Source organism: Streptomyces sp. NPDC046915 (genome assembly GCF_040644935.1).
Taxonomy (GTDB): Bacteria; Actinomycetota; Actinomycetes; order Streptomycetales; family Streptomycetaceae; genus Streptomyces.
Genome location: NZ_JBEYXB010000001.1, coordinates 115,344 through 172,632 on the forward strand (window position 1 = coordinate 115,344; position 57,289 = coordinate 172,632).

The window sequence follows — 57,289 nt, forward strand, 5'->3', positions numbered from 1 at the left end:
GCGGGCAGCGCCTCGGCCGCACCGGCGGCCCAGGCCAGACCCAGCTCCTCCAGGTCGACGTCGTACACGGCGTCCGCCATGGTGTTCAGCCGGTCGCCGCCACGCCGGTTGTGCCCCTCGACGATCTTCGGTCCGGCGCTGGTGAGCTTCACCTCGACGTGCGAGAGCCCTTCGGTCAGACCGACGCAGTCCAGGAACTGGGCGACCAACTCATAGACCGACCGGCTCTGTTCGGCGTCGAGCGCGGCCGGCAGCGAATGGCCGAGCTCGATGAAGCCAGCGCCGGTGATCTTGTCGCAGACGGCCAGCATGACGTAGCGCCCGTGGAAGCTGATGCCGTCCACGCTGATCTCGTGGCCGTCGAGGAACTCCTCCATCAGGAACAGGTCGAGCCCGACCTCCCGCAGCCGCTCCGCCACGGCGGGGACCTCGTGCTCGGAGTCCACCTGGAAGATGCCGAGGCTCGCCGAACCCGCCACCGGTTTGGCGATGAACGGATAGCCGTGCCCGGCCCCGAACGCCACCAGATCCCCCTCGCCCCGGCCGAGTGCCGCCGCGACGGTGCCGACCCCGGCCTCGCGCAGGTGCTCGCGCATCGCCCACTTGTCCGTCAGCAGCTTCACGGTCTCGTACGACGTACCGGGCAGCCCGAGCGCGTCGACCAGGTGCGCGGCCGGCAGCAGGGCCTCCTCATAGACGGTGAACACACCGTCCAGCGGTCGCGCGGCGTGCAGTGCCCGCACGGATTCGACCAGCAGATCCCGGTCGTGGTAGTCCAGCGCCAGCGTCGTCACCCCGTCGCTGAGCTCGGCCGGCAGCTTGCGGAACTCCTCCGGTGTCTGCACCGACAGGACCTCCAGGCCCAGCGCCGCGGCGCGCCGCAGCAGCGGCTCCTTGGCCGCGATCAGGCATACTCGCTTCTTCGTCGACACGATGTCATCTCCCACTCGTCGAATCGCCCCCGTCGAGAGCCGCCGAGGCCAGGCAGCCCCTGAGCCGGTCCAGCAACTCGTCCTCGAGGTCGCCCAGCGCGCGCAGTTCCCGCGCCATCCCCCGCTGCGGCGGATGGCCGCGCCGCACCCGGAGCGTGTTGTAGCGGGCCGCACGGACCACTCCCGTCCAGCGCGGCAGCACCTGCTCCTCCAGCCAGTCCCCGAGCCCGGCCGCCGCGGGGCCCAGCACAGCGGTGGCCTCGTCGCCCAGCACCTCGCGGAACAGCGCACGCCCGCGCGCCGCCACCCACAGGTCGTTCTGCACGGCGAGGACTTCCGGACTCCGTCCGGCCTCCTCCAGCAGATCCGCGAGCGCGGCCGTCGCGGCCCCGCCGGTCAGCCAGCCGGGCTGCGTGAGGCCCGGTGCCGCGGCGGTACGGTGCAGCATCCGGCTCAGCGTCACGTCCGCTCGGCTCTCCACGCGCCGGCCGGCCGCGGGGTCGAACTCCAGCCACTGATAGGGCAGGTCCACCCGGCCGGCCGGCCCGGGGTCGCAGGTGCCCAGGGCCAGGCGCTCCCTCGCGCGGTGCACGGGGTCCGGCGGTGCGGGACAGGCGGCGAGGGGGCCGAGATCGCGCGCGTCGGCCGGAGCCAGGTACGGGCCCAGGTCGCCCTGGTCGTCGCTCCAGGTGAACACGTCGTCGATCTCCAGCCGTTCGGCACGGCAGGTGACGGCGAACCAGTGCGGTGCGGGCGTCGCCCCGGCCAGCCACGGCAGCCGGTCGGTGGAGCCGGTCACGATCACGGCTCCGTCCCGGCGGGCGGCCGCCGCGATGGCGCGGCCCGCCTCCTCCGGGTCCGCCGCGCCCCGCCGCACCAGCGGCAGCGTGAACGCGTCGCCGTCGCCGGTGAGCGGCGTGTGCTGGTGCACGGCCTCGCACCGGGTGCCCTCACGGCGCACCGCGAGGAACAACTGCCCGCCGAGCACCGCCCGGTGGGACAGGCCGCGGGTCTCCATCAGCACGGCGACCGCGGCCGTGTAGCAGGACAGCAGATCGCCCCGGACCCCCGTGCGCGTGCCGGCTTCTCTAGTCATCGCGGCCTCCGCCGGGCAGCGAGTCCAGGCCGGTGCCGCGGAAGGACTGTGCGGTGCGGTCCATCACCGCGAGACGGCCGCTCGCGCCCGCGAGCCGGTCGTTGCCGTACATCAGCGGGGCGGCCCGCAGGTCCCGGAAGAGCAGTTCCAGGTCGGTGCCGCCGTCCCGCCGGTAGCCCCACGCCAGGCCGGCCAGCCCGAGGAGGGCGTCGACGGCGGCGTACGTCTCCTGCGAGGCGGTCATCTTGACGTTGTTGACCAGGATCTGGAAGGCGGGCGAGTCGAGTCGGGCGCCGTCCCGGTCCCCTCCCTCGGTCAGTCCGCGGTGCTCGCCGAGCGCGGCGAGGACGAGGGCCTCGGCGCTGTCGATCCGGGCTCGTGCCCGGGCCAGCGCGTGGTAGGCGGAGTCGGTGCGCGTGAGCGTTCCGGCCCGCAGCAGCTCGACCACCTGGCGCAGCGCCCGGCGGGCGGCACCGATCCAGCAGGCGGCCCAGCCGAGATGGCCGAGCGGTGCCAGGGTGCGCATCGTGACGCGGGTGAACCCTCCCTCGGGGTCGATGACCTGACCGGCCGGCACCCGGCCCTCGAACTCCATCGCCACGTTTCCGGCGGCCCGCATCCCCAGCAGGTCCAGCGGCCCCAGGACGGTGGCGCCGCACTGGGTCCGGTCGGCGTAGACGAGCAGCACGTCGTCCGGGGCGGCGTCGGGGGCGCGGCGCAGGGACAGCAGGAAGGCGTCGGCGTGCGCACCGCCGCTGACCACCGGGGCGGCTCGCCGGAAGGCCACGGTGTCACCGTCCACGCGGGCGGCGGCGTGCGCGGTGAGCACATGACCGCCCTTGCGGGGCTCGGTGGTCACCGATCCCAGCAGCAGCTGCCGCGCCGCGACCTCGCGCAGGACCCGGTCGCGCAGCGGCTGCGGGGCGTGGTCGCGCAGGATGGCGACCTGCTGGCAGTGCATGACCCAGAGCACGCCCGCCCCCGGGCAGACGCCACCGATCCGGTGGGCGAGCGCCACCAGTTCGGTCAGGCCCCCGCCCAGCCCGCCCAGTTCTTCGGGCACTTGGTGGGCGAGCAGCCGGTGCGAGCGCAGCAGTGACACCACCCGGCCCTCCGGGTCGCCGTCGGCGTCGACGTCGCGTGCGCAGTCGGCGAGTTCCTTCTCCACCGCGTCCAGGTCAGCGGGCGTCACAACCGGGCACCCGCGCCGAGCAGCGGCTCGACGGCCGCCCACAGGCTGGTCTCGGTGGCGAAGTTGTCGTCGGTGAAGCGGTCGTCGGGAAACGCGAAGCCGAAGCGGTCCTCCAGGTCGAGCACCAGGTCCACGGCCCGCATCGAGTTGAGACCGAGGGTGCGCAGCCGGACCTCGGGGTCGAGGCTCTCGGCCTGGCACGTGAGGTAGGTCAGCAGGACGTCACGGAAAGCCTGTCGGGCGGCGCTCATGGTTGCCTCCTGAGGTGGATGTCGTGGTGGCTCAGCCGCAGAGCGGTGGCGGCGCGGACGCGGCCGGCGTCGAGGAAGACCTCGGCCGGCGGGCGGCGGCCGAGGAAGGCCAGCAGGCTCGCGGTCATCCCGTACGCCCCGCAGTTCGGGATGCTCAGCAGATCGCCGGGACGCACGTCCGGCAGCGGGAGGCGGGCGTTGAGGACGTCGAGGGTGGTGCACAGGGGGCCGGTCAGGACGGCCTCGTCGAGGGGTTCGGCGGACCCCGCGGCGAGGGTCACCGCGGTCGCGGCCATCGGCGGGATGCGCCGCAGCCCGGCCATGCCGCCGAGCGCGTTGATGCCGCCGTCGGCGACCACGATGCGGCGGCCCTTGCTGACCTTCACGTCCTGCACGCGGACGACGAACCGTCCTGCGGCGCCGACCAGATAGCGGCCGGACTCGAAGGCGAGCTCCAGGGGCCGCTCCGCGAGCGGGGCGAGCCGGTCCTTGACCAGTTCGCGCAGCGCCGGCCGGAGCGCGCCGAAGCCGGGCCGGGCGCCCGGGGTGAGGTACGGGTGGCCGAATCCGCCGCCCAGGTCCACCATGCGCAGGTCGATGCGGAGGGATTCCTGCGCCTGGACCACGGCGTCGGCCGCCGCGGTGAACCAGTGCGCCAGCTGGTCGGGTTCCTGGACGTTGCTGCCCGTGTAGACGTGGTAGCCCACCAGGTCCACGCCCTCGGCACGGAACGCGCCGGGAGAGCTCCGGACCCAGGAGACATCGCTGCCGAACTGCGTGGGCGCCCCGCCCATGGCCAGGCCCGCACCCGCCGGATACGTGTCCGGGTTGAGCCGTAACAGGGCCTCGGCCCGGGTGCCCGCGGCGCGGGCGGCGGCGCCCAGGCGGGTCAGATCGACCGGGGATTCGACCGAGAAGCGGCGCACGCCGTGCTCCAGGGCGTGACGCAGTTCGGCCGTGGTCTTCCCGGGGCCGGTGCACAGCACGGCGGCGCCGGGCAGGCCGGCCGCCCGCGCCGCGTCGAGCTCCGACTCCGAGCAGACCTCGGCCCGGCAGCCCGCGGCGGTGAGCTCGCGCACCAGCTCGGGGTGCGGGTTGGCCTTGAGCGAGTAGTAGAGCAAGGCCTCTTCGGGCAGCGCCTGACGCAACGCGGTGTGCGCGGCACGCAGTTCGGACAGCTCGTACACGTACAGGGGCGTGCCGTAGCGCTCCGCGAGTTCGGCGAGCGGCGTGGGGTCCGTCATGCCGTGCTCCCGGTCAGCAGGGCCTCCAGCGCCGCGGTGTCGGTCTTGCCGTTGCGCTTGAGCGGGAGGGCGGCCAGCGTCCGGATGTCGTCGGGGACCTTGAACCACTCGATGCGGTCGGTCAGTTCACGCCGGATCTCCTCGACGGGACGGCTGCTCACCACGGCGAGCCGCGCGGGACGGTCCTCGCGCCCGGGAAGGCAGTGCGCCTTCTCCACGCCCGGCACGTCCTCCGCCGCCAGGGCGATCTCGGCCGCGCTGACCCTGAAACCGTTCTCCTTGTACACGTCGTCGTCGCGCCCGCTCACGTACACATAGCCGTCGGCGTCGACCCGGCCGCGGTCGCCGGTGAAGAGCATGGTCTCCTGGGCCGGTCCCACCCGCCGGAACCGCTGCGCGGTGAGCTCCGGATCACGCCAGTAACCACGGGTCAGATGCGGTCCGCGCGCCACCAGTTCGCCCTCCTCGCCCGGTGGCAGGACCCGCTGGGTGCGCGGGCACAGGACGAGGACCTCGGTGTCGTCGAGCGGGCGGCCCACCGACGTGGGCCGCTCCCGCCATTCCTCGGGCAGCAGGATGGAGACCCGCTTGCACTCGGTGAGGCCGTACATCGCGACGACGTCGATCCCGGGGAACGCCGCCCGCACCCTGGCCGCCAGCTGGGGCGACAGGGCCGCGCCCGTGTTGGTGAGCATGCGCAGGGGCGGCCGCCGGGACTGCCGCTCGGCCAGCCTGCACAGCGACCAGGTGAGCCCGGGTACCGAGGGCAGCACGGTCACCTCGTGGCGCAGCAGGAAACGCGCGAGGCCGGGTCCGGCGTCCACACCGTGGCCGAGCGCGACCGCGGCACCCGAGTACAGGCCGAGATAGAGCTGGTAGAGGCCGTAGTCGAAGGTCAGCGGAAGCACACAGCCGATCACGTCGTCGGGTGTGAGGCGCAGCCGGCGGGCGATGGCCCGGACGCAGAACAGCACGTTGGCGTGTGTGCTGACCACGCCTTTGGGGCGGCCCGTGGACCCCGACGTGTACAGGATGCTCACGGGGTCGGACGGGATCGGGGCGGTCGAGGGAGCCTGTGGCCGGGCGCCGGGAAGGGAGAAGGGCCGCAGTTGTCGTACCGGCAGGTTCTCGGCGCGTGCCGCGGCGGCGAGCGACGAGGAGTCGTCGGCGATCACGCAGGAGGGTGCGGCATCGGCGAGGAGGTGCGCGGCGGCGTAGCCGGGCAGCTCCGGTTCCGCCAGGACGTGGACGGTGCCGGTGGCGGCCGTCGCGAGCAGCAGCGCGAGGATGCTCGCCGGGTCCTCGAGTGCGACGACCACCCGCTCGCCTCGTGCGGTCCCGGCCCGCAGCAGTTCGCCGGCGGCGGCGTCCCGGGCGTCCCGCAGTTCGGCGAACGTGACGGTGCGGTGCGCACAGACCACGGCGGTGCGGTTCGGCCAGCGGGCTGCGGCACGGGTCGCGAGATCACTCAGCAGGCGCAGCGAATTGTCCTCGCCCGCACTGAATTCCAACCGTTCCGCAGATGATTCCGACAAGCGGTCAGCCATGGAATCGGACCGCCTTGCCCGGCTCGTGACGGAATCCCCCGGAACGCATTGATGGAACTTGCGGAATCGGGCTCATGAGTCCTCATCCAACGGCTGGGCGCGGTACTCGGTCAATGTCGTCCGCCGCCCTCTCGAGCGTCCCTTCAGCGCGCCACGAGCGAACGCCGGATGGCCGGTGTGCTGGGGCAGCGTGAACCAGTGGGGAAGACGGCATCTCGAGAGACGATGGAGAAGAACTCGACCGGCCCCACCGGTCCATCGATTCAGTGTTACGTTTCCTGCGTCCCCGAGTGCGTTTTCATGGGCCAACCATGCCCCTGTGTGGGTGCTGTGGCCGTGTGGCACTCATGTCATCGACCATGGGGGAACGGTTTATCCAATGTGCGGTCTATGCGGTTTCATCAGCACAAAAGAGATTCCCGCCGAGGCCCCTGAACTCGGGTCCATGCAGAGCGCCATCCGCCATCGTGGACCTGATTTCTTCGGCTCCCATGTGGAGGAACACGTCGCTTTCGGCTTCGCCCGGCTGGCCATCAACGACCCGGCCGGCGGCCGGCAGCCGATGTACGGCGAGGACGGCAACGTGGTCGCGATGACCACCGGGGAGATCTACAACCACCGTGATCTCAGACGGCAGTTGACGGCCCGGGGCCATGTCTTCAAGACCACCTGCGACACCGAGGTCGTCCCCCACCTCTACGAGGAGTACGGCAGCGACTTCGTCCGCAGGCTGGACGGGCAGTTCGCCCTCGTCCTCTACGACCGCCGTGAGCGCCTCTTCCTCGGCGCCCGGGACCACTTCGGGGTCACGCCGCTGTTCTACACCAGCACCGGCGACACCCTGGTGTTCGCCTCCGAGATCAAGGCGATCCTCCAGCACCCGGCGGTGGAACGGGAGGTGGACCCCGTAGGCCTCGACCAGGTCCTGACCCTGCCCGGCCTGGTCAGCCCGCGCACCATGTTCCGGGGCGTCCGCAGCGTCCCACCGGGCACCACCGTGCTGTGCCGGGTCGGCGAGCAGCCACGGGAACAGCGCTACTGGGACCTCGTCTACCCCCGCGCCGACGAGCCCGCGGACCGGCACAGCGACCGCTACTACGCCGAACGCCTGGAGGAACTCCTCGTCAGGTCCGTCGAGAAGCGCCTCCTGTCCGACGTGGGCGTGGGCCTGTACCTGAGCGGCGGACTCGACTCGTCGCTGGTCGGTGCCATCATGCGGCGGCTGATGCCGGACGCCGACATCCCGTCGTTCTCCGCGGCCTTCCCCGAGCGGGAGCTGTCCGAGGCCGACCACCAGCGCACGATGAGTCGTGCCCTGCGCACCGAGCACCACGAACGGTTCATCCACGGCGACGAGATCAGCGAGCGGCTTGCCCAGGTGATCCGGCACACCGAGTGCCCCCTGAAGGAGTCCTTCGACGCCGCCGCCATGGCCCTGTCGGAGACCGTCCACGACAACGGCGTCAAGGTGGTGCTGACCGGCCAGGGAGCCGACGAGTTCTTCGGCGGTTACATCGGCTACCGCTTCGACCAGGTCCGCGGCGGCCGGGTGACCGGCTTCGGACAGGACGAGCTGCGCGAGGCCGAGCTGCGGGCCCGGGTGTGGGGGGACGAGAACTTCTTCTACGAGGGGGACGACGTCGCCTTCCGCGCCACCAAGCGCGGCCTGTACGCGCACGGTCTGCTGGAGGACTTCCCGGACATCGACTGCCTGGACCACCCGCTGCTCGACCGGGAACGCCTGGTGGGACTGCACCCGCTGCACCGCCGCTCCTACATCGACCTCAAGGTGCGGCTCGCCGACCACCTCCTGGGCGACCATGGCGACCGGATGGCCTTCGCCAACTCCGTGGAGAGCCGGCACCCGTTCCTCGACCGCGAGCTCGTGGAGTTCGTGGCCACCGTGCCGCCCGACCTGAAAGTGCGGGGCCTGGAGGAGAAGTACCTGCTCAAGGAGGTCGCGCGCGACTGGATCCCGGCATCGATCGTGGACCGCGAGAAGTTCGGCTTCACCGCCCCGGGAAGCCCGTACCTCCTGCGCCAGCAGGACGAACTCGTCGAGTCGCTCCTCGATCCCGACCGGATCAAGTCGGACGGCTACTTCGACCCGGCCGCCGTCGCACGGCTCATCGAGGAGTACTCCCGGCCCGGATTCCGGATCAACGTCCCCTTCGAGAAAGACCTGTTGATGACTGTGATCACGTTCAACCTGCTGCTCGACGAGTACGACCTGCCGCGGCGGGGCCGGTGATGGGGGCCCGGAAGGACGGTCCGGTCGTCGTCGGGGTCTCCGCGCACTTCCACGACTCCGCCGTCGCCGTGCTCGTCGGCGGCGAACTGGTCAACGCGGCGCACGAGGAGCGCTTCACCCGTATCAAGCAGGACCCCGGCATACCGCACCGGGCGCTGCGGCACTGCCTGGACGAGGCCGGGCTCTCCCTCTCGGACGTCGACTGCGTGGCGTACTACGAGGACCCGGTCAAGAAGCTCGACCGGCAGCTGTGGATGGGGCTGCCCAAGGTGCCCGACACCCGGCCGGAGGCGTTCTTCCGGTTCGACGCCGACCGGCCCCGCCGGGACATCCGGGAGGTCCTCGGTTTCGAGGGCCGCCTGGAGATAGTCGAGCACCACCTCTCCCACGCGGCCAGCGCCTACTACTACTCCGGCTTCCCTGACGCGGCCGTCCTGACCGTCGACGCGGTCGGCGAGTGGGCCACCACCACCTGGGGCCGCGGCGACGGCGACCGGCTCGACCTGGTCGACGAGGTCCGCTTCCCGCACTCCCTCGGCCTGCTGTACTCCACGATCACCGGGCACCTCGGCTTCGAGGTCAACGAGGGCGAGTACAAGGTGATGGGCCTCGCTCCCTACGGGGAGCCGCGGTTCGCCGACCGGGTACGGCAGCTGATCACGGTCACCGACGACGGCACCTTCGCCCTCGACCTGTCCTACTTCGACTTCCGCAACCCCGACGGCATGGGCACCGAGCGGCTCACCGACCTGCTCCAGGTGCCGCCCAGGGAGCCGGAGTCGGAGATCGAGCAGATCCACTGCGACCTCGCCCGCAGTCTCCAGCTGGTCACCGAGGAGACCCTGCTCGCCCTCGCCGCCCGCGCCCGGCGCCTGGTGCCCAGCGACCGGCTGTGCATGGCCGGCGGCGTCGCGCTCAACGTGGTGGCGACGCGCCGGGTCGTCGAAGAGGGGCCGTTCAAGGAGGTCTTCGTGCAGCCGGCCGCGGGTGACGCCGGTGGCAGTCTCGGCGCGGCGGCGGTGGCCCACCAGCGGATCACCGGCAGCCGGATCTCCCCGGCCCGGATGCGCTCCGCTCTGCTCAGCCCGCCGGTTCCCGCCGCCGAGGTGGCCCGGACACTGGAGGCGGCGGGCCCGCGCGGCTTCCTGGACTTCCGCGGCCGCGAGCCCGAACTGCTCGACGCCGTCGCCGAGCGGCTCGCCGCGGGGAAGGTCATCGGGTGGTACCACGGCCGGATGGAGTTCGGGCCGCGGGCGCTCGGCGGACGCTCCATCCTCGCCGACCCGCGCGGCTCCGACATGCGGGACCGCATCAACGCCTCCGTCAAGATGCGGGAGGCCTTCCGGCCGTTCGCGCCCGCCGTGCTCGCCGAGAAGGCGGCCGAGCACTTCCGGCTCGACCACGCCTCGCCGTTCATGCTGGAGACCTGCGAGGTGATCTCGCCCCTGGACCTGCCGGCCATCACCCACGTGGACCGCTCCGCCCGGGTACAGACCGTCACCGCGGCCGACAACGGCCGCTTCTACCGTCTCATCAAGGCGTTCGAGGCACGGACGGACTGCCCCATCGTCCTGAACACCTCGTTCAACCTGCGCGGCGAGCCGATCGTCTGCACCCCGCAGGACGCGCTGCTGTGCTTCCTGCGCTCGGCCATCGACTGCCTGGTGCTCGAGGACTTCGTGATCGACCGGGAGAACCTGCCGGCCGCCTGGCGCACCTGGTTCGAAGGAACCCGCCCGCCGCGCGCGTCGGCGGTCAGCGACTCCGTCTACACCCTCCTCTAGGCGAAGGCAGTCCCATGAGCACTCATGACCTGAACCGCGTCTACACCCGGCGCCTGAGCGAGCTGCTGTCGGGCGAGAACGGCACCGTGGCCCTGGCGCTGCTGCAGAAACTCGGCGCGGCCGGCCCCGCCGCCCGGCCCGCACCCACGCCCGCGCCCCCCACGGACCCGGACACCGTCGGCGTGTGGCACCGCGAGGGGCAGGAGTACGTCCGCGATGCCGCCCGGCGCGACGAGTGGCGGTACTGGGCGGACCTGGACCGGCTGCCGCTCACGCCCGGCCACCGCCGGACCGTGGTCCTCGGCGAGTCCGCCGCGCGCGGCTACTTCTACGACCCGGCCTTCAGCTTCGCCAGTGTCCTGGACGGGATGCTCGGCTCGGTCACCGCCCTCGCCGACGTCGATGTCCTGGACCTGGCCCGCACCAACGCGAACTTCGGCGACCTGGAACGGATTCTCCTGGAATCGGCCGGCCTGCGGCCCGACGCCCTGCTCGTGTACGCGGGCAACAACTGGAACAACATCGACCTGACCCCGGATCAGACGCAGCGGCTCGCCGAGGCCCTGCGCGAGGGCGGCTATCCGGCCGCCGGACGGCTCTTCCAGGACTTCGTCGTCGAGCGTTCGGGCCGTTTCCTCGACCTGCTCGCGGTCACCGCCGCCGGGTGTGGCGCACCGGTGACCCTGGTCGTCCCCGAGTTCAACCTCGCCGACTGGGAGGACGAGCGCTCCCTGGTGTGTCCCGTCCTGCCCGGTGACGCCGGGGCGCGCTGGCTGCGGCTGCGGGCCCGTACGCTCGACGCGCTGGAGGCCGGACACCACGAGGAGGCTCTGGGCCTGGCCCGTGAGCTGGCCCGGCTCGACGGCGGCACCAGCCCGGTCAGCGGCCGCCTGCTCGCCCGCGCCGCCGCCGCGTGCGGGGACGAGGCGACCCGCGAACAGGCCCTCGTGGCCGCCAAGGACGCCGCCGTCGGCCTGTTCACCGTCCACTCCCCCCGCGTCCTCGCCGTCGTACAGGACGAGATGCGCCGCAAGGCGCGGGAGCACGGCTTCCATCTCGTCGACCTGCCCCGGCTCTTCCGCGAGGCGGCCGACGGTGCCCTGCCCGGCCGGCGCTTCCACCTCGACTACTGCCACCTCTCCTTCGAGGGGCTCGCCCTGGCCGCCGCCGCTGCCGCCTCGGCCACCGCCACCGCGCTGGGCGGCACGGCACCCGCCCCGGCCGGCCTGGTCCGCGCGGCGAGCGAGCCCGCCCCCGCCCAGTCCGCTGCCGCCCACCTCCTGGCCGCCGTGCACAACGCCCACTACGGCCAGCCCGCCGAACTGCTGCGCCACCACCTGGACCGGGCGCTGGAGCTCGACCCGGGCATCGCACCCCGCTTCGAGGACTACCTCGACTACCAGACCCGCACCGCGCCGCACTGGATGTGCGCCAGTTACGAACGGTCCGCCGTCCTGCCGCAGTTCGCCCGCTACCTCGTGGCCGGCGACACCCGTCTGACGGGCAAGCTCGCCGACCACACGCTGCGCGAGGCCATGGTGGAGGCCCTGGCCGCGGCGGGTGTGGACGTGCGGGACCGGTACGAGAAGCTGCTGATCGCCGAACAGGCCGGCGACACGGTCGACCTCCTGGCCGACCACGCGCAGGCCACCACCTTCGGCGAACGCATGGGAGCGGCCATCGGCAACGGGGCCGCGTACCTCCTGGCCCGCGATCTGACCAGCGAGTTCCACCTCGTCGTCGACGATCCCGCGGACACCGTGCTCACCCTCGACTGGCGGCTGCCGCGACCCCGTACGGGCGAGGCCACCGTCACCCTCACCGTGAACGGCAAGCCCTGCGCCGAGCAGCGGCTCGGCACCACCTGGACGAAGAGCTCGCTCACCGTGCCCGCCGCACTGCTGCGCCGCGGCCGGAACGTGCTGGGCATCGCCTGGCCCCTGCCCGAAGCGGCCGGGGACGAGCAGATCGCCGCCGGGGCGGCGGCCCTGGAGCGCGGTGCGCTGCCGCAGAGCCTGCCGGCCCACGGGCACCTGTTCGCGTTCACCGCCCACACGTCCCTCGCACGGGGGGCCTCCTGACATGGCAACGGCCCAGCGGTCGCAGGGCTCGGGAACTGGAGTCACCATGCGTTTCGGCATCATGTTCTTCGCCTCCGCCACCGGCGACGCCCGCGAGACCTACCGCACGATGCTGGACGCCGCCCGGCTCGCCGACGACGGCGGACTGGACGCCGTGTGGACGCCGGAACGGCACTTCGACACGTTCGGCGGTGTCTTCCCCAATCCGGCGCTCACCAGCGCCGCGCTCGCCATGGCGACGAACAGGGTGCAACTGCGGGCGGGAAGCCTCATCTCGCCCCTGCACAACACCGTCCGGGTGGCCGAGGACTGGTCCGTGGTCGACAACCTGTCGGGCGGGCGCGCCGCCATCTCCTTCGGTGCGGGCTGGAACACCAACGACTTCGTCCTCAGTCCCGCGTCCTACGACAACCGGCGCGACGTCATGCTGGAACAGCTTCAGACCGTACGGACCTTGTGGGCCGGGTCCACGGTCGAACTGCCCAACGGCGCGCAGCGGCCCACCACGGTGCGACTGCACCCCGTGCCCGTACAGCGGGAACTGCCCATGTGGCTGACCTCGTCGGGCAACGTCCAGACCTTCCGGGACGCGGGCGCGCTCGGCGTCAACGTCCTCACCCACCTCATCGGCCAGGACCTGGACCAGCTCCGGGAAAAGATCGACGTGTACCGCAAGGCCCGTGCCGAGCACGGTCACCGTGCCGAGGACGGCATCGTCTCGCTGATGCTCCACACCCACCTCGACGCCGACGCCGAGACGGCGATCGCCCGCTCCCGCACCCCCTTCCGCGAGTACCTGCGCTCCGCCGTCGGCCTGGAACGGCAGGCCGCGGGCGGCGGCGGCACCATCAGCGGCGGCCTCTCGCTGCCCGACGAGGACATCCCGGACGACCTGATCGAGGAACTCCTCGACGTCACCTACGAGCGCTACCTGAGCCAGGGCTCCCTGATCGGCTCCCCCGACAGCTGCGCGGCCATGGTCGAGCGACTCGCCGCCACCGGCGTCGACGAGGTCGCCTCTCTCATCGACTTCGGCCTGCCGGCCGACAGCATCCTGGCCGGAATCGCCCCGCTGTGCGCCCTCGCCGGCCGGCACCGCTGACCCGTCCCCGCTCCCGCCCCCCACCGCGAAGGAGAGCACACCGTGCCGAACCCACCGCCCGCCGGACGCGTGGCCTCCCGGCTGCGCACGCTGGCGGACACCCTCATGCTGGGCAGGCGCGAGACCCGGCTGCTGCTGCTGACCGCCGGCGTCGACTCCTTCGGGACGGGTCTGTACAGCGCCACGTCCATCCTGTTCTTCACCCTGGTACGGCACTTCTCCGTCACCTCCGTCGGCGCCGGTATCTCGGCGGGCAGCGTCTGTGCCCTGCTCATCAGCCCCCAGATCGGGCGCCTGGCCGACCGGCTGGGCGCCCATCGGGCACTGATGCTGCTCTTCCTGGTCCGCGCCGCCGGCTACAGCCTGTATCTGCTGGCCAAGCCGTACTGGGCGTTCGTCCTGCTCACGTGTCTGGTCTCCACGGCCGACCGGGCCAGCCCCGCCATCAACCAGAGCCTGATGGGCGCCCTGTTCGGCGAACGCGACCGGGCCACCATCCTCGGCACGGTGTTCTCCGTACGCAACGGCGCCATCGTGCTGGGCTCGATGGCCGCGACCCTGCCTGTCATGCTCGACTCGCCGTCCCTGTACCAGGCGTGCGTCCTGGCCAACGCGGCCTCCTTCATCGCCGCCGCGGCCCTGCTCGTGCGGATGCGGTCGAGCGCCGAACAAGCCACCGGAACCGGCCGGAACACCGCCGACCGCCCCGGTGGAACCGATGTCCGCTCCCCCCTGCGGAGCCCCGCCTACCTGCTGATCACGGCCGTCAACGCGGCCCTGCTGACCCACAACACCATCCTGACGCTGGTGCTGCCCCTGTGGATCACCTCGCACACCGAGGCGCCCCGCTGGGCGCTGACCGCCCTCCTCGCGCTCAACGGAGCCCTCGCCATGCTGGCCCAGGTCCCGGTGAACCGCCGCTTCGCCAGCTACCGGGCGGCCTCGGGCGCGTCGGCGCTCGGCGGTGTGGCGATCGGCGTGGCCTGCCTGGTGTACTCGGCCTCCGGAACCGTCACGAGCGCCCTCGGGGCCACCGCGCTGCTGCTCCTGGCGATCGTGGTCCACTCGGCGGGAGAGTGCCTGCACATCGCCAGCACCCCGCTGTCCTTCTCCCTCTCCCCGCCACAGGCACGCGGCCGCTACCTGACCTTCTACAACCTCGGCCGGGTGGGCCAGGACCTGGTCGGCCCGGTGCTGCTCGGCACCGCCCTGCTCCACCACACCTGGGCGTGGTGGGCCGTCGCCGCCGTGGTCGCCGTGGCCGGTGCCCTGCCCCGCCTGCTGCTGCGCGGGCCGGAACCGGTGTGGGAAACCCCCGTCCGGGCCGTGGCGGACAGCGGTTCGCCCAGCCGTCTCACCTCTCAGGGACACGACCATGCAGATCAATGACGTGTACCAAGCCGCAGAGCGGATCCGCGGACGCGTGATCCGCACCCCCGTACTCACCCTGCCCGAACTCGACACGGAACTCGGCGCGCAGATCTTCCTGAAGGCCGAACTCCACCAGATCACCGGTGCGTTCAAGATCCGCGGTGCCCTGAACAAGATCCTGACCCTGCCGCCCGACGCGATACGCAAGGGCGTCGTCGCGGCGTCCTCCGGAAACCACGGCCGGGCCGTCGCGACGCTCGCCCGCACCCTCGCCGTACCCGCCGTCCTCGTCCTGCCCGCCGACGCGCCGGCCGTGAAGATCGAGGCGATACGGCGGGAAGGCGCCCGGGTCGTCCTCTACGACCCGGTGCGCGACGACCGCGACGCCCTCACCGCCGCCATCGCCGCCGAGGAGGGCATGCAGATCCTGCCGTCCTCCGACGACCCGGCGGTGGCCGCCGGTCACGGCACGCTCGTCCTGGAACTGCTCGCGGCGACCGGCCCCCTGGACCGGCTCGTCGTCCCCGTCGGCGGCGGCGGACTCGCGGCGGGCTGCGCCATCGTGGCCAAGACGCTGTACCCGGCCATCGAGGTCATCGGCGTCGAGCCACGCGACGGCGACGACACCGCGCGGTCGCTGCGTGCCGGGCACCGGGTGTCGGTGCCCACCCCGGACACGCTGGCCGACGGACTGCGCCACCGGACGCCGGGCCGGTTCACCTTCGAGGTCAACCGCCGCCTGCTGGACGCGGTCGTCACCGTGGACGACGACGAGATCGCCGCGGGCATGGGCGAGCTGTGGCGGCACGGCCGCCTCGTCGTGGAGCCCAGCGGGGCCTGCGCCCTGGCCGCGGTCCGCGCCCGCCGCCCGGACCCCGCCGGTCTGCGCGTCGGCGTCGTCCTCTCGGGAGGGAACGTGGACGAGGAACACTTCCACCGGATCATCGCCCCGCACGTGGACCGCTCCTATGCCCCGGCGCGCTGACCTCACGTCCGTCCTCGTCCTCGCGGGCAGCGAGGCGGACCTCGCGGCCGGGGCGGTGGAGGCCTGTCGGACCCTTGCGCGGCAGGGGCTGCGCACCGTCCTGCTGGGCTCCGATCCGGCGGCGCTCGCCGCCGCCGTCGAAGCCGCCCACACCACGTACGCCGAACCTCTCACGCCCTGGTTCGTGGAGCAGGTCATCGCCCGCGAACGACCGGACGCGGTCCTCGCCGACCTGGGTGGAGCCGCCGCCCGCGACACGGTGGAGGCCCTGTGCTCGGCGGGGGTGCGCGAGAAGTACGACGTCGAGTTCATCGGCGCCGACCACGTCACCGCGTGCGGCGCCGAGGGGCTGCGCGCCCTGCGCGCGGCGGCGCGCGCGTGCGGCGCCGAGACCGAGGCGGGCCAGGACGGCGCCCCGCGGGGGTGGCGGGAGTACGACCTCCAGGTGCTGCGCGACGGGCACGGCGGCACCCGCGTCCTGTGCGCCGCCGAACGCGCCGGCGCGGCAGGCGAGGACGCCCTGTTCACGGTCACCCCGCCGCAGACCCTCGATGCCCGGCAGATCCGCCGTCTGACGGACCTCGCCCGCGCCGCGGCGCGGGCCCTGCCTGCCGGTGCCGGCGCGCTGGCCCTGCGGATCGCGCTCAGCCCCGACGGCCGGCGCTCGGCCCTGACCGAGCCTCGGCCCGGCGCACCATGGACCGTGCAACGAGCGGCCACGGCCGACGGACAGCCGATCGGCGGCCTGGTCGCACGCCTCGCCGTCGGCGAGACCGTGGCCGAACTCGGCCTGCCACCCGCCCGGCGTCCGGACCTGGTCACCGTGACCGTGCCGCGCCTCGACCGGGGCACCGGCGCCGTCACCGCCAGGGGAGCCACCTTCCGCGAAGCCTTCGGCAAGGCGCTGGAACTGACGGTTCCGGCCGACGGCGAACCGCCGTGGTCCCGGCCGGCCGACGACCCGGCCGCCTTGCCGGCCGCGCTGCGCGTCCCGTCCCCGGACCGGATCGCCGCAGTCGTACGGGCCCTGTGCTCCGGAACCGAACCGGCCGACATCACCCGGGCCACCGGCATCCACCCCTGGTTCCTGAACGAGCTCTCCGCCCCGCACCGCACCGCCACGGCCCTCGTCGACGCCCGCCCGCTCACCCGGACCTGGGTGTCCACCGGCGGACGCCCCCGCACCACCGGCGATGGCCGCGATGCGGTGCTGGTGCTGGGCCCGGGGACCTGGACCGGCGGGGCCGCGGACCACTCCTGCCACGAGGCCGCCCTCGCCCTGCGCGCGGCCGGCTGGGCACCCGTGCTCATCGACTCCGTCCCCCGGACGCTGTCGGCCGCCCAGGACGCCTTCGACCGCAGCCATCTGGTGCCGCCCACCGCCGAAGCCGTACTGGAGGCCGTGGAGGCCGAACGCCGGGCGGGTACCGTCGCCGGGGTGCTCGGCCAGTTCGGCGGCCCGGCCGTGGCGGCCCTGGCCCGCGAACTTCACGACGGCGGCGCCCCGTTGACCGACCTGTCCGCCTCTCTCGCCCACCTGGTCACCGACCCGGACGCACTCGGCCGGGCCCTCGCCGCTGCCGGGCTGCGCACCACGGCCCGGCGCGCCGCCGCATCCCTGCCCGAGGCCCTGGCCGCCGCCGGTGAACTCGGCTACCCCGTCACCGTGACCCGCCCGCACGGGCCCGGCCATGCGACGCGGTGCACCGTCTCCGACCCGACCGACCTCACGAGCCTGCTGCGCGAGTCCTCCCCCGGCCGGCCGGTCCTGGTCGAGCGGGCCCTGCAAGCCACTGTCGAAGTGGGCGTGGACGCTCTGTACGACGGTCAGGAGCTCGTCCTGGCCGGCGTGTACGAGTACCTCGACGGCGACCACGGCGATGTCCCCGCCTGCGCGCTGCCCCCGGTCTCCCTGGGTTCCGGCGGCATCGCCCGGCTGACCGTGGCGACGGCGCGGGCCGCCCGGGCGCTGGGTGTACGCGGCGCGCTGAGTGTCCGCTTCGCGTCGGCCGGAGACGTGCTGTACATCAGGGAGGTCGTCCCCGGCACCGCCCACACCGCGTCCTTCACCACGGTGGCCACCCGCGTGCCCCTGGCGCGGGCCGGCGCCCGCATCGCGATGGGCGCCGACATCGCGGCACTTCGGGCCGAGGGACTGCTGCCCACGGAAGGGCATCGGGCGTCCACGGACGCCCACGCGCGGGTGTTCGTGCGGGCCCCCGGCGACGGCGACCGACAGGGCGCCGCTCTGACGGCGGCGGGGCCCGAGTTCGGGGCCGCCTACGCGAAGTACCTCATCAGTCTGTACGGTTCACTGCCCACCAAGGGCCGGGCCTACCTCTCGGTCTCCGGCCACGACCTGCGGTCCCTGATCCTGCCCGCCCGCAGGCTCACCTCCTACGGCTTCGAACTGTTCGCCGACGGCGACACGTTCGGCGCGCTGCGCCGCGCGGGCGTGCCCGTCACCGCCCTGCCCGGGTCCGCACACCCCGAGTCCCCCGCCGTACGGCTGCTGCGCGCGGGCCAGCTCGATCTGGTGCTCAGCGCTCCCGGCCCGGCGGGCGACCGCGACGAGGCCACCGCCGTACGCGCTGCCGCCGCCCCTCAGGGTGTTCCCTGCTTCACCAGCATCCGTGCCCTGAGCGCGGGCGTCCAGGCGATCGGCGCCGTCCTGGACGACCGGGTCCAGGTGGCCCCGCTGCGCGAACGGGACCACCACCGGTCCGTGCGGCGCTCCGGACGGCCCAGCCACGACCACGAGGAGAAGCGATGACGTTCCCCCAGCACCGGCCGAGGATCGTCGGCCTCGGTGGCTCGGCGCGGCCCGGATCCACCGGCGAACAGGCTCTGCGCTGTGTGCTGGACGAGGCACGGCGGCTGGGTGCCGACACCTGCCTGATCGCCGGGGCGGACCTGGCCGTGCCGCTCTTCGACCCGACCGCGGACATCCGGCCGCCGCAGGTCTTCCATCTGCTGTCCGAAGTCGTCGACGCCGACGGCGTCGTCCTCGCCAGCCCCGCCTACCACGGTTCGGTCTCCGGTCTGGTGAAGAACGCCCTGGACTACCTCGAGGAACTCCGCGACGAACCCCGGCCCTATCTCACCGGCCGGGCGGTCGGCTGCATCAGCGTCGGGCAGGGCTGGCAGGGGGCGATGGCGACCCTGGGCGCCCTGCGTGACATCGTCCACGCGCTGCGCGGCTGGCCCACGCCTCTCGGAGTCGCGATCAACTCGGCGACCGGCCCGTTCGCGGGCGGCAATCTCGTCGACCCCGCGCTCCGGGCCCGCCTGCACCTCATGGCGGCCGAGATCGTCGGTTTCGCCCGGCAGGGACATGCGTGGCAGGACAGCGCCACCGAGCCGGTCGCCGCCGGGGACCTGGGAGGTGGCCGCGGATGACGCCCGACCCGTACGGGGTCCGGGCGGTGCCGCCGCACGGCGTCGTTCCCCGGATCCGGCCGCTGCCCGAGGCCTCCGCGGCGGCGCTGGACTGTCTCCAGACCGGGCTCGCCCTCCTCGCCGACCACCACCACGGTCCCGGTACCCACCTTCGGCTCGGTACCCGTCCCGGGTTCCGGGTCCGGTCGACGACTCCGCTGCCCACCGTCGAGGCGACCCCGGCGGACCGGCTCGCCGAAGCACACCGCCACCTCGGCCTGCGGGTACGGCACCGGCACGTCGTGCGCACCGGCGATCCCCTGCCGCCCGGCCCCGGTCCGTACTACGCCGTCGCGGACGCCTACCATCTGCCCTGGGTGCCGTACCACCGCCAACGCCACATGGAGCACTCGTTCCTGATCGAGTGCGGTCCCACGTCGGCCACCGTCCTCGACGCCTACCACAACGACACCCCGTGGGGCAGCGCGCGCCCCGGCACCTGGACCGTCCCGCTGCCCCGCCTCACCGGACTGCTGACCGAGGCGGGCACCGAACTGTTCGTCCTGGAGCCGGTCCCCCTGGCCCCGGACGAGGCCGCCGCCGCTGGACCGCCCGACCCCGCGGCCGTTCACCACTACGCAGGCGCCTACCGGGACCACCCCGACCGCGCCGCCGCCTACGAGCGACTCAACCTGGAGGTCTGGCTCCAGGTCCGCGCCTGGCGGCTGCACGCCCTGCACGCCGGCGGCCCCGGCGCGGGCGAACACGCCGAGCGGTGGCAGCGGTTGTCCGAACGCGTCTACCTCGCCTCACGCCGAGTGGAGCGCGGCAAGGGTGAACCGCCGGGCCTGTTCGACGAGTTCGTGGACCTGCTGCTGTCGGCACCGCCCGGCGCCGCCGCCCGCACCCCGCACGCGGCCGGGGACGTGCCCGCTGAGCAGGCCGAACGCGCCGGCCAGGCCGTACGGGAGGCCCTCACCGCCGTGCTGCGCCTGCCGCCCGGTGACCTGGCCGACGGACGGCCGCTGAGCTCCGTACCGGCGTTCAACTCCTTCCGGATGGTGGACATCCTGGAGCACATCGAGAACGCCCTCGGTATCGAGGTGCCCGCCGACGAACTGACCGCCGACAACCTCCGGGACGCGGGCAGCCTCCGGGCCCTCGTCCTGCGCCACCTCAGCGCGCCGGTGGGGGCAGCGGCGGGAGGCCGGTGGTGAACGGGTTCACGCACCGGAGCGTCGCCCCGGGTGTGCACTACGCGGCCGCGCCCTGCACCCGGGTCCTGGGCAGCCTGCCGGCGCACCCCGCCGACCGGGCAGCCGCCCGCACCATGGACGACACCCGGGCGACCGAGTTCCTGGCGGCGCGCGGCCTGCTGCGGGCCATGCTCGCCATGCTGATACCCGGGCTGCGAAGCCCCGTCATCGCGGCCCACGACACCGGCCAGCCCCATCTTCCGCAGTGGCCCGCCACCGGAATCAGCCTCTCCCACTCGGGTGGCTGGGCCGCGGCCGCCGTCGGTCTCGGCCGGCGGGTGGGTGTCGACATCGAGGTTCCGAGCGCCCTGTCGCCGCGGATGGTGCGCCGCTGCTGCACGCCTCGAGACGCCGCCCGGCTGTCCGCGCTGCCCGGCCGGGACCGGGAGACGGCGTTCGCCTGGCTGTGGACCGCGCAGGAGGCGTGCGTCAAGGCCCTCGGCACCGGTCTGGCCGGAGCTCCGTGGACCGTTCCGGTGGGGATCGGGCAGCGCAGCGGCGAGTGGAACGGGGTGCGCTGGCGCGCCCAGCACGACGCCTCCACGATCCCCCTCACGTGTGCCTTCACAGCGCCGTACGGCCCGAGGACGAGACCATGAAACCTCCGACGCTCTACGCCTGGTTCGACGCGAGCAGCCGCCGCCACGGCAGCCTCGCCGCCGTCGACTGCGGCGACCGCACCGTCGGCTACGAGGAACTGCGCTTCCTGGCCGAACGCGCCGCGGAGCGCATGCTGCGGACCACCGGCACCCCGCCCGCCACCGTCGCCCTGCACGCCGCACCCGGCCTCGACGCCTACGTCGCCTACCTGGGCGCCCTGCGACTGGGAGCCTGCGTCGTCCCGCTCAACCCCGCCCACCCCGCCCGGCGCACCGCACGCATCCTCGCCGCCGCGGCCCCGGACCTCGTCGTCACCGGCACGGAAGGCCCCTCCTGCGCCGCACCGACGCTGCGCCTGACGGCCGGCCCGGCGAGCGAGTCCGTCGCCCCGGACCTCCCCCCGATCCCCGACGAGCCCGACGCACCCGCCTACCTGTTGTTCACCTCCGGCTCCACCGGTGAGCCGAAGGGCGTCCCCATCCGCAACACCCACGTCTGCGCGCACCTCGCCCACACCGTGCACGCCCGGGACCTGGGCCCCGGATCACGGGTGTCCAACACCTTCGACCTCACCTTCGACCTCTCCGTCTACGACCTCTTCGTCACCTGGGCCGCCGGAGCGACACTCGTCCTGCCCCCGCCCCGCGCCGCCCTCCTGAACCCGGTGCGCTACGTCGAAGAGGGCGGCCTCACCCACTGGTTCTCCGTTCCCTCGCTGATCACCCTGGCCCGGCGCACCCGCGCCCTGCGCCCCGGATCCATGCCCACCCTGCGGCACAGTCTCTTCGCGGGCGAGCAGCTCACCCGCCCGCAGGCCGAGGCCTGGGCGGAGGCCGCCCCGCACAGCACCATCACCAACCTCTACGGCCCCACGGAAGTGACCATCACCTGTGCCGCGTACCGGCTTCCCGCCGACCGGGAGGCCTGGCCGCACACCCGCAACGGCACCGTTCCCATCGGAGGCGTCTACCCGGAACTGGAGCACCTGGTCGTCGACGGCGACGGCGCCGCGGCCGACGAGGGGGAACTGCTGCTGCGCGGCCCCCAGTGCTTCGCCGGCTACCTCGACCCGGCCGACAACCACGGCCGGTTCGTCGCAGTCCCCGGCCGGCCCGGCGAGGGCGCCGCGCGCGCGACCGGCCCCGAGGAGGCGCAGGGCCCGGACCTCTGGTACCGCACCGGAGACCGGGTCCGCCGGGAGGGTGACACCCTGGTCCATCTCGGGCGGCTCGACCACCAGGTCAAGGTCCGCGGGTTCCGCGTCGAACTCGGCGAGATCGAGGCCGTGCTGCGCGCCCACCCCGGGGTCACGGAAGCCGTCGTCGTGCTCGCCGCCCACAGCGGCGGCAGCCTCCTGGCCGCGTACACCGGAGACAGCGGCCTCGGTCCCGAACTCAGCGCGCTGGCGGCCGAGTCACTGCCCTCCTACATGTGCCCCGAGTCCGTCGTGGAACTCGACCGGATGCCGCTGAACGCCAACGGCAAGACCGACCGCCTCCGGCTGCTCGACCTGCTCGCATCGCCACCGGTCCCGGCACCGGTGCCTGCGGCGTCCCGCTGAGAACCCACGGAGAAAGGAACCGTCACCGATGGCCCCCGCCACGCCCGTTCTCGACGACCTCCTCGTACGCCACCTGGGCCGCGACCTCGATGCCGCCGACGACAGCCGCACGCTGGTCGACCTCGGGGTCGAATCCCGCCAGGTGGTCCGTATCGTCGCCGCGCTGCCCCTCGATCCCGACGTGGAGATCGACTTCGCCCGGATCAGTCGCCACAGCACCCTGCGGGACCTGCGGCACTGGCTCGCCGAACTTCTCGACGCGCGACCCGTCGCAGGCGGCGGGGCATGAGCATCTGGTCCGAGGACGCGTGGCGGCCACCGGCCCCGACGCTGCCCCTCACCGCATCGCAGAAAGGGCTGTGGGTCACCCATCAGCTCGGTCCCCGGCAGCTCTACAACATCGTCCTCGCCATCGAACTGGAGCCCGAGGCCGGCACTCACCGCATCAAGGACGCCCTGGCCGCCGTCCTCACCGCACAGCCCGCCCTGCGCATGACCGTCGCCGATCCCCTCACCGGCACGGGCCTCGTCGACGAGCCGCTCACGCCCGACGAACTGCCCTTCGAGGACCTCGGCCCCTGCGGCGCCGGGGAGGCCGAGGAAGCCATCGCCCGGCTCGGCGCACGGCACTTCGACCTCGACCGGGGACCGCTGCTCCATTTCGCCCACGCGCGGCCCGACGGCCGTTCCGTACTCATCATGGCGGTCCACCACATCGTCTTCGACGGGTTCTCGCTCCAGCCCTTCGTCGACGACCTCGCACACTGCCTCAGCACCCCCTTGCCCGCCTCGTACGGCGACCGGTTGCGCACCGCGCGGGAGACCCACCTCATCGGCGAACACACCGCCCAGGCCGCGGCGGAACGCTCCCCTGCGACGGCCCGTCAGGCGGCCGAACTCGCCGAGTTCCTGGCCGGCACGGCACCCGTGTCATCCGTGACGACCTCCGTGACCGCGGCGGCACCGGCGGTGGGCGAGCCGGGAGGCGGCCGCGCCGCCCGGCGTGTCCGCTGGGAACCGGACCCCGCCACCTGCGCCGCGATCCGGGCCGCCCACCGCGCGCTCGGCCTGACCGCCTACGAGTTCTTCACCGCCGTCCACGCCACCGCGCTCCACGCGCACACCGGCGACCCGGCCGTCGTCCTGGGCAGCCCCTTCCTGGCCCGGCACACCTTCGGGGCGCTCGGCCTGTGCGGCTTCTTCGTCAACACGCTGCCGCTCGCACTGCGTCCGGGCGCGGCGCGGTCCTTCGCGCGGTTCGCCGTCGAGGACGTGGCGCCCGCCGTCACCTTCGTACGCGACCGGGCCAAGACCTCTCTGCCCCAACTCCTCGCCCTGCTGCGGCCGGAGCGCTCCGCCCACCACACCCCGCTGTTCTCGTCCGTCCTGGCCATGCAGGACGCGCCGATCTGCACGCCACCGGTGCGCTCCGTACGCATCCACGGCAACGACACCGCCAAGTACGACCTGTGGATCGGCGTGACCGACCAGCCGGGCGGGGGCCTCGTCCTGGAACTGGAACACCCCCCGCAGGTGGTGCCCACCGCCGAGGCCGACGCGTTGTGGGCGACGTTCGGGGAGGTCCTGCGGACGGCCCTCGAACAACCCGCACCGAGCCGGGCGAGCAGAGGATCATGTGGGGATGGCTGATCATCTGTCACCCACGCCGCCGACGGTGGTGCGGCTCACGCGGTACACGAGGTCCGAGCAGGGCGAGATCCTCGGCAACAGCGCCGATCCCTTCGGCGTCGCCCACGTCGGCCTGACCTGGCTGCCCAAGAAGGAGCACTTCGGCATCAGGCTGGGTGACCGCCTCGTGGCGCACGCCGGCCTGCTCGGACTCCCCATGTCGATCGGCGGTGTCGGCACCGAGGTGGTGGGCGTCGGCGGAGTGGCCGTCGCGCCCGACCTGCGGGGGCAAGGTCTCGCACGGCTGGTCGTCACAGCGGCACTGGACCACGCACGTACGCTGGGGCCGCGGCATGGGCTGCTCTTCTGCCGACAACCCCTCGTCGCCCTCTATGAGCGGCTCGGTTGGCGAGCGCTGGACCAGGACGTCCATGTCGAGCAACACGAGGGACACGTGCTCATGCCGCTGCGGACCATGTGGATCCCCCTGCGCGATGGAGCGAACTGGCCGACCGGAGCGGTGCGCCTGCTGTCGTTCCCCATGTGACGGCTGAGTGGCACAACGGGTGTGCCGGTCAGGGAGCGGGGACGGGGCCGCCGGGCCGGAACCGCTCCACCCCGACGATGTGCCGCACCTTGACCGGGCGCACGATCACCGCGACCCGCTGCTCCCCCGGCATGGTCCACTCGAAACGCTCGCTGCCCAGGTACTTGCGGGCCAGCCGGTCCATCTGGTCATGTGCCTCCGGGCCCTCGATGAAGCGGGCCACCACACCACTGATCTGCACTCGGTCGAAGGGGTCGGCGGCATCCGCGTGCGAGAGATAGACGCGGGGGTCGCGGCGCAGATTCTCCTCCTTCACCCGCCCCACCGAGGTGTTGAACATCAGCTCCCCCTCCCCCTCCAGATCCACCCACATCGGGCTGACCTGCGGCGCTCCATCGGCGAACACCGTGCCGACGTACCAGATGTTGGGGGCTTCCAGCCGGGCACGGACGGCTTCATCGAATGTCGCAGTCATCCCGGGAGGCTACCAACCATGACGGGCGCGGCAGTTCAGGGGAACCGTGCGCAGCGTGGCGGCCGTGACCACACCAGGAGGTGTTGTCGGACCCTCGTGCCACGCTGTGCACCATCACCGGAACTGCGCATGACTTCGAGACGGGGGAACCGGCATTGCGCCGTGGGTACAAGTGGGTGGACCGTGAGCTGGCTCGTATGGACCCGGAGAAGGACTGGGAGCGGATGATCTCGCTCTACGTCGGCCACCGCGTCCCGGAGTTCGCCCTGGCGATGATGATCTATCCGGGCACCATGCGCATGATGCAGCCGAGTACGACGGCCGCCACCCTGGCCCACACCGCCAAGCTGGAGACGAGGCCCCACCGGCGTTTCCAGGACGGCAACGACTTCCTGATGGCCTGGATGGTGGACGGTTTGTCCAGCGAGGCCGGACGCGGGGCCGTCTTACGACTCAACCGCATGCACCAGGCCATCGCCCGCAGAACCCCGCACCTGCCCGGCAACTTCAACGACATCGACGACTTCGTCTATCCACTGGTCCTGCTGGCCACGTTCGGCGACGGCCTGATGACCTCACTCGGCCTGCCCGGCACGAGCGAACCCATGAAGATCGCGTGGCACCGCTGGGCGCAGGCGCTCTTCCGCCTGCTGGAACGCGAGTCCGGCCCCTTGGCCGACGAGGCGTTCCCCGAGGACTGGAGGGCGATGACCGAGTTCGCCTCGGAGTTCGACTCCCGTCCGTACGAGCCGACGGAGTCCGGCCGTCGTGTGGCGACCGCGATGATGGACTTCTTCGCCGAGCGCTGGTTCCCCGCGCCCTTGCGGGAGTTCGGCAGGGACGTGACGCGCTGTCTCGCCGGCGAGCGGGTCTGCCGACTGCACCGGATCGGCTGGATGAGCCCCCGCCGCGAGCGCCTCGTTCGTCTCTTCCTGAAGTCGGCCTTCCGCGCCCAGAGCTTGCTTCCCGACTACCGCACACCACTCATCGAACGCCTCCGGCGAACCCGGTCCCCCGTACCGACGCAACGATGAGGACAGCACCACGGATCGCGGCCCGGATCGCGTGCGTGATCCGGTCGGGGCCCGGTCACTCCGGCTGGTGTTCCCGGAGCGCCTCCCGCAGGAACGGCAGAATGCCGCGCTCCAGCAGGGCATCACGCCAGGCTTCCCTGACCCGCTCCACTTCGCCGCTCGGTTCGCCCTGCGACCCGGTCTGGAGTGGGGGCGCGTCGCGGAGGGCGGTGAGAACAAGTCCTACGGCGCCGGCGAGGACCGCGGCCGCGGTCACGGCGTGCCTCCATGATGGCGCCACCATCGCAGTATTCACACAAACCCGGCGTTGGGCTGTCCCACCGCGTTGCGGGTCAACGGTGGCGCCACAAGCCGACCGCAGTGCCACCCTCACCCGCTGGGCCGGACCTGAATGTGCAGATCCGGCCAGATCATGGCCAGCCGCTTCAACTGGCCCTCCATCGACACCCCCATCGAACGCAGTGGTTCGTCCGGTCTGAAGTGGACGAGTGTCCCGGTGGTGCCGTCGGCTTCGACAGGCTCAAGGTCGGTGACCGGGATGCCGCACTCATAGCGTTGGGTCCAGGCGCCATTGAGGCGGCGGTTGGTATGGACGAGCCATTCGCTGAGCGCCGCGACCACGGACATGCCGCGGCGCGGATGGCCGTCCGGAAGCAGTTCCGCGTCCGGGAAGTCGAAGAAGCGAAGATCCTTGGTTGCCATGACGGGCTTCTTGACGACCTGGCCGTGCTCGTCCGTACGGGTGTCGGTGCCCCGCCCGTCATCCGCCACGGACAAGGAGCCGTCCGGATGGAAAGTGACGAGGCAGCGCCCACCGCCCCTGCTGGACGCTTCGTCGGCGGCGTACGCAAGCACCTCAAGGAGGAGATGCCAAGGGCCACTTGGCGCGAACTCCTCCGGAGCGCGCCGGACAGATGCTAGATGGTCCAGATCGACGACGCCGGCCCAATCGTGCGTGGTGTTGCCCCAGGAACCCCTAGAAATCTCCATCAGGCAAGTATCCGGTCAACTCGCGCTCTACAGCCGGCGGAGCACAGAGCTCAGTGTTTCGATCTCCTGCGCGGAGAGCTTGTCGGTGAGGTGCCGGCGTACCGCGGCGTCCAGGCCGGGGCCCACGGCGGTGATGGCCTGGCGTCCGGTGTCGGTGAGGGTGACGGTGACACCGCCGGCGCGTTCACGGGTGACGAGTCCGCGCTTGCCCATGCGGGTGAGCTGGTGGGAGATGCGTGTGCGGTCCCAGCCGAGCGAGGCGGCGAGCTCGCTCTGACGCAGGGCGCCTCCCGCCTTGTTGAGGTTGACGAGGATCGTCAGGTCCGGCTCGGACAGCCCCGCCGCCTCGGCGGTGTCCGCGATCACGCGTGCTCGGACTATCTCGTGGGCGCGCTTGAAGGCGGACCAGAGCTCGACGGGGTCCGGCGCAGGGTCACCCATGGACTCGTACGGCTCGGCAGTTCCACCCCTTGGTGTTGACATATCAACGCGCCTCTTCCTAGTGTTGAAATATCAACGCTAACAGCACCGACAGCCGGCTGCGCCTCGGGCAGCCGCCTGTCGGCCGCACCCACCTCTCCCGCCCCGCAGAAGGATCCATGCAGACCCGACCCCTTGGCACCGGCGGCCCGCAGGTCGCCCCTCTCGCGCTGGGCTGCGCCGGAATGTCCGACCACACCGCCCCCGTCGACGAGGCGGACGCCATCGCCACCATCCACACGGCCCTCGACGCCGGCGTCACCCTCCTCGACACCGCCGACTTCTACGGCATGGGCCACAACGAGGACCTCATCCGCCGCGCCCTGCGCAACGGCGATCGCGGCAAGGCGCTTCTGAGCGTCAAGTTCGGCGGTCTGCGCGGTCCCGACGGAGCCTTCCTGGGCATCGAGGGCCGTCCCGCTCACGTCAAGAACGCGCTCGCCTACTCGCTGCGCCGCCTCGGCACCAGCCACGTCGACGTCTACCGCCCCGCCCGCCTCGCCCCCGACACCCCGATCGAGGACACGATCGGCGCCGTCGCCGAGCTGGTGCAGGCCGGGTACGTGCGCCACATCGGGCTCTCCGAGGTGGGGCCGGAGACCATCCGCCGCGCTCACGCCGTGCATCCGATCTGTGATGTACAGATCGAGTACTCCCTGTTCAGCCGGGGTCCCGAGACCAACGGCATCCTGGACACCTGCCGCGAGCTGGGGATCGGCGTCACCGCCTACGGGATCCTCGCGCACGGCCTGCTCACCGGCACCTACCGGCAACCCGCCGGAGGTGACCCGCGCGCCCACTGGCTGCCCCGCTTCCACCCCGACAACCTCGCCGCGAACCTCACCCTCGTCGACCGGCTGCGGCCGCTCGCCGACGCGCGCGGCGTCAGCGTCGCGCAGCTCGCCACCGCCTGGGTCATCGCCCGGAGCCGCGAGCGCGGCAGCATCGTGGCCATCCTGGGCGCCCGCCGACCGCACCGCGTCGAAGAAGCCCTGGCCACGACCGACCTCGGCCTGACCGACACGGACCTTCGCACGATCGAGGAGGCCGTCCCGGCCGACGCGGTGGCCGGAACCCGGTACGCCGCACCCCTCATGTCCCTGCTGGACAGCGAACGGGGCTCGCAGCCATCGCACCAGACCCATGGCCACGGTGAGTGAGCCGGCGCCATCCGGACAAGGAAGAGACTCCGAATCATGAACACATCCGAATCACTGCTGACCGAGCTGGCCCGGTCCGAGAAGCCGATCGGAGTAGGGATCATCGGGCTAGGGGCGCAAGGGAGTTGGGCCGAGCGCTCTCACCTGCCGGCCCTGCGCGCCGTACCGGGTTACGAGCTGCGGGCCCTGAGCACGAGCTCGAACCAGTCGGCGAAGCGCTCCGGACAGGCGCACGGTGTGCCCCGCGCCTTCGGGACGGCGGCCGAACTGGCCGCCTGCGACGAGGTGGACCTCGTGGTCGTGGCGGTGAAGGTGCCGCACCACCGGGAACTGGTGCGGACGGCGCTGAGCGCCGGCAAGAGCGTGCTGTGCGAGTGGCCCCTGGGCAACGGACTGGCGGAAGCCGAGGACATGGCGCGGCAGGCGCACAACCGCGCTGTGCCGACCGTCGTCGGACTCCAGGCGCGGTCGCATCCGGCCCTCGCCTACGCACGCCATCTCGTTGCCGACGGCTACGTCGGAGAGGTGCTGTCCACGACGGTCGTCGGCTCCGGTGGTGCCTGGGGCGCCACCGTCGGCCCCCGCGACCACTACGTGCTCGACGCCGCCAACGGCGCGACGCTGCTGACCATTCCCTTCAGCCACACCCTCGACGGACTCGCGTCCGTCCTGGGAGAGCCCGAGGAACTGCGGATCCAACTGGGGTCGCGGCGTAGGTCGGCCCTGGACACCGAGAGCGGACAGCCCGTACCCATGACCGCCGCGGACCAGGTGACGGCCTCGGGGCGGCTGCCGGGCGGCGCGGTGGCCACCTTCCACTACCGCGGCGGCATGTCCCGGGGCACCAACTTCCGCTGGGAGATCAACGGTACCGAGGGCGACCTCGTCCTCACCGCCCCGACCGGCCATCTCCAGCTCAGTCCGGTCACCCTCGAAGGCGGCCGCGGAACGTCCCCCGGACTCACTCCCCTGACAGTTCCGGAATCGTACGTTCGCGTCCCCGAACTGAACCCCCGAACCGACGCGCCCGCCTACGCAGTTGCTCACGCCTACCAGCAGTTCCTGAACGACCTGCGCCAGGGCACGTCAGCGGTACCCGACTTCGCACACGGCGCCGCCCGGCACCGCGGCATCGAATCCGCCGCTACGACAGCCTGACCGAACCGCGCCGTCATCGGCGTCAGCCGCAGGACAGCAAGCCCGCCTGCTGCTTGGCGGCCAGGATGCGATGGACGCTCTGGTCGACCTGTGTACGGAAGGCCGTGTTCTGTGCCATCCGGATCTGTACTGCTTTGGCCATGGCCGGGACCAGGTTCGGTTCGACGGTCAGGACCAGGTCTCCGCCGGCCGAGAGGAAGTTCAGGGCGCGGCCGGCCGGGGACACAGCCTTCACCGCCACCGCGTTCCCGAGGTCGTCCGAGATCACCACGCCCTGGAAGCCGAGGGACTTGCGGAGCATGCCCTGGATCACCGTTGAGGAGAAGACGGCCTGATGCTTCGGGTCGATCTTGCTGTACGTGGCCAGCGAGACCATCACGAAGGGCGCGCCCGCCTTGATCCCCGAGCTGAACGGGATGATGCTCGAACTCTTGGCGGTCGTCACGGAGTCCACCACGTTCGCCGTGGTGTCGGTGTTGCCGCGGACGAAGCCGAGTCCCGGAAAGTGCTTGAGCGTGGCCAGTACATGGGACTGGGCGAAGCCTGCTGCGAACGCGTTGCTGTGGGGGGTCACCGTGGCGGCCGTATGGCCGAACTCACGGTCGTACCGGCCGATCGGACCGTTGTTCCTGCCGAGACTGGCCGGAACGACATCGGCGACGGGCGCGAGGTTCAGATTCACACCGGCCGCCTTGAGCTGATTCGCCCACATGGCGGCCTCGGACTGCAGCTTCGAGGTCGACCAGCTTCCCTGCACCAGGGCACTCGGCATGGTCGAGAACCCGGGACCGGACAGCACTTGCACCTTGCCGCCCTCCTGGTCGGTGGACACCAGCAGGCCCACGCGATGCCCCGAGACGGTGTCGGCCTTCGCCTGAAGACCGTCGACCAGGGTCTTGGTCGCCTTCGTACCCGCCGTACTCCGTCCCGCCAGGAAGACCGACCCGACGTGGTACTGACGCAGGACCTGGATCCTCGTCCGGTCCGGATTCGAGGCGGCTACGGCGCCCATGAAGAGCTGACCCACTCGTTGCGGCCCGGTCATTGCCCCGAAGACCTTGTCGACGCAGGTCTCGGTCGCGGTCGCGCTCCCATTCGCCGAAGCGGGCGCTCGCGATACGACCCCGGCGTGCGAGGTGTAGGCGCCGCCCAGGCCTGCGGCGGCCAGCGAAAGCGTCAGCAGCGGGACGGGCCAGACCGCCCGCTTCCCTCTCGGGCCATGGGATGGTGCCTGCCGCGGCGTCATGCGGAGCCCCTTCCGGTACGCCGACCGCGGACCGGGCACCCCTTGCTCGGCCGTCGACGGCGGTCACGCAGCCAGTACAACTAAACGTACATCCATCTGGCGTCGTTCGCCTCTGTAGTCGCGGGCCCCAGCGCACGCCGGCTGTTTCCACGCCAGGGGCAGGGGCAGGTGGATGGGTGAATGCCGATGAAAGGACTGACATGAGTGCCGGAGAGAAGGCCAAGGCCAAGGCCGAGCAGGTTGTCGGGAAGGCGGTGCGGAAGGTGGCGCACGCTGTCGGCAACGAGACCACCGCGGCCAAGGGAGCCGCACTGGAGGCCCGGGGCAAGGCCCGGGACACCAAGGAGAGGTCGAAGGGCGGCTTCAAGCACTGACCGGCGTCGGCCGGCGTCATGCCTGCCGCGGACGGTCCGCCTCACCACACGGGCCCCCGACTAACTAGGGTTGTCCGGTGACGAGTAGCAACGCGACCCGCTCCCCTGCCCTGGACGGCACCCGTCCGACGACGGCGCCCGACGACTGGCAGGAACGCCTTCGCCGATTCGGATACACGGCACGCCCGGGGACCGACGTCCGCGAGCGTCTCGTTCCGCCCTTTCCGAAGCCGCCGGCCCGGCTGCGAGAGCTCACACATCTCGATCCGGCACGGGTGTTCCGCGTCGGGAAGGCGATGGAATGGGTGGGGCCGGTACTCGTCGCCGTCCTGGCCGGAGCGATCCGCTTCTGGCACCTCGGCCGACCGCGGGGCGTCGTCTTCGACGAGACCTACTACGCCAAGGACGCCTGGTCGCTGTTACATCTCGGCTACGAGGGCACCTGGCCGGACCGCAAGATTGCCGACCCGCAGCTACTCGCCCGCCCTCAGCAGATCCCACTCTCGGACACCGGGGCCTTCGTCGCGCACCCGCCGACGGGCAAGTGGGTGATCGCCCTCGGTGAGTGGATGTTCGGTCTGACCCCGTTCGGCTGGCGCCTCATGACGGCCGTGCTGGGCACCCTTTCGGTGCTGATGCTGTGCCGAATAGGGCGCCGCCTGTTCCGTTCGACACTGCTGGGCTGCCTGGCCGGCGCGTTGATGGCGGTGGACGGTCTGCATGTGGTGATGAGCCGTACCGCGCTGCTGGACCTCGTCGTCATGTTCTTCGTACTGGCGGCGTTCGGATGCCTGCTGATCGACCGGGACCACGCACGGGCCCGGCTCGCGGCGGCCTTGCCGGTCGGCGTGGACGGCCGTGCGCGCCCGGACGCGCGCACCGGTGACCGTGCCGGGACGGGGGTGCGTCCCTGGCGGCTCGGGGCCGGCCTGTTCCTGGGGCTGGCGGCTTCCACCAAGTGGAACGGACTGTATGTCCTGGCCTTCTTCGTGATCCTGACGGTGCTGTGGGACGTCGGCGCCCGCCGCATCGCCGGGGCGCGCCGCCCGTACCGGGCGGTGGTGCGCAAGGACTTCGGCTGGTCGTTCCTGTCGCTGATCCCGGTCGCGGGTGTGACGTATCTGGCGACATGGACCGGCTGGTTCCTGTCCGACAACGGCTACGGCCGCCACTGGGCCGACGGCCGCGGCGGCACCTGGTCATGGATACCCGCTCCGCTCCGCAGCCTGTGGCACTACGAGTACGGGGTCTACCAGTTCAACGTGGGGCTGCACACCCCGCACAAGTACCAGTCCAACCCCTGGAGTTGGCTGGTCCTGGGCCGTCCCGTGCTGTTCCACTACCAGTCACCGGCACCCGGACAGGACGGCTGCCACACGGCGGCCAACTGCTCGCAGACGGTTCTCGCCCTCGGCACACCGCTCCTGTGGTGGTCGGCATGCTGCGCCCTCGTGTACCTGCTCTACCGGTGGGCCCTGCGCCGCGACTGGCGCGCCGGCGCCATCCTGTGTGCGGTGGGTGCCGGTTATCTGCCCTGGTTCCTCTATCAGGACCGCACGATCTTCTCCTTCTACGCGGTCGTTTTCGTGCCGTATCTGTGCCTGGCCGTGACGATGATGCTCGGAGCCTTGTCGGGTTCGCCGGGCGCGGCCGCCAAACGCCGCATTGGGGGTGCGGTGGTCGCGGGCGCGCTTGTTCTGCTCATCGCCTGGAACTTCATCTATTTCTTCCCGCTCTACACCGGGCAGACGATCCCGTACGCCGACTGGCACACCAGGATGTGGTTTGACAGCTGGATCTGAGACCGGCCGCCGTTGAACGGCGGCGCCGACCAGATCGCCCTCTTGGGAATCCCATAACCTCACAGGTCATGAATGCAGCCGCAGATACGTATGCCGTGGTCAATCTGATCGCCAGGTACGCGGAGTTGGTCGACGCCGGTGACTTCGCGGGCGTCGGCGCGTTGTTCGCCGACGCCGTGTTCATCGGGAGCGGTGCTCCGGCCGAGGGCCGCGAGGCAGTCGAGAAGATGCTCCGGGACACCGTGATCCTCTACGCGGACGGCACGCCGCGCACCCACCATGCCACGACGAACATCGCGGTCGAGGTCGACGAGGAGGCGGGCACCGCCACCGCGCGTTCCTACGTCACTGTCTTCCAGGCCCTGCCCGAACTGCCGTTGCAGCCCATCGCCGCGGGACGCTACAGCGACTGTTTCGAGCGTCGCGACGGACAGTGGCGGTTCGTGGAACGGCGGGTCCGGATCCACCTGGTGGGCGACGTGAGCGGCCACTTGCGTGCTGATCATTAGACGCGCCGCCAGCTGAGGATCCACGCCGCGGTCAGCAACGCGCCGAGCCCCGCCAGGGCCATCGCGCCACCGGTGCCGCTCACGGCGGCGAACGCGCCGACACAGACCGGGCCGAGACCCTGAAGTGTCATGTTACCGGAGCCCAGCAGGCCGAACGCCTGGCCCTGGCCCTGCTCGGGAAGGGCGGCCAGGAACTCACGTTGCAGTCCGAGGCCGTTGGCGAAACCGCAGCCGGCGAGCAGCAGCAGTACGACGGAGAGCGGGCGGCCCGGATCGCCGGCGAAGCCGACCAGCGGCAGGCCCATCAGCACGATCAGAGGGACCACCATGCGTTCCCGTGTGGTCGGCCGCAGCCACCGTCCCACCACGAGGTCGCCCACCAGCATGCCGACCGGCAGGCAGGCCATCAGCACCGCGTAGGTGCCGGAGGGGAAGCCGTGGCTGCCCGAGTAGGCGACGATCAGCCCCTCTGCTCCGGCGACGAACGCGCTCGGGAGCCACTGTGCGAACAGCAGTCGTCGGACCGAGCGGTGGCCCAGCAGTGCGCCGGCGCCACGCAGGCTGTCCCGCATCGCGCCGCCACCCGAGGGATCCCCCTCCGCCGGCGTCGGCGCGAGCCGCGGCAACCGCAGCCGGACCGCCGCCGCGCAGAGCAGGTGCAGTGCGGCCCCCGTCACCAGTGCCGCGTGTGGGCCCACCGCCGCGACGGCGGCGCCGCCGAGCGTCAGGCCGAAGAGCTGCGCACCGCCGGATGCCATGTTGTTGAGCGAGCGCCCCAGCACGTACGCGTCGCCCTTCAGCCAGCGGGCGACGAGCTGTCCGGAGGCGCCACTGAATACCGGGGTCGCCAGGGCCACCAAGGAGACGAGGGCGAGGCCCGCCACGATCGGCATCCGCACCAGGGCGAGCAGGGCCGCCGCCACGCCCTCCAGCAGGTAGCCGCCGGCGATCAGCGCGCGGGGCGGGAGCCGGTCGGCCAGCGAGCCGAGCAGCAACGAGCCGAAGAGCTGCGGCAGGAATCCCGCGCCGAACGCCAGCGCGCTGAGCAGCGCCGAGCCGGTGCCCGCGAAGACCAGCGCCGAGAAGGTGGTGATGCGGAGCGAGTCGGCGGTCACGCCCAGCATCCGGGTCAGGAAGAGCAGCCGGAAGCGCGGCTCGGCGAGCACCTGGCGGTAGGTCGTGCGCGGCGTCGACGCCGCGTGCGGAGGGGATGCGGTGGTCATGCGCAGCAGCGTCGTGGAGAACTCGGCCCGGAAGCGAAAGATTCGCCGGAGGACGTAAGGTCAGGTCTGACGCGGTCTACGCTGGAGGAATGCTCCGCTTCACCGCCACCGCCGAGGACCTGTTGCGCAGCCGGTTCGCTCTCTCGCCGGCCTTCGAACTCTGCGGACTGCTGCGCCGTCTCGGCGGCCGGGACGCGGTGCTGCCGGCCGGCTGGGGGGTGCGACTCGCCCCGGGCTTCACGCGGCTGCGCGGCGAGACGTCGCTGGACGCGGTACTGGCCCTGCAGAGCAGCAGGGCGGGGGTCAACTTCGTCGCCCCACCTCCGCGCGGCCTCACCCAGAACTGGGCCGATGATCTCGCCGCGATCCGGGCCACGCCGCTCGCTGTGGCGCGGGCGGAGATCGACGCCGTGCTGCGCGAGCAACCGGTGCGTGATCCACGGATCCGTGAGCTGCTGGAGTCCGACCAGGTGGTGGACGCGGTCGCCGACGCGCTGGACCGCGCCTGGCACGAGCTGCTCGCCCCGGACTGGCCGCAGCTGCGGGCTGTCTGTGAACGCGACATCGTGCACCGGGTGGGCGTCATCGGCGAGCGCGGCTGGAAAGAGGCGATCGAGGGCCTGGAAGGGGCTCTGGTCTGGCAGGGACAGCACCTGTCGGTACCGGTGCGCGCCGCGCACGGGGACGTGAGTCTCGCTGGGGAGGGGCTGCTGCTGGTGCCCTCGGTGCTGGTCTGGCCCGCCGTGGCGGTCTTCCACGAGGAGCCCTGGCCGAAGGCCCTGATCTACCGGGCGCGCGGCACCTCCGTCCTGTGGGAGCGGGCGGCGCCCGATCCGGACGCGCTGACGGCGCTCGCGGGCCTGCTCGGAGCCTCCCGGGCGCGCCTGCTGGTCGAGTTGGGCGTGCCGGCCAGCACCAGCCAGCTCGCCCACAGCCTCGCGATGGCCCCCGGCGCGGTCGGCGACCACCTCGCTGTGCTTCGCACGACCGGTCTGCTGGTACGCGCCCGATCCGGCCGCTCGGTGCTCTACCGGCGCACGGCACTCGGCGACGCACTGGTCGCCGGCGCGGCACCGGCCGGGCCGAGTGTCGCTTCAGGCCGGGGTGACCCGGTCGCACCTGTCAGGCGGTGAGGCGGCGGACCGCGTTCACCAGGCCGTCGACGTCCTCGGACGTGGTCGCGAACGAGGTGACGAGGCGGACGACTCCCGGCTCCCAGCGGTCGTGGTAGAAGGCGTAGCCCTCGGACAGGAGGCCGTCGATGACGTGCTGGGGCAGGCGGCAGAAGACGATGTTGGCCTCGACCGCGCCGGGGAAGTCGACGTCCGGCAGGGCCTTGAGTCCCTCTTGGAGCCGGGCGGCCATGGTGTTGGCCTGGGTCGCGTTGCGCAGCCACAGGTCGTCGGCGAGGTAGGCGTCGAACTGGGCGGCGTGGAAGCGCATCTTGGCGGCGAGCTGGCCGGCGCGCTTGGCGCGGAAGGAGAGTTCGGGGGTGAGCGAGCGGTCGAAGACGACGATGGCGTCGGCGGTCATGGTGCCGTTCTTGGTGGCCCCGAAGGACAGCAGGTCGACGCCGGCCTGCCAGGTCATCTCGGCGGGGGTGCAGCCCAGAGCGGCGACGGCGCCGGCGAAGCGTGCGCCGTCCATGTGAAGGCGCAGGCCCGCCTCCTTGGCTATGGGTGCGAGGGTGCGGAGTTCGTCGAGGGTGTAGACGGCGCCGGTCTCGGTGGCCTGGGTGATGCTCACCACGGACGGCTCCACGCTGTGCACGTCCCCTCGCTTGTGCCGGACAGCCGCCCGCAGCGCGTCGGGGTCGATCTTCGCGTCGTCGCCGGGGAGGGGGACGAGCTTGGCGCCCGCGGTGTAGAACTCGGGCGCGCCGCACTCGTCGTTGTTGATGTGGCTGTCGCGGTGGCACAGGACACTGCCCCAGGGCGGGGTCAGGGCGGCCAGGCTCAGGGCGTTGGCCGCGGAGCCGGTGGAGACGAGGAGCACGTCGACGTCGTGGTCGAATATCTCGCACAGGCGGCGCCGGACGTCGGCGGTGACGCGGTCCGCGCCGTAGGGTGCGGCAGGTCCGGACGCGGCACGGCTCACGGCGTCGATGATCTGCGGGGCGGCCCCGGCGACGTTGTCGCTGGAGAAGGCGTGGGCGTAGGGGGTGGCGTTGCTCATGGTGTGCGGGCCTTGGCTTTCGGTGGCTTTCAGCTGACTTTCAGCTGACGATGGGCGAGGCGATGACGACGGTGACGTCCGCCGGTTCTGTGTCGGTGCGGTAGATGTGGGGGGCGTCGCCGGCGAAGGCGAGCAGATCGCCCGCGGCCAGCAGGCGCGGGCTGTCGGTGGGGCCGGCGGTCAGCCGGCCCGTGGCGACGAACAGGTGCTCCACGGTGCCGGTCGCGTGGGGCACGCCCGCCAGCTCGGTGCGGGCAGGCATCCGCAGCCGCCAGATCTCCAGGCTGTGACCGCTGCTGATCCGGCGCAGCAGCTCTCGGCCGACCTCGTCCTCGGCGAGGTCGGTGCCGGGGACGAAGACGGGGCCGGGGTCGGTGTCGCGGGTCAGCAGGTCGGTCAGCGGGATCCTGAGCGCGATCGCGAGCGCGTCCAGCGTCTCGATCGTCGGGTTTCCCCTGCCGGCCTCCAGTTGCGAGAGCGTCGCCTTGCTCAGGCCGGCGCGCCGCGCCAGCTCGGAGCCGCTCATCCCGCGCTGTTCACGCCGCCGGCGGATCTGCGCTCCCACGGCCGCGGCGGTGCTGCTCGTCGACCGACCGGGCGGCGGGGTCATCGGCGTGGCCCGTGCGCGGCGGAGTACGACACACGGATGCGGCCCCGCTTGACCTTCAGCGCGGACAGGACCACGTCGCTGAGGTCGCCGAGGCTGCGCACATGCGTTCCCCCGCAGGGTGCGGAGTGCAGGGCGCCCAGGGAGACCACACGCAGTCCCTGCTCGTCCGTTTCCGCGGTCACCGGAAGATCCTCGTCGATGGCCGCCGCGACCGTCTTGCGCAGTTCGGCGAGTACCTCCTCCCGGCCCTCGGGCTCGGCCAGCCGGGCATCCGGCTGTGGGGCGGTGAACTCGACGCGCGCCTGGCCGGGGAAGTGGTTGTTCCCGGCCAGTTCCCATCCCTGGGCCCGGCCGGCCGCCTCGACCAGATGCCCGGCGGTGTGCAGAGCCGCGTGCGTCATCCGCGTCACCGGGTCGATGCGCGCCCGCACCGGCTGCCCGTCGGTGAACTCGGGCCACCCGGCTTCCCCGGAGGCGGGCACGGCCACGATCAGCCCCGACTGTTCATCCCGGACGGGGACGACCTCGGTCTCCTCCAGCCATCCCCGGTCGGCGGGCTGGCCGCCGCCCTGCGGGTGGAACAGGCAGTGCTCCACGGCCGCCCAGGGCAGCCCGTCCCGGTGTCCGAGGGCGATCACCCGTGTCTCGGTCTGCTCCGCGTACGTGTCATCGAGATAGGTCCTGACCTGCATCACACTCTCCATGGCGATAAACGATACGTTCACTATAACGAACGTAGCAGAAGTGAGCGGCCCGTCGTCGAGGCCCGCGGCTGCTGTCAGCCCGTCGGATGGGAGCCCGGAGTGTGGCCGAAGGTGCGGCGGAAGACGTCGATGAACGTGCTGGCGGAGGACCAGCCGCACTGATGCGCCACCGCGGTCACCGGCGTCCGGTCGGCCAGCAGGACCAGGGCGTGATGGAGACGCAGTTGTGTGCGCCACTGCGGGAAGGTCATGCCGAGGTCGCCGCGGAACAGCCGGGACAGGGTGCGATCGCTCGCCCCGACCTCACGGCCGAGTTCGGCGAGCGTGCGGTCGTCACCGGGATCGGCGCGCAGGATGTCGCACAGGGCGCGCAGCAGGGGCGCGGTGGGGGTGGGCAGGTGCAGTGGCTGCTGGGGCGAGGCCCTCAGCTGGTCGAGCAACACCGCGCGCAGACGGGCCCGTTCGGGGCTGCCGTCGTCCTCGGTGCGCGTATGGGCGACGATCAGCTCGCGCAGCAGCGGGCCGACAGCCAGCACGGTCGGCGCGTCGAGGCCGAGCGGGTTCTCGGTGGCGGGCAGCCCCACCAGGTGCAGTTCGAGTTCGCCGTGGGCCCGGTGTGCGTGCACGGTGCCGGCAGGCACCCAGATGGCACGAGTGCCCGGGGCGACCCAGGATCCCTCGCTGGTCGTGACGGCCAGCACCCCCCGGCCGGCATAGACGATCTGGTGGTCGTCGTGGCGGTGGGCGTCGATCGCGCCACCGGAGGCCAGCCACCGGGTGCGGGTCGGGGCAACCGGCTCATGGCGGAATTCCGTCATCACTTGGCAGCTTATCGGAAGCACGACACAGTGCGGGGCTCGGAGCATGGCCAGGTGCGAAGGAACACGACGATCACTCTGCTGTCCATCGGCCACGCCTGCGTCGACGTCCACCAAGGCGCCGTGGCGGCCTTGGTGCCGTTCTTCGTCGCCGAACGCGGCTACACCTACGCGGTCGCCTCAGGCATCGTGCTGGCCGCCTCCGTAGTGTCCTCGGTGGCACAGCCGGTGTTCGGCGCGCTCACCGACCGCTGGGCGATGCCCTGGCTGGTGCCGGTCAGCACACTGCTGGGCGGTGCCGGCATCGCGCTGAGCGGACTGAGCGGCTCCTACTCGCTCACCCTCGTGTTCGTCGCGATATCGGGGCTCGGCGTGGCCGCTTACCACCCCGAATCCGCCCGCATCGCCCGCATCGCCAGTCAGGGCGGACACAGCGCCATGGCCGTGTTCTCCCTGGGCGGCAACCTCGGCTTCGCGCTGGCCCCGCTCATGGTCGCCGCCGTCGTGGCCGCCGGAGGACTGAGCTGGACGCCGCTGCTGGTGCTGCCGTCGCTCGCCGGTGCCGTGGTGAGCCTGCCCGTGCTGCGCGCCCTGCGGCAGAGGCGGGCCGCAGGAGCCGGTGCGCCGGTGCCGGCCGGGAGCGACGACACCGCCTCGTTCGTGAAGCTGTCGCTGGCCGTGGTGTTCCGGTCGATCGCGTTCATCGGGCTGAGCACCTTCATCTCGCTGTACGCCCAGCAGCGCACGGGCGGCGGCACGGCCTCGGGCACCGCGGCTCTGTTCGTGCTCTACCTCGGCGGCGGGATCGGTTCGGTGCTGGGCGGGTTCCTGGCGGGCCGCTGGGACCGGGTGACGGTCTCCAGCTGGTCGTACCTGATCACGGCCGCGGCCGTCGCGGGCGTGGTGTGGGTGCCGGGCCCGGCCGTCTTCCTGTTCGTGGCGCTGACTTCCGCCGGCCTGTACGTGCCCTTCTCGCTACAGGTCACGCTCGGCCAGGACTACCTGCCCTCGCGGGTCGGCACCGCCAGCGGGATCACCCTCGGCCTGACCGTCAGCATCGGCGGCCTGGCAGGCCCCGCCATCGGCGGCCTCGCCGACGCCACGTCCCTGCGGACCGCCCTCACGCCCCTCGTCCTGATGCCGGTGCTGAGCTGGCTGCTGTTCCGCACCCTGCCCGAACCCGGCGTGCCGCGGCCTCAGTCGGCGGCGACCGCGACGGAAGACGACACCCACGCCGCGCTCACCCCAGGTCCGACGCCTCGCCGCCGGCCACCGGACGCTTGGGGGTGACACTCGCGAAGGCGGGTTCACTCCCTGGCGCCGATCGCCTCGACCGGGCGGATCCGCAGCAGCAGCCGGGTCGGCACCATCGTGCCCGCGGTGGCCAGGACCGCCGTGGCGCCCGCGATCGCGAGGTAGCCGAGGCCCGGTACCGCCGGCCACGGCGATCCGCCCAGCGCGACGGCGACGAGGATCAGCGGGAACGCCGACAGCAGCGTGCCGAGCCCGACCCCGGCCAGCACGACGACGGCGCTCTCTCTGCGCATCATGCCGACGACCTGGCGGCGGGCGGTGCCCGAGAGCCGCAGCAGCGCGAATTCCCTGCGGCGGGCGGCGGTGGCCATCGCGAGGGTGTTGACGACGGTGATCGCGGTGTAGGCGATGATCAGGCCCACGACGAGGTAGTTGACCCAGGCGTTCGCACGCTGTTCCGCCAACTGGTCGTCGACGGCGAGTCCGTCCCGCAGGACGGTGCCGGGGTAGGCAGCCGCGATGCCGGACAAGGCCTGGGTGAGGCCGTGCGCCGAGGGAGCGGAGCGGACGAGGACGGACTCGTCGGTCTTCCGGGTGGTGTGGGCGAGGAGGAGGTCGTGGTCCAGGGTGACGTCGGCGAAGCCGAACCCGCGTGTGTAGACGGCGATCACCCTGCCCTCGAACAAGGTGCCGTCGCCCAGGTGGAGCCGGGCGGTGTCCCCGACGCCGAGACCGAGCCAGGAGGCCGCGGTGGTGCTGATCGCCACCGTGCGGGGCGACAGGGCCGACAGGTCGCCGTCACGGGCGTGCAGATCGAGGGTGGCCCCGAGCGCGTCGGGGTCCACTCCCTGCGCGCCGAGCGAGACGGCCTCCTGGCCGCCGAAGAGCTCGCCCGCGGCCACGACCTTCGAACTCACCAGTCCAGTTGCCGACTTGACCTGCTTGAGCCCCTTCACCTTCGCGGCCAGATCGAGTGACACCCCGCCCGGCGCGGTGAGCACGTGGTCGGCGACGAGGCCGGAACGCACCTGGTCGGACGACTCCCGCAGGGCAGTGGTCTGGGTGAAGACCACGGTCGACGCGAAGGACACGGCGAGCACCAGCGGGGTGATCGCCCCGGCCAGCCGGCCCACGTTGGCCCGGGTGTTGGCCGCCGCGAGATAGCCGGTGACACCGGTCCGATCGAGCAGCGGGGCGAGAAGCCGGATGGCCGCCCGGGACAGCAGGGGGCCGAGGACGGCGGTGGCTGTCACCAGGATGAGCACAAGGGAGTTGGCGAGCCCGACCAGGGTGAAGAAGTCGGCGTGCTGCACCAGCCCGGTGCCGAAGACGCCGACCGCGAGCGTCAGCAGCACCCCTCCGGTGATCCTGCGTCCCCGGCCGAGACCGGCAGGCTCCACGGCGGCCTCGCCGAGCGCTTCCGTCGGCCGGATCCGGGTCGCCCGCAGAGCTGCGGTCAACACCGCGACCAGCGCGGTCAGCACGGTCACCAGCACCGCGGCGAGGAACGGCAGGGGGCTGAGGGCGAGCGGGAAGTCGGGCGGCACGATGCCGTGTCCGGCGAACCGGTCGCGCAGCCAGTACACCAGCAGCAGTCCGAGCGGACAGCCCAGCAGCCCGGCGACGGCACCCGAGACGGCCGCCTCCGCCGCCAGCATGCGCCGGATCTGGCCGGGTGTGGTGCCGATCGCGCGCAGCAGGGCGATCTCCCGGCGGCGGTGCCGGACGGACAGCGAGGTGGTGGCGTAGAGGACGAATACGGCGATGAGCAGGACGTTGCCACCGATGGCGGCCGCCAGCACCATCAGGTTGGATCCGCTGACGACGACGTCGAGGAACTCCGCCCGGCCGCGCCCGTCGCCGGCGTGTACGGCGAGACGGTCGTCGTGGAGCGCCGCGCCGATCGCGTCGGCGAGCCGGCCGGGCGAGGTGCCGGCGTCGGCGAGGACACCGAACGCCTCGACGGTCGGGGCGAGTCGACGCAGGGCCGCGTCGGACAGGAACAGCACCGACTGGCGGGGCGCACGCCCGTCCTTCAGCGTGACGAGACCGGCGACGGTGTAGGTGCGGGGCACGGACGTGGTCATCAGCCGGACCTCGTCGCCGGGGCGTACGCCTGCGCGTCCGGCGAGTTCGGAGTCCAGCACGACCTCCTGCGCCGTGCGCGGTGCGTGCCCCCTGGTCAGGTGGAAGTCGCCCAGCCGGAGGCCGGACCAGTTGTGGATCTGGGGCGCGCTCCCATGGCGGCCGGGTACGGGCAGGCCGTGCGCGTCCGCCAGGCGTGCGGTCACACCGTCGTCCTCGATCACCTTGCGGACACCGTCTACCTGGCCGAGCCGGCCGGCCAGGGATGCGTTCAGGGGGACGCGTTCGGGCAGCGGCTGGAATTCATGGACGGTCGAGCCGTCCAGGTCCTTGAAGGTGAGTTCGACCTCCTGACGGCCCGTCACGATCACGTCGGCGGCCGCGTACCGCTCGGCGGAGGAACCGGCCCGGATGCCCGACTCCAGGAGGACGCCGCAGGCGCTGAGCACGGCGGCGCCCAGCAGCAGGGCGACGAAGGTGCCCGCGAAGCCGCCCTTGCGGGCCTTGAGGGTCTGCAGCGCGAGGGTGAACATCAGACCGCCCTCCGCAGGCCGGACATGACCTCGGCGACCCGGTCCGCGCCAGGGCCGACCATGCCGTCCACGACGCGCCCGGCACTGAGGAAGAGCACCTGGTCGGTGTGGGCGGCGGCCACCGGGTCGTGGGTGACCATCACCACCGTCTGGTGCAGATCGGTGACGGCCTGGCGCAGCAGGACCAGGATGTCCCGGGCGGTCTCCGGGTCGAGCGCCCCGGTGGGTTCGTCGGCGAAGATCACCTCGGGCCGAGTGACCAGGGCGCGGGCGATCGCCACGCGTTGCTGCTGACCGCCGGACAGCTGCGCGGGGAAACGGGCCAGCCGGCCGCCCAGGTCCACCGCGGTGACGATGTGCTCCAGCCAGCCGTTCTCGGGCTGCCGCCCGGCCAGCCGCAGGGGCAGTGTGATGTTCTGCTCGACGGTCAGCGACGGGAGCAGGTTGAAGGCCTGGAAGACGAAGCCGATCCGGGTCCGGCGCAGTTCCGTCAGCCGCTGTTCCCGGAGCGCCGAGAGCTCATGGCCGCCGAGCCGCACCTCGCCCGCCGTGGGCCGGTCGAGGCCGGCCGCGCAGTGCAGGAACGTGCTCTTGCCGGAGCCCGACGGCCCCATCACCGCCGTGAACGTACCGGACTCGATGCCCGCGCTGACCTTGTCCAGGGCCATGACGGCGTCCGGTCCCTCCCAGTACTGCTTCGTCACGTCCGTGAGTTGGACCGCGTACCGGCTTGCGAGCACCGTGACTCCTCGTGCGACTGTCCGTGAGTGATGCCTCAAGTGCACCGGCGGGAAGGGGACTTGGCTTCGGTCACGCAGTCGAACCGGCGTCTCGGCCGATCGGGCGATACCGCGCCGCACCTCGTCCTTACGGAGGAGACCTCACGGACGAGAACGGCCGCGGGCTTTCAACCCCAGGTGAGAGCAAAGGCGTCGGCGACCCGTCTACCGTTGGGGCATGGACCGGATGGAGTCGCTCGCTGGGCGCCACATACCCCGGGCCGTCACCGACATGGCCCTCGCCGCGCTGCTGACCGCCGCGTGTCTGGCCCTGCCGGTGGCGATGCCGCCGGACGGTCCCGAGCTGCGCGCGCCGGACGTCACGTGGGTCGTACTCGCCCTGCTGACGGCGCTTCCGCTCGCCCTGCACCGGTTCTCTCCGCTGCCGACGCTGCTGGTGATGTCGGTGGCCGCGGGCGTCCTCCAAGCTCTGCACTACGTCCCCGAACTGTCGGGCCCCGACGGCACCTCCATCGGCCCCACCTACCTCACCGTCGCCACGGCCGTCTTCCTGACCGCCACGCGCAGTACCCCGAAGGTCGCCGTTCTGGTCGGGTCGGTGCTCATCCCGGCGGCGGCCGTGACCGAGGCGGTGCTCGCCCCGGACGGGCACCGGATCGCCGCGCTGTTCACCGAGTCGGTGATCCTGGTCGCCGCGTGGGCGCTGGGGCGGCTCGCCCGGGCGCGCGCCGCCATCCGGGACCAGGCGCTGGAGCGGGCCGCGGCCCTGGAGAGGGAGCAGGCCGCCGACGCGCGGGCCGCGGTCATGGAGGAGCGGGCCCGGATCGCCCGCGAACTGCACGACATCGTCGCGCACAACGTCAGCCTGATGGTCGTGCAGACCATCGCCGCCGACCGGGTCCAGGAGCGGGACGCGGACAAGGCACACGAACTGCACCGCGCCATCGAGGAGACCGGCCGGGCCACCGTCACCGAGCTGCGCCGCCTGCTCGACGTGCTGCGCACCGATGAGGACGCGGACAGCGACCCGAGCAAGGAGCCGCCGCAGCCCACCGTCGAGGCCCTGCCCGCGCTCGTGGAATCGGTACGCGCGGCCGGGCTCCAGGTCGACCACAGCACCACCGGCACACCCGCCGAACTGCCCGCCGGCTCACATCTGGCCGTGTACCGGATCGTGCAGGAGGCCCTCACCAACACCCTCAAGCACGCCGGCCGCACCCGGACCGCGCTGCACGTCGCCTGGGAGCCGGAGCGCGATCGGCTCACCGTACGACTGTGCGACGACGGGCCCCGGCCCGACGGCGAGCCGGTACGCCCGCCCGTCGCGGCGCACGGCACCGGGCACGGCCTGGTCGGCATGCGGGAGCGCGTCGGCGCGGTGGGCGGCTCCCTGCACACCGGCGCCCGGCCCGGCGGCGGCTACTGCGTGCACGCCGTCATCCCGCTCCCCCCACCCGAAACCCGGCACGAAGGGCACTCCCCGTATGCAAGTCATCCGCGTCCTGCTGGTCGATGACCAGCCGATGATCCGGACGGGATTCCGGCTCATCCTCGAATCGGAGCCGGACATCGATGTCGTGGGCGAGGCGTCGAACGGCGACGAGGCCGTCGAGAGCGCCGAGGCGCTGTGCCCCGACGTCGTCCTGATGGACATCCGCATGCCGGGCGCGGACGGGGTCGAGGCCACCCGGCGCATCGTACGGTCGGGCTCGCCCAGCCGGATCGTCATCCTGACGACCTTCGACCTGGACGCCCATGTCGTGGACGCACTGCGCGCCGGAGCCAGCGGGTTCCTCGTGAAGGACGGTCCCGCCGACTCCCTGGTGGGCGCGATCCGCACGGTCGCCGACGGCGAGGCCGTGCTCTCACCGCGCGTCACCCGGCGGCTGCTCGACCGGTTCGCGCACCTGGGCGCGCCCGCGGAGGCGGACGTGCCGGCCCGCCTCGGCTCCCTCACGGGCCGTGAACTCGACGTGCTCCGCGCGCTCACCCGCGGCCTGTCGAACGCGGAGATCGCCCGCGAACTCGGCGTGAGCGAGACGACCGTCAAGACGCACATCGCCCACATCCTGGAGAAGTACGGGCTCCGCGACCGGGTCCAGGCCGTCATCATGGCGTACGACAGCGGCCTGGTCGTCCCACGCGGAGGCCGCTGACCACCGGATGTCGGGGTGGCCGGCGTCGTAGGTTGGGTCAATGACAACTACCGCATCGCAAGAGGCATTTCTGCAGGCGTTCCACGCTGAGCACCCGGCCGTCACCGCTGAAGCGTTCGGCCACGGCCGCGCTCCGGACGGCCGGTCCAGCTATGAGCTCCTGTGCGACCGGGTGGCCGGCCGCGAGCGTGTACTGGACCTCGGCTGCGGTGACGGCCACCTGCTCGAGGTTCTGGCCCAAGGGATCCCGCGGCAGCTCGCGGGAGTGGACCTGTCTCCGCAGTCCCTGGCGCTGGCACGACGTCGGCCGGCCCTCTCCGCGGCCAGGCTGGAGGAGGGGCGGGCTCAGGCACTCCCCTTCGCCGACGACAGCTTCGACGCCTGCGTTTCCCACATGGCGCTGATGCTGATGGGCGAGATCGAGCAAGTCGTGGCAGAGGTCGCCCGCGTCCTGTCCCCCGGAGGGGTGCTGGCATGCGTGGTGGGCGGCGGGGCCGTCGGCGGCGAGGCCTACGACCGGTTTCTCGGGCTGCTGCGGAACACGATCGAGGAGGTGCCCGCCTCGCGGCGCATCCCGGCGCTGGGCGACAGAAGGACACGCACTCGCGACGGGCTCGATGAAGTTCTCGCCCCAGCGGGGTTCGCCGCGGTGGACTGGGAGACGGTTCCCATCGATTTGAGCGGTCCGGTGGAGCAGGTTTGGGCTGCCGTCTCCGGCCTCTACGATCTCGGTCCGCTCGATGGGTCGGCTGTGGAGCGCCTGCGTGCTGCCTTCTTCGCCGAGGTGCGTGACATGAAGACGCCGGAGGGGACCGTTCCCTGCGCTTTCAAGATCCACATCGCGACAGCGCGGCTGCACTAGCTTCGCCGGCCACCCCGCGAGCACCGATGCCTGGTCTGCACCATTGACATGCACGCGCCCCAGTCATTCAATGCGGCACACCTGCATACGCCTCCCGACGGTCACGCACGAGGAAGGTCCTCGCATGATCACCCCCCACTCGGACATCGCCTGGCCCCGCACCCTGTTACGACTGTTCGCCCTGGTCGCCGTGGTGCTCGGCGTCCAGGCCGGACCCGCGCACAGCGCCCGCGCCGCCACCCCCGTCAACGTGATCGCCTTCTACGACGGCACGTACGACGCGGCACACATCAGCTTCGACCACGAGGCCAACACCTGGTTCCCGCAGGCAGGCGCGCAGAACGCCTTCACCTACACCGCGACCACGGACTGGAGCCGCCTCAACTCCGCGACGCTCGCGAACTACCAGGTGGTCATGTTCCTCGACGACTACCCGCACACCGCGTCCCAGCAGGCCGCCTTCCAGACCTACATGGCCAACGGCGGCGGTTTCATCGGCTTCCACGTCTCGGCGTACAACGACAACACCAGCGACTGGCCCTGGTACCACAACACGTTCCTCGGCACCGGCACCTTCAAGAGCAACTCCTGGGGTCCGACCTCGGAAACCCTGCAGATCGACGACCAGTCCCACCCGGCGACCGCGAATCTGCCGAGCACCATCACGTCCTCGGTCAGCGAGTGGTACAGCTGGCAGAACGACCTGCGGCAGAACCCGGCCATCGACATCCTCGCCTCGATGGCCCCGTCCACGTTCCCGGTCGGTACCGACCCCAACCAGACCTGGTACAGCGGCTATTACCCGATCGTCTGGTCCAACCGCAACTACAAGATGGTCTACAACAACTTCGGCCACAACGCGATGGACTACGCGACCAACACCACCCTGTCGTCGACGTTCGCGAGCACCCAGCAGAACCAGCTCCTGCTCCAGGAGATCAAGTGGGCGTCCGGCCAGTCCGGTCCGGTCACCCCGCCCTCGACCGCCACTGGTCCGATCCATGGATACGGGGGCAAGTGCGTGGACGTCGCGGGCGCGAGCACCACCAACGGCACCGCGGTACAGCTCTACGACTGCAACGGCACCGGAGCGCAGAACTGGACGGTGGGCAGCGCCGGTACGCTCACCGCGCTCGGCACGTGCATGGACGTGACCTCGGCCGGCACCGCCAACGGCACCAAGGTGCAGCTGTACGACTGCAACGGCACCGGATCACAGGTCTGGCAGCCCGGCGCGAACGGCTCCCTGGTCAACCCGCAGTCGGGCAAGTGCCTCGACGCCACCGGTTCCAGCTCGGCCAACGGCACCCGGCTACAGATCTGGTCGTGCACGGGATCCGCCAACCAGAGCTGGACACTGCCGTCCTGAGCCGCCCGCACCTTTTGTTGCATCCGATGGAAGGGGCGTGTGCAACAACCGGCCGAGCCGAAGACTCTGTTGGGCGGCCGGCCGTTCAGGTGCCGTTTCTGCGAGCGAAGGGGGAGACGAATGCGAGCCGGATTTCTGACGAGGGCGCTCGTCAGCACCACTGCCGTCGTCGGGATCGCCGCCGGGAGCCTGGCGGGTGCGGCCACCAGTTTCGCGGCGTCCGCGCCGGCCTCGAAGGCGATGGTGAGTTCCAGGGCCGTCGTCCCGCTGGCGGTGGTCAACCTCGGCCTGAGTACCAAGCAGGCCAAGGGGCTCCAGTGCTGGCTGTCGGACCACGACTGGGGCTACACAGGCCCGATCGACGGGCTGCTGGGCACGGAGAGCTGGATGGCGATGCAGCGCTACCTGAACTACTTCGATCTCTACCACGGGCACATCGACGGGATCGTCGGAAGCGGCACGATCGAGGGGTTGCAGATCCTGCTGCGCGGCTACGGCTATACCGGTCCGATCGACGGAATCGCCGGTTCGGGGACCGAAGCCGCGTTCGGGCGGTTCGCTGACGACAAGGGGGAAGAGTGCGTCTCTTCCCACGTCTGACCGTAGGCAGACGATCAAGGCCGGCGGACGCCAGGGCACGCCTCAGCTGCCCTGACACGGCGGAGCGTACGGGAGTTCAGGTACGTAGCCCGGCCATTGCGTCGGGGTGAGCAGGCCGTCCGTGCCGGCGCAGATCCGCCGGATCGCCTGGTCGAGGCCGAGGGGGGTGAGCTCGATCATGCCGTCCGGTCCCGCTGTTGCCAGTAGCCGCCCGTCCGGGCGGTAGACGGCCGTCGCGATCGCTTCGGTGTGTCCGGCGGTGAGCCCCTTGCCCCACGGGGCCGGGCGAGCCGGGTCGGTCACGTCCCACATCAGGACACTCCGGTCGTCGCCGGCGGCGGCCAGCGTGCGGCCGTCCGGGCTGAAACCCACCCAGGTCACCATGCCGGTGTGCCCGGTCAGTGAGGTGCCGAGCGGTGTGGCGTGCGCGGGAGCGGAGACGTTCCACATGCGCACGTCGTGACCGATGCCGGCGGTGGCCAGTAACCGCCCGTCGGGGCTGAACGCACCCCACAGGGTGCCGCCGGTGTCGTCCGTGCCGATGTCCGGGAGGGCCCGGGGTCGCGCCGGATCACGGATGTCCCACAGCCGGACCTTGTCGTCCTCGCTGGCGCTGGCCAGGGTGTGGCCGTCCGGGCTGACGCCCGCCCAGTGGACGAAGCTGATGTGGCCGGTCAGCGGGCTGCCGAGGGTGGCGGGGCGTGCGGGGTCGGTGACGTCCCACAGCCGCAGGCTGTGCTCCGGGCCGCCGGTGACCAGTACACGCCCGTCGGGGGTGAAGGCCAGCACGTCGCCCTGGCCGGCGCCGCCGGTGCGGACCAGACCGGCCCGCCGGGGACGGCGGGGGTCGGAGACGTCCCACAGCCGCACCGTGCCGTCGCTGTCGGCGCTCGCCAGCAGGCGTCCCTTCGGGGGGAACACCACCCGGGTGGCGGAGTGCTCGGCCGGCAGCTCGCTCAACTGCCTGCCCCGCTCCGGATCGCGCACGTCCCACAGCCGCACCGTCCCGTCGGCCGCGCCCGCCATGCTCCGGCCGTCCGGGCTGAAGGCGATGCTGGTGACGGCACCGAAGTGGCCGGCCAGAACGGTGCGCGGGAGATGCCACAGCCGTACGGTGTGGTCGTCGCTCGCACTGGCCAGCGACCGCCCGTCGGGGCTGAACGCCAGCCAGTTGACGAATCCGGCGTGGCCGATCAGCGGCTGCCCCAGGGGAGCCGGACGCAGCGGGTCGGAGACGTCCCACAGCCGGATGGTGTGGTCCGCGCCGCCGGTCGCCAGTGTGCGGCCGTCCGGCGAGAACGCCACCGCGAGCAGGGTGTCGCTGTGCCCGGTCAGGGGCTCGCCCAGTGCCTTGGCGTGGGCCGGGTCGGAGACGTCCCACAGACGTACCTTGTGGTCGTCGCCCACACTGGCCATGACCCGGCCGTCCCGGCGGAACGCGACCGCGTAGACGACGTCCGGGCAGTTCAGCGGCGTCCGCCACAGCTTCGGACGGGTCCGGTCCGTCACGTTCCACAGCCGGATCTTGTGATCGTGGCCGGGGGCCGCCACCGTCCGGCCGTCCGGGCTGAAAGCGGCCGAGGCGACGGAGTCGCTCGCCCCGGTGAGGGGGTGGCCCAGTGCCTCGGCACGCGTGGGGTCGTGTACGTCCCACAGCCGTACGGTGCGGTCGTGGCTGGCGGTGGCCAGCGTGCGCCCGTCCCCGCTGAACGACACGGAGAAGACGTAGTCGCTGTGCCCGGTCAGCGGCTTGCCCAGTGCCTTGGCGTGGGCCGGGTCGCGGACGTCCCACAGTCGCGCCGTGTGGTCGCGGCTCGCGCTGGCCAGGGTGTGGCCGTCCGGTGAGAACTGGAGCCAGTACACCCAGCTGGTGTGTCCGGTCAGCGGCCCGCCGAGTGGGACCGGGTGCACGGGGTCGGCCAGGCTCCACAGCCTGATGGTGTCGTCACGGGCCCCGGTCGCGAGGGTGCGGCCGTCCGGTGAGAACGCCACCGCGTACACCGCCTGGGTGTGCCCGGACAGTACGGAGGACAGCGCGATGTTCTGCGTGTCCAGGAGGCCCGCGGCGGCCTCCGGGTCCGAGCGCAGCCGGTGCGCCGCCACATACATGCGCGCCGCCAGCGACGGATCGGTCGCGTCGAGCTGGCCCGCCCGGGCCACCACCTGCTCGGCGACCGCCCGGTCCCGGCCGGCGCGGGCCAGCGAGCGCTGCTGGAAGGCGATGACGGCGGCCGTCGACGCGACCAGCAGCAGGGCGGAGACCGCGGCCAGCAGCGTCCGGAACCGCCGGGCGGTGCGGGCCGCCGACCGCCGTTCCTGCTCGCGGGCGGCGATGCTGGCGTCGAGGAACGCGCACTCCACCGGGGTGAGTTCCGCCCGATGTCCGGCGAAGCTCTCCTCGGCGGTGGCCAGGCGGGTACCGCGGTACAAGGCCCCCGGGTCCCGGTCGAGTTCGTGCCAGACGCGGGCGGCCTGGGTGATCTGACGTTGGACACGCAGCCGGTCACGGGCGCCGTCGATCCAGGTCCGCAGCCGGGGCCAGGCGGTGATCAGTGCCTCGTGGGCCAGGTGCACCGTGTCGCCGTCCAGCGTGATCAGCCGTGCCCGGGCCAGTAGTTCCAGTACCGCGGCGGTGTCGGCGGCCTGGTCGGTGGTGCTCCCCGCCCGCAGTTCGGAGCGGTCGGCGGGGCGGCTGGTGTCCTGGGCTCCCTCACCGGGCGTGATCAGCCGCAGCAGGATACGCCGGGCGGCCTCGGCCTGCCCCGGGGCGAGCCGGGCGTACAGCTCCTCGGCGGTGCGGGTGAGGGCGCCGTGGACACCGCCTGCCGCCTGGTAGGCGATCAGCGTGAGGGTGCGGCCCCTGCGGCGGCGCCAGGTCTCCAGCAGGGCGTGGGACATCAACGGCAGTCCGCCGGGTTCCTCGGCGACGTCCTCGACGACCTTCGCGGTCAACGTGCGCTCGACGATCAGCCCCGCGACGGTGGCGGGCTTGACGATCGCCTCGCGCAGTTCGGCCGGTCCCATGTGGCCGACGAGCAGGGTTGCCTCGCGGAGGGCCGCGGCGAGCGGACGATGCTCGGCGCAGCGCCCGAAGAAGTCCGCCCGCACCGCCAGCACCACCCGCAGCCTGCTGTCCGGTGCCTCCGCGGTCACCAGCAGGTCGAGGAAAGCCGCGCGCTCGGCCGGATCCGTGCACAGGGTGAACAGTTCCTCGAACTGGTCGACCACCACCACCGTGTCACCCGGTTCCCGGCTCGGCACCGTCGCTTCGGCGTGCGTGGCCAGCGGGTGCCGTCCCGGGGTGAGGATCCGGATGGCCGCGGGCCGGCACCCCGGTGCGCCTTCGGTCCGCAAGACGGGGATGAGGCCCGCACGCAGCAGGGAGGACTTGCCGCTGCCGGACGCGCCCACCACAGCGACCACGCGACGGGTGCGCACGCACTCGGCCAGTTGAGCCACGAGCTGGTCGCGCCCGAAGAACAGATCCCGGTCACCGGGTTCGAAGCGGGCCAGCCCCCGGTAGGGGGCCTCCGCCCCGTCGTCCGGCTCCGGTTCGGCGGCCACTTCCTGAGCCGCCGAGCGCCAGCGCCGCTCCCACTCCCCGACGTCCGCCCCGCATGCCCGGACATAGCCCCGCACCACCGCCAGGGACGGCAACTGCTCGCCCGCGGCCGCCCTCGACAGCGTGGCCACCGAGTAGCCCGCGCGCTGCGCCATGGCCCGGTAGGTCAGGCCTCCCGTGTCCCGGCGCAGCTTCCGTAACTCGAACGCGAAGCGCTGCACCGGCCCGGCCGCCGGATCCAGCGGGCCCTCCCGACGCCCCATTCCATCCCCCATGGTCAGCACGAACAACGCAGGACAACTTTCGCACCGTCCCCTGCGGGTCGCACTCCTGACCCGCACGTTCCAGCCGATCGACCCCCAAGTCCGGCCGCCGGGAGGTTTGTTTCACGGCACGGTCCGAGGGTGCGCAACAACGAGCCGGTCCAGAACCCTGTGACGTGGTCGGCGGCGGACACCACTTCGGCGGTGCGCGCCGCCGCGCGGCGTGGCCGGGTCGTGGCCGCGGCCGGCGGCGACGGGGGTGCCGCCGGAGTGCGAACGGCCCACCACCGGAACGGGCGGACGAGGGAAAGGACATTCACGGATGGCGCACGACCTGAGAACTCCCCGGCGATCCCGGGGGACTTCTCCCCGAGCCGTACGCGGCCTGCGGGCGGCGGCACTGGGCGCGCTGGCAGCGGTGACCGCGTCCGCCGCTCTGCTCGCCGCTCCGGACTCGGCATCGGCGGCGGCCCTCGGTACGGATGCCGCCGTGCGCGGACTCGACGTCAGCGCCTACCAGGAGAGCGTGGACTGGCCCTCGGTGGCCGCCGACGGAGCCTCCTTCGCCTACATCAAGGCGACCGAGGGCACCTCGTACATCAGCTCTCGCTTCTCCCAGCAGTACGAGGGAGCGGCGCAAGTCGGCCTGATCCGCGGCGCCTACCACTTCGCCAGGCCGGACAAGTCCTCCGGCAGCGCCCAGGCCGACTACTTCATCGACCACGGAGGTGCCTGGCAGCCCGACGGAAAGACCCTGCCCGGAGTCCTGGACGTCGAGCCCTCCCCGGACGTACCCACCTGCTACGGGGTCGCCCCGGGTGCGATGGTCCGCTGGATCGCCTCGTTCGACGACGAGTACCGGAGCCGCACCGGCCGCCACGCGGTGATCAACACCAACGCGTCCTGGTGGTCGCAGTGCACCGGCAACTCCTCGGCCTTCGCCGCCACCAACCTGCTCTGGGTCGGCAGTTACACCGGCACCCCGCACCCACTGCCCGACGGATGGTCCACCTACGCCATCTGGCAGACCTCCGACTCCGGAACCTTTCCCGGTGACCAGGACCTGTTCAACGGCACACAACAGGACCTGCGGAACTTCGCGGCGAACGGCACCTACACGCCGTCACCGCCGCCACCGGCCGGCGCCTGGCCGGTCGTCCAGCAGGGCTATGCAGGCCGCCAGGTGACCACCATCCAGTATCTGCTCAACGCCCACGGCGCATCGCTGTCGGCCGACGGCTCCTTCGGCACGGCCACCCATGACGCCGTGGTGGCCTTCCAGACCCGCAACCAGCTGACCGCCGACGGCATCGTCGGCCCCAACACCTGGCAGGCACTGATCACCACCGTGCAGAAGGGCGACCACAACGCGGCCGTCAGCGCGGTGCAGGCCGAACTGAACGCCCACGGCGCGTCGTTGTCGGTGGACGGCTCCTTCGGCACGGCGACCCGCGACGCCGTCGTCGCCTTCCAGACCCGCAGCCGGCTCACACCTGACGGCATCGTCGGACCCAACGCCTGGCTCCAGCTCGTGAACTGATCCTCCGTCACAGTCGTGCCTCTGCCACCGGTTCCTCACCCGTCCCGAAAGGGTCCGCCTTGGAAAGCACTTTTTGGAGCAGACGGCGCGTTCTCGGCGCCCTCGCGGCCTCCGCAACCGTCGCAGCCACAAACCTCGTCCTCGTCCCCTCGGCAGCAAGAGCCGACACCGCGCCGAACGACGGGGACGACGGCGATCCCTTCGACCTGCCCGACACCGACCGAGCGAAGATCGTCAAAGCATGGCTGGTGGGCGGCAAGGCCGTCCGCGCGGCCGCGGAGACGGCGCTGACCGGCACCGACGCCGACGTCCAGACCTTTCTGACCGTCGACCTGCCCAAGGCCACGGCCGATGACAACCGCGTCGCCCTCGTCACCTCCCTCGCCGGAGGCGGCAAGGGCACCCGTCGCGAGGCCGGCGCGGCGCTCGACAACGGCGACACCGCCATCGCCGACTACCTCAGCGGCGGATTCAAGGCCGCCATCCTCGAGGACATGCAGGTGGCCACCACGACCGTGATGGCCGCGGGCGCCAAAGCGGTACGCCGCGACGGCAGCGCCGCACTCGACGCGGGCACTCAGGAAGCCCTGGAGAAGTTCCTCACCGACGGGCAGTACACCGCCCGCTACGAGGACATGCGCGTCGAGGTCTCCACCCTCATGGTGCAGGCAGGCCCAGAGGTGCGGAAGTACGCCTCCCGGGCCCTGTCCGGCACCGACGACGACGTCGAATGGTTCCTCGACACCGGCCAGCACATCGCCCGCGCCCGCGACCAGGAGGCCTCGACGATCGAGGAACTCGTCGCGGTCGTCGAACGCGAGGGCAAGAAGGCCGACGCGAACACGAAGGAAGCCGAGGAGGCCGCCGCCCGCGCCGTCGAGGCCGCCGACAAGGCCAAGGAAGCGGCGGAGAAGGCCGCGGCCGAGGCGCAGGCGGCCCAGGACGACGTGGTCAAGTCCGGCAAGGCGGCCCGCAAGGCGGCCGAGGCCGCGAAGGGCGCGGCCGACTCGGCCCGGGTCGCCATCCGCGCCTCGCACGCCGCCGTCCAGGCCTCCCGCCGCGCCGCCTACGCCGCGACCGCCGCGAGCCAGGCAGCTGCCACCGCCGGATCGGCCGCCGCCAGGGCGTACGGTGCCGCCATCGCCGCCTCCAAGGACGCGACCAAGGCGTCCGCCGCCAAGGACGCCGCCGTGGCCGCCCGTAACGCCGCGGCCAAGGCCCGCAGCGCGGCCTCCGCCGCCGACTACGCCGCCACCGCCTCGGCCCAGGCCGCGAGCGCCGGGTCCGCCGCCGCCTCGGCGGCCCGGAACGCCGCCTCGGCCGCGAACGCATCCGCCTCCGCCGCCTCCGCCGCGGGCAAGGCGCAGGCCGAGGCCGCGGAGGCCAGGCGGCAGGCGCAGATCGCGAGCAGCAACGCCCAGCTCGCCACCAACGCCGCCGGGTCCGCACAGGCGTTGGCGAACAACGCCGCTGCGGCCGCCCGTACCGCACGCGATGCCGCGAACAGCGCGGCCGACCACGCGGACAAGGCCGCGGACGCCGCCGAGTGGGCGGTCAAGTACGCGGGCCAGGCCCTGGAATACGCCAAGAAGTCCACCGAGTTCGCCAACGAGGCCACCAAGGCGGCGAACACCGCCACCGACGCCGTCGCCCAGGCGGTCGATGTGGAGCAGAAGGCGCGGGACGCAGAGTCGCAGCGCCTGGACGAGGACATGAAGCAGGCGGTGGAAGAGGCCGGCCTGCTGGCCCGGATCGAGGATCAGGAGCGGGCGGAATTCGCCGAGAAGCGTACCCAGGCCGAGCAGGAGGAGCAGGCCACCAAGGACCTCGTCTCCCAGGCCGAGTCGGCGTTGGCCTCAGGGGACCTGGACCGTGCCGCCACGCTCGGGCGCACGGCGGCCATCGCCCTGATGAACTCCCACGGCACCTGGTCGCGGGAGGCCGCACGGTTCGCCCTGTCGGGCGCCGACGCCGACGTCCACGCGTGGATCGACAGCGACCGGCAGCTCGCGCAGAAGCAGGACGACCGGGAGACCGCCCTCTACCTGGCCCAGATCTCCACCCCGGACGTGGGCGACGCCGCGACCACGGCGCTGGCGAGCCAGGACCCGGACGCCGCCACGAAGTTCCTGACCGGCGGCGTCATCGAGGCGGCCGCGACGGACAACCGCGTCGCGGTCGCCCGCGTCCTGGCCTCCGATCCCGGCAGCGCCGTGAAGAAGGCGGCGAACGACGCGCTGGACGCCGGCACCGCCGAAGCCCTGTACGCATTCCTCAGCGTGACGTACGAGGCGGCGCAGCGGGAGGACGACGCGGTCGCCACCGCGGCCCTCATCAGCACGGGCGGCCCGTACACCAAGGCCCATGCCCAGGCCGCGATGGAGGGCCCGGCCTGGATGCGCCGCAACTTCGTCGCATCGGTGCAGTACAGGACCGCACAACTCGACTACGACTTCGCCACCCACACCGCCGCCATGCAGGGCGCGATCGCCGCCGCCGCCAAGATCGCTCACAAGGCACAGGAAGACGCCGCCAATGCGCAGCAGGCCGCGGCGAAAGCCCGCAACGCGGCCGACGAGGCCCAGCAGTGGGCGGACAAGGCGAAGGCATCGGCCGCGAAGGCCGCCGGCTATGCCAAGCAGGCGGACGCCAACGCGGACTCCGCCGAGCAGTCGGCCAAGGACGCGCAGGCCTCGGCCACCCGGGCGCAGCAGGCGGCCAGTGTCGCCCGCCGGGCCGCGCGGTCGGCCAACTACTCCG

48 protein-coding genes (2 of these 48 only partly in view) are annotated in these 57,289 nt (G+C 72.1%); 29 read left to right on the forward strand and 19 right to left on the reverse strand.

What is annotated here, in order from left to right:
• The 6 genes in view from ABZ915_RS00465 to ABZ915_RS00490 are tightly spaced (at most 4 nt apart) and all read right to left on the reverse strand, a layout consistent with a single transcriptional unit that may run on beyond the window.
• Positions 1–932, reverse strand: the 5' portion of a protein-coding gene (locus ABZ915_RS00465; RefSeq protein WP_361793371.1) for an ATP-grasp domain-containing protein. The gene continues 358 nt to the left of window position 1, outside the view; only the first 932 of its 1,290 coding nucleotides appear in the window; the start codon lies at positions 930–932; its stop codon lies off the left edge, out of view.
• 4 nt (positions 933–936) lie between these two features.
• Positions 937–2,028, reverse strand: coding sequence for a hypothetical protein (locus ABZ915_RS00470; protein ID WP_361793374.1), 1,092 nt, complete (start codon positions 2,026–2,028; stop codon positions 937–939).
• Positions 2,021–3,220, reverse strand: coding sequence for an acyl-CoA dehydrogenase family protein (locus ABZ915_RS00475; RefSeq protein ID WP_361793377.1), 1,200 nt, complete (start codon positions 3,218–3,220; stop codon positions 2,021–2,023). The genes ABZ915_RS00470 and ABZ915_RS00475 overlap by 8 nt, the downstream gene beginning before the upstream one ends.
• Positions 3,217–3,471, reverse strand: coding sequence for an acyl carrier protein (locus tag ABZ915_RS00480; protein ID WP_361793380.1), 255 nt, complete (start codon positions 3,469–3,471; stop codon positions 3,217–3,219). Before ABZ915_RS00480 ends, ABZ915_RS00475 begins: the two co-directional genes overlap by 4 nt.
• Positions 3,468–4,715, reverse strand: coding sequence for a type III PLP-dependent enzyme (locus ABZ915_RS00485; protein WP_361793383.1), 1,248 nt, complete (start codon positions 4,713–4,715; stop codon positions 3,468–3,470). The genes ABZ915_RS00480 and ABZ915_RS00485 overlap by 4 nt, the downstream gene beginning before the upstream one ends.
• Positions 4,712–6,262, reverse strand: coding sequence for an AMP-binding protein (locus ABZ915_RS00490; RefSeq protein ID WP_361793386.1), 1,551 nt, complete (start codon positions 6,260–6,262; stop codon positions 4,712–4,714). The genes ABZ915_RS00485 and ABZ915_RS00490 overlap by 4 nt, the downstream gene beginning before the upstream one ends.
• Before the next feature lie 379 nt (positions 6,263–6,641).
• Between ABZ915_RS00490 and asnB the strand changes: the two genes are divergently transcribed.
• The 14 genes from asnB to ABZ915_RS00560 are packed head-to-tail and all read left to right on the forward strand — an operon-like array spanning position 6,642 to position 24,807.
• Positions 6,642–8,513: an asparagine synthase (glutamine-hydrolyzing) gene (asnB, locus tag ABZ915_RS00495; RefSeq protein WP_361793393.1), complete on the forward strand. Its 1,872-nt coding sequence runs from the start codon at positions 6,642–6,644 to the stop codon at positions 8,511–8,513.
• Complete coding sequence (locus ABZ915_RS00500) at positions 8,513–10,297, forward strand: carbamoyltransferase C-terminal domain-containing protein (RefSeq protein WP_361793396.1); 1,785 nt, start codon at positions 8,513–8,515, stop codon at positions 10,295–10,297. The genes asnB and ABZ915_RS00500 overlap by 1 nt, the downstream gene beginning before the upstream one ends.
• Positions 10,298–10,311: 14 nt before the next feature.
• The gene (locus ABZ915_RS00505) at positions 10,312–12,378 is read left to right on the forward strand and encodes a hypothetical protein (protein WP_361793399.1); all 2,067 of its coding nucleotides are present in this window, start codon (positions 10,312–10,314) and stop codon (positions 12,376–12,378) included.
• A 46-nt stretch (positions 12,379–12,424) separates the two neighbouring features.
• Positions 12,425–13,480: a MupA/Atu3671 family FMN-dependent luciferase-like monooxygenase gene (locus ABZ915_RS00510; RefSeq protein ID WP_361793402.1), complete on the forward strand. Its 1,056-nt coding sequence runs from the start codon at positions 12,425–12,427 to the stop codon at positions 13,478–13,480.
• A 42-nt stretch (positions 13,481–13,522) separates the two neighbouring features.
• Entirely contained in the window at positions 13,523–14,869 is a 1,347-nt protein-coding gene (locus tag ABZ915_RS00515; protein ID WP_361793405.1) for an MFS transporter, read from the forward strand.
• Positions 14,856–15,836 (forward strand): threonine/serine dehydratase, encoded by a 981-nt coding sequence (locus ABZ915_RS00520; RefSeq protein ID WP_361793408.1) that lies wholly within the window; start codon positions 14,856–14,858, stop codon positions 15,834–15,836. The genes ABZ915_RS00515 and ABZ915_RS00520 overlap by 14 nt, the downstream gene beginning before the upstream one ends.
• Positions 15,820–18,609, forward strand: a complete 2,790-nt coding sequence (locus tag ABZ915_RS00525) for a hypothetical protein (protein WP_361793411.1) — start codon at positions 15,820–15,822, stop codon at positions 18,607–18,609. The genes ABZ915_RS00520 and ABZ915_RS00525 overlap by 17 nt, the downstream gene beginning before the upstream one ends.
• Positions 18,606–19,235 (forward strand): NAD(P)H-dependent oxidoreductase, encoded by a 630-nt coding sequence (locus ABZ915_RS00530; RefSeq protein WP_361793414.1) that lies wholly within the window; start codon positions 18,606–18,608, stop codon positions 19,233–19,235. Before ABZ915_RS00525 ends, ABZ915_RS00530 begins: the two co-directional genes overlap by 4 nt.
• Complete coding sequence (locus ABZ915_RS00535) at positions 19,232–20,431, forward strand: acyl carrier protein (RefSeq protein ID WP_361793417.1); 1,200 nt, start codon at positions 19,232–19,234, stop codon at positions 20,429–20,431. The genes ABZ915_RS00530 and ABZ915_RS00535 overlap by 4 nt, the downstream gene beginning before the upstream one ends.
• A complete protein-coding gene (locus ABZ915_RS00540) occupies positions 20,428–21,069 on the forward strand; it encodes a 4'-phosphopantetheinyl transferase superfamily protein (protein ID WP_361793420.1) in 642 nt (213 codons plus the stop codon). Before ABZ915_RS00535 ends, ABZ915_RS00540 begins: the two co-directional genes overlap by 4 nt.
• Complete coding sequence (locus tag ABZ915_RS00545) at positions 21,066–22,631, forward strand: amino acid adenylation domain-containing protein (RefSeq protein ID WP_361793423.1); 1,566 nt, start codon at positions 21,066–21,068, stop codon at positions 22,629–22,631. The genes ABZ915_RS00540 and ABZ915_RS00545 overlap by 4 nt, the downstream gene beginning before the upstream one ends.
• A gap of 28 nt (positions 22,632–22,659) precedes the next feature.
• Positions 22,660–22,920, forward strand: a complete 261-nt coding sequence (locus ABZ915_RS00550; RefSeq protein WP_361793426.1) for an acyl carrier protein — start codon at positions 22,660–22,662, stop codon at positions 22,918–22,920.
• A complete protein-coding gene (locus tag ABZ915_RS00555; RefSeq protein ID WP_361793429.1) occupies positions 22,917–24,281 on the forward strand; it encodes a condensation domain-containing protein in 1,365 nt (454 codons plus the stop codon). The genes ABZ915_RS00550 and ABZ915_RS00555 overlap by 4 nt, the downstream gene beginning before the upstream one ends.
• Positions 24,274–24,807, forward strand: coding sequence for a GNAT family N-acetyltransferase (locus ABZ915_RS00560; protein ID WP_361793432.1), 534 nt, complete (start codon positions 24,274–24,276; stop codon positions 24,805–24,807). The genes ABZ915_RS00555 and ABZ915_RS00560 overlap by 8 nt, the downstream gene beginning before the upstream one ends.
• A 28-nt stretch (positions 24,808–24,835) precedes the next feature.
• On the opposite strand, the gene ABZ915_RS00565 is transcribed toward ABZ915_RS00560, so the two are convergent.
• Positions 24,836–25,282, reverse strand: a complete 447-nt coding sequence (locus ABZ915_RS00565) for a PPOX class F420-dependent oxidoreductase (protein WP_361793435.1) — start codon at positions 25,280–25,282, stop codon at positions 24,836–24,838.
• A gap of 176 nt (positions 25,283–25,458) precedes the next feature.
• Between ABZ915_RS00565 and ABZ915_RS00570 the strand changes: the two genes are divergently transcribed.
• Positions 25,459–26,316, forward strand: a complete 858-nt coding sequence (locus ABZ915_RS00570) for a DUF2236 domain-containing protein (protein WP_361793438.1) — start codon at positions 25,459–25,461, stop codon at positions 26,314–26,316.
• Between the two features lie 55 nt (positions 26,317–26,371).
• On the opposite strand, the gene ABZ915_RS00575 is transcribed toward ABZ915_RS00570, so the two are convergent.
• The 3 genes from ABZ915_RS00575 to ABZ915_RS00585 form a co-directional block, all read right to left on the reverse strand.
• Positions 26,372–26,572: a hypothetical protein gene (locus ABZ915_RS00575; protein ID WP_361793441.1), complete on the reverse strand. Its 201-nt coding sequence runs from the start codon at positions 26,570–26,572 to the stop codon at positions 26,372–26,374.
• A 113-nt stretch (positions 26,573–26,685) separates the two neighbouring features.
• A complete protein-coding gene (locus ABZ915_RS00580) occupies positions 26,686–27,306 on the reverse strand; it encodes an ATP-binding protein (protein ID WP_361793444.1) in 621 nt (206 codons plus the stop codon).
• Between the two features lie 27 nt (positions 27,307–27,333).
• Positions 27,334–27,747 (reverse strand): MarR family winged helix-turn-helix transcriptional regulator, encoded by a 414-nt coding sequence (locus ABZ915_RS00585; RefSeq protein ID WP_361793447.1) that lies wholly within the window; start codon positions 27,745–27,747, stop codon positions 27,334–27,336.
• Between the two features lie 158 nt (positions 27,748–27,905).
• Between ABZ915_RS00585 and ABZ915_RS00590 the strand changes: the two genes are divergently transcribed.
• Positions 27,906–28,946, forward strand: coding sequence for an aldo/keto reductase (locus ABZ915_RS00590; protein WP_361793450.1), 1,041 nt, complete (start codon positions 27,906–27,908; stop codon positions 28,944–28,946).
• Between the two features lie 36 nt (positions 28,947–28,982).
• Positions 28,983–30,104 (forward strand): Gfo/Idh/MocA family oxidoreductase, encoded by a 1,122-nt coding sequence (locus tag ABZ915_RS00595; protein WP_361793453.1) that lies wholly within the window; start codon positions 28,983–28,985, stop codon positions 30,102–30,104.
• A gap of 22 nt (positions 30,105–30,126) precedes the next feature.
• Here the strand turns inward: ABZ915_RS00595 and ABZ915_RS00600 are convergent, their stop codons facing one another.
• On the reverse strand, positions 30,127–31,149 hold the full coding sequence (locus ABZ915_RS00600; RefSeq protein ID WP_361793456.1) for a glycoside hydrolase family 3 N-terminal domain-containing protein: 1,023 nt from the start codon (positions 31,147–31,149) through the stop codon (positions 30,127–30,129).
• 401 nt (positions 31,150–31,550) lie between these two features.
• On the opposite strand from ABZ915_RS00600, the gene ABZ915_RS00605 reads away from it, so the two are divergent.
• From ABZ915_RS00605 to ABZ915_RS00615, 3 genes are all read left to right on the forward strand, one after another.
• Complete coding sequence (locus ABZ915_RS00605; protein ID WP_361793459.1) at positions 31,551–31,724, forward strand: hypothetical protein; 174 nt, start codon at positions 31,551–31,553, stop codon at positions 31,722–31,724.
• A 77-nt stretch (positions 31,725–31,801) separates the two neighbouring features.
• A complete protein-coding gene (locus ABZ915_RS00610) occupies positions 31,802–33,526 on the forward strand; it encodes a phospholipid carrier-dependent glycosyltransferase (RefSeq protein WP_361793462.1) in 1,725 nt (574 codons plus the stop codon).
• 68 nt (positions 33,527–33,594) lie between these two features.
• Positions 33,595–34,035: a nuclear transport factor 2 family protein gene (locus tag ABZ915_RS00615; protein ID WP_361793465.1), complete on the forward strand. Its 441-nt coding sequence runs from the start codon at positions 33,595–33,597 to the stop codon at positions 34,033–34,035.
• Here the strand turns inward: ABZ915_RS00615 and ABZ915_RS00620 are convergent.
• Positions 34,032–35,258, reverse strand: coding sequence for an MFS transporter (locus tag ABZ915_RS00620; RefSeq protein WP_361793468.1), 1,227 nt, complete (start codon positions 35,256–35,258; stop codon positions 34,032–34,034). The two genes, ABZ915_RS00615 and ABZ915_RS00620, sit on opposite strands and share 4 nt — an antisense overlap.
• Before the next feature lie 89 nt (positions 35,259–35,347).
• Here ABZ915_RS00620 and ABZ915_RS00625 point away from each other — a divergent pair, with 89 nt between their 5' ends.
• A complete protein-coding gene (locus ABZ915_RS00625) occupies positions 35,348–36,391 on the forward strand; it encodes a DUF5937 family protein (protein ID WP_361793471.1) in 1,044 nt (347 codons plus the stop codon).
• On the opposite strand, the gene ABZ915_RS00630 is transcribed toward ABZ915_RS00625, so the two are convergent.
• The 4 genes from ABZ915_RS00630 to ABZ915_RS00645 form a co-directional block, all read right to left on the reverse strand.
• A complete protein-coding gene (locus ABZ915_RS00630; protein WP_361793473.1) occupies positions 36,381–37,433 on the reverse strand; it encodes a low specificity L-threonine aldolase in 1,053 nt (350 codons plus the stop codon). The two genes, ABZ915_RS00625 and ABZ915_RS00630, sit on opposite strands and share 11 nt — an antisense overlap.
• 40 nt (positions 37,434–37,473) lie before the next feature.
• Entirely contained in the window at positions 37,474–37,998 is a 525-nt protein-coding gene (locus ABZ915_RS00635; protein ID WP_361793476.1) for an XRE family transcriptional regulator, read from the reverse strand.
• Positions 37,999–38,039: 41 nt separating this feature from the next.
• On the reverse strand, positions 38,040–38,747 hold the full coding sequence (locus ABZ915_RS00640) for a metal-dependent hydrolase (protein ID WP_361793479.1): 708 nt from the start codon (positions 38,745–38,747) through the stop codon (positions 38,040–38,042).
• A gap of 74 nt (positions 38,748–38,821) precedes the next feature.
• The gene (locus ABZ915_RS00645; protein ID WP_361793482.1) at positions 38,822–39,565 is read right to left on the reverse strand and encodes a helix-turn-helix transcriptional regulator; all 744 of its coding nucleotides are present in this window, start codon (positions 39,563–39,565) and stop codon (positions 38,822–38,824) included.
• Positions 39,566–39,619: 54 nt separating this feature from the next.
• Here ABZ915_RS00645 and ABZ915_RS00650 point away from each other — a divergent pair, with 54 nt between their 5' ends.
• Positions 39,620–40,855 carry an MFS transporter gene (locus ABZ915_RS00650; protein ID WP_361793485.1) on the forward strand — a complete coding sequence of 412 codons (1,236 nt, stop codon included), beginning with the start codon at positions 39,620–39,622 and terminating at the stop codon, positions 40,853–40,855.
• 17 nt (positions 40,856–40,872) lie between these two features.
• Here ABZ915_RS00650 and ABZ915_RS00655 read toward each other — a convergent pair whose 3' ends face one another.
• Together ABZ915_RS00655 and ABZ915_RS00660 are read right to left on the reverse strand one after the other, a co-directional pair.
• A complete protein-coding gene (locus tag ABZ915_RS00655) occupies positions 40,873–43,437 on the reverse strand; it encodes an FtsX-like permease family protein (RefSeq protein ID WP_361793488.1) in 2,565 nt (854 codons plus the stop codon).
• A complete protein-coding gene (locus tag ABZ915_RS00660) occupies positions 43,437–44,177 on the reverse strand; it encodes an ABC transporter ATP-binding protein (RefSeq protein WP_361793491.1) in 741 nt (246 codons plus the stop codon). The genes ABZ915_RS00655 and ABZ915_RS00660 overlap by 1 nt, the downstream gene beginning before the upstream one ends.
• Before the next feature lie 217 nt (positions 44,178–44,394).
• On the opposite strand from ABZ915_RS00660, the gene ABZ915_RS00665 reads away from it, so the two are divergent.
• The 5 genes from ABZ915_RS00665 (at position 44,395) to ABZ915_RS00685 (ending at position 49,164) form a co-directional block, all read left to right on the forward strand.
• Positions 44,395–45,693: a sensor histidine kinase gene (locus ABZ915_RS00665; RefSeq protein WP_361793494.1), complete on the forward strand. Its 1,299-nt coding sequence runs from the start codon at positions 44,395–44,397 to the stop codon at positions 45,691–45,693.
• Complete coding sequence (locus tag ABZ915_RS00670) at positions 45,662–46,333, forward strand: response regulator transcription factor (protein WP_361793497.1); 672 nt, start codon at positions 45,662–45,664, stop codon at positions 46,331–46,333. The genes ABZ915_RS00665 and ABZ915_RS00670 overlap by 32 nt, the downstream gene beginning before the upstream one ends.
• A 40-nt stretch (positions 46,334–46,373) precedes the next feature.
• Positions 46,374–47,195 carry a methyltransferase domain-containing protein gene (locus ABZ915_RS00675; protein WP_361793500.1) on the forward strand — a complete coding sequence of 274 codons (822 nt, stop codon included), beginning with the start codon at positions 46,374–46,376 and terminating at the stop codon, positions 47,193–47,195.
• Between the two features lie 124 nt (positions 47,196–47,319).
• Complete coding sequence (locus ABZ915_RS00680; RefSeq protein ID WP_361793503.1) at positions 47,320–48,564, forward strand: ThuA domain-containing protein; 1,245 nt, start codon at positions 47,320–47,322, stop codon at positions 48,562–48,564.
• Between the two features lie 120 nt (positions 48,565–48,684).
• Positions 48,685–49,164, forward strand: a complete 480-nt coding sequence (locus ABZ915_RS00685; protein ID WP_361793506.1) for a peptidoglycan-binding protein — start codon at positions 48,685–48,687, stop codon at positions 49,162–49,164.
• A 42-nt stretch (positions 49,165–49,206) separates the two neighbouring features.
• Here ABZ915_RS00685 and ABZ915_RS00690 read toward each other — a convergent pair whose 3' ends face one another.
• Complete coding sequence (locus ABZ915_RS00690) at positions 49,207–52,989, reverse strand: helix-turn-helix domain-containing protein (protein ID WP_361793509.1); 3,783 nt, start codon at positions 52,987–52,989, stop codon at positions 49,207–49,209.
• A 322-nt stretch (positions 52,990–53,311) separates the two neighbouring features.
• On the opposite strand from ABZ915_RS00690, the gene ABZ915_RS00695 reads away from it, so the two are divergent.
• Together ABZ915_RS00695 and ABZ915_RS00700 are read left to right on the forward strand one after the other, a co-directional pair.
• Positions 53,312–54,529: a GH25 family lysozyme gene (locus ABZ915_RS00695; protein WP_361793512.1), complete on the forward strand. Its 1,218-nt coding sequence runs from the start codon at positions 53,312–53,314 to the stop codon at positions 54,527–54,529.
• Between the two features lie 59 nt (positions 54,530–54,588).
• Positions 54,589–57,289 carry the 5' portion of a hypothetical protein gene (locus tag ABZ915_RS00700; protein ID WP_361793515.1) on the forward strand. 656 nt of this gene lie beyond the right edge of the window, so the window shows 2,701 of its 3,357 coding nt (coding positions 1–2,701); the start codon lies at positions 54,589–54,591; its stop codon lies off the right edge, out of view.

What these genes read in the sequence shown, in the direction of transcription:
- ABZ915_RS00630 (WP_361793473.1), bottom strand. Translation starts at nt 37,433, where the DNA reads ATGAGCAACGCCACCCCCTACGCCCACGCCTTCTCCAGCGACAACGTC.
- ABZ915_RS00640 (WP_361793479.1), bottom strand. Translation starts at nt 38,747, where the DNA reads ATGGAGAGTGTGATGCAGGTCAGGACCTATCTCGATGACACGTACGCG.
- asnB (WP_361793393.1), top strand. Translation starts at nt 6,642, where the DNA reads ATGTGCGGTCTATGCGGTTTCATCAGCACAAAAGAGATTCCCGCCGAG.
- ABZ915_RS00615 (WP_361793465.1), top strand. Translation starts at nt 33,595, where the DNA reads ATGAATGCAGCCGCAGATACGTATGCCGTGGTCAATCTGATCGCCAGG.
- ABZ915_RS00485 (WP_361793383.1), bottom strand. Translation starts at nt 4,715, where the DNA reads ATGACGGACCCCACGCCGCTCGCCGAACTCGCGGAGCGCTACGGCACG.
- ABZ915_RS00530 (WP_361793414.1), top strand. Translation starts at nt 18,606, where the DNA reads ATGACGTTCCCCCAGCACCGGCCGAGGATCGTCGGCCTCGGTGGCTCG.
- ABZ915_RS00505 (WP_361793399.1), top strand. Translation starts at nt 10,312, where the DNA reads ATGAGCACTCATGACCTGAACCGCGTCTACACCCGGCGCCTGAGCGAG.
- ABZ915_RS00600 (WP_361793456.1), bottom strand. Translation starts at nt 31,149, where the DNA reads ATGACCGGGCCGCAACGAGTGGGTCAGCTCTTCATGGGCGCCGTAGCC.
- ABZ915_RS00585 (WP_361793447.1), bottom strand. Translation starts at nt 27,747, where the DNA reads ATGGGTGACCCTGCGCCGGACCCCGTCGAGCTCTGGTCCGCCTTCAAG.
- ABZ915_RS00645 (WP_361793482.1), bottom strand. Translation starts at nt 39,565, where the DNA reads ATGACGGAATTCCGCCATGAGCCGGTTGCCCCGACCCGCACCCGGTGG.
- ABZ915_RS00550 (WP_361793426.1), top strand. Translation starts at nt 22,660, where the DNA reads ATGGCCCCCGCCACGCCCGTTCTCGACGACCTCCTCGTACGCCACCTG.
- ABZ915_RS00480 (WP_361793380.1), bottom strand. Translation starts at nt 3,471, where the DNA reads ATGAGCGCCGCCCGACAGGCTTTCCGTGACGTCCTGCTGACCTACCTC.
- ABZ915_RS00665 (WP_361793494.1), top strand. Translation starts at nt 44,395, where the DNA reads ATGGACCGGATGGAGTCGCTCGCTGGGCGCCACATACCCCGGGCCGTC.
- ABZ915_RS00565 (WP_361793435.1), bottom strand. Translation starts at nt 25,282, where the DNA reads ATGACTGCGACATTCGATGAAGCCGTCCGTGCCCGGCTGGAAGCCCCC.
- ABZ915_RS00560 (WP_361793432.1), top strand. Translation starts at nt 24,274, where the DNA reads ATGGCTGATCATCTGTCACCCACGCCGCCGACGGTGGTGCGGCTCACG.
- ABZ915_RS00545 (WP_361793423.1), top strand. Translation starts at nt 21,066, where the DNA reads ATGAAACCTCCGACGCTCTACGCCTGGTTCGACGCGAGCAGCCGCCGC.
- ABZ915_RS00655 (WP_361793488.1), bottom strand. Translation starts at nt 43,437, where the DNA reads ATGTTCACCCTCGCGCTGCAGACCCTCAAGGCCCGCAAGGGCGGCTTC.
- ABZ915_RS00580 (WP_361793444.1), bottom strand. Translation starts at nt 27,306, where the DNA reads ATGGAGATTTCTAGGGGTTCCTGGGGCAACACCACGCACGATTGGGCC.
- ABZ915_RS00470 (WP_361793374.1), bottom strand. Translation starts at nt 2,028, where the DNA reads ATGACTAGAGAAGCCGGCACGCGCACGGGGGTCCGGGGCGATCTGCTG.
- ABZ915_RS00490 (WP_361793386.1), bottom strand. Translation starts at nt 6,262, where the DNA reads ATGGCTGACCGCTTGTCGGAATCATCTGCGGAACGGTTGGAATTCAGT.
- ABZ915_RS00690 (WP_361793509.1), bottom strand. Translation starts at nt 52,989, where the DNA reads ATGGGGCGTCGGGAGGGCCCGCTGGATCCGGCGGCCGGGCCGGTGCAG.
- ABZ915_RS00625 (WP_361793471.1), top strand. Translation starts at nt 35,348, where the DNA reads ATGCTCCGCTTCACCGCCACCGCCGAGGACCTGTTGCGCAGCCGGTTC.
- ABZ915_RS00675 (WP_361793500.1), top strand. Translation starts at nt 46,374, where the DNA reads ATGACAACTACCGCATCGCAAGAGGCATTTCTGCAGGCGTTCCACGCT.
- ABZ915_RS00500 (WP_361793396.1), top strand. Translation starts at nt 8,513, where the DNA reads ATGGGGGCCCGGAAGGACGGTCCGGTCGTCGTCGGGGTCTCCGCGCAC.
- ABZ915_RS00685 (WP_361793506.1), top strand. Translation starts at nt 48,685, where the DNA reads ATGCGAGCCGGATTTCTGACGAGGGCGCTCGTCAGCACCACTGCCGTC.
- ABZ915_RS00520 (WP_361793408.1), top strand. Translation starts at nt 14,856, where the DNA reads ATGCAGATCAATGACGTGTACCAAGCCGCAGAGCGGATCCGCGGACGC.
- ABZ915_RS00555 (WP_361793429.1), top strand. Translation starts at nt 22,917, where the DNA reads ATGAGCATCTGGTCCGAGGACGCGTGGCGGCCACCGGCCCCGACGCTG.
- ABZ915_RS00695 (WP_361793512.1), top strand. Translation starts at nt 53,312, where the DNA reads ATGGCGCACGACCTGAGAACTCCCCGGCGATCCCGGGGGACTTCTCCC.
- ABZ915_RS00680 (WP_361793503.1), top strand. Translation starts at nt 47,320, where the DNA reads ATGATCACCCCCCACTCGGACATCGCCTGGCCCCGCACCCTGTTACGA.
- ABZ915_RS00605 (WP_361793459.1), top strand. Translation starts at nt 31,551, where the DNA reads ATGAGTGCCGGAGAGAAGGCCAAGGCCAAGGCCGAGCAGGTTGTCGGG.
- ABZ915_RS00535 (WP_361793417.1), top strand. Translation starts at nt 19,232, where the DNA reads ATGACGCCCGACCCGTACGGGGTCCGGGCGGTGCCGCCGCACGGCGTC.
- ABZ915_RS00595 (WP_361793453.1), top strand. Translation starts at nt 28,983, where the DNA reads ATGAACACATCCGAATCACTGCTGACCGAGCTGGCCCGGTCCGAGAAG.
- ABZ915_RS00510 (WP_361793402.1), top strand. Translation starts at nt 12,425, where the DNA reads ATGCGTTTCGGCATCATGTTCTTCGCCTCCGCCACCGGCGACGCCCGC.
- ABZ915_RS00670 (WP_361793497.1), top strand. Translation starts at nt 45,662, where the DNA reads ATGCAAGTCATCCGCGTCCTGCTGGTCGATGACCAGCCGATGATCCGG.
- ABZ915_RS00620 (WP_361793468.1), bottom strand. Translation starts at nt 35,258, where the DNA reads ATGACCACCGCATCCCCTCCGCACGCGGCGTCGACGCCGCGCACGACC.
- ABZ915_RS00525 (WP_361793411.1), top strand. Translation starts at nt 15,820, where the DNA reads ATGCCCCGGCGCGCTGACCTCACGTCCGTCCTCGTCCTCGCGGGCAGC.
- ABZ915_RS00590 (WP_361793450.1), top strand. Translation starts at nt 27,906, where the DNA reads ATGCAGACCCGACCCCTTGGCACCGGCGGCCCGCAGGTCGCCCCTCTC.